51 protein-coding genes and 1 riboswitch (2 of these 52 cut by a window edge) are annotated in these 57312 nt (G+C 53.7%); of the genes, 18 read left to right on the forward strand and 33 right to left on the reverse strand.

What is annotated here, in order from left to right:
• The 5 genes from ACO2Q8_RS10675 to ACO2Q8_RS10695 form a co-directional block, all read right to left on the reverse strand.
• Window positions 1–581, reverse strand: partial view of a phytoene/squalene synthase family protein gene (locus tag ACO2Q8_RS10675; RefSeq protein ID WP_423344791.1) — the 5' portion only. 280 nt of this gene lie to the left of the window's left edge; 581 of the gene's 861 nt are visible here — the first part of the coding sequence; its start codon is at window positions 579–581; its stop codon lies beyond the left edge, outside the window.
• A 39-nt stretch (window positions 582–620) separates the two neighbouring features.
• A complete protein-coding gene (locus ACO2Q8_RS10680) occupies window positions 621–1937 on the reverse strand; it encodes a TolC family protein (protein WP_423344792.1) in 1317 nt (438 codons plus the stop codon).
• A gap of 132 nt (window positions 1938–2069) precedes the next feature.
• The gene (locus ACO2Q8_RS10685) at window positions 2070–3194 is read right to left on the reverse strand and encodes an ABC transporter permease (RefSeq protein WP_423344793.1); all 1125 of its coding nucleotides are present in this window, start codon (window positions 3192–3194) and stop codon (window positions 2070–2072) included.
• 130 nt (window positions 3195–3324) lie between these two features.
• Window positions 3325–4359, reverse strand: a complete 1035-nt coding sequence (locus tag ACO2Q8_RS10690; protein ID WP_423344794.1) for an HlyD family secretion protein — start codon at window positions 4357–4359, stop codon at window positions 3325–3327.
• Window positions 4360–4366: 7 nt separating this feature from the next.
• Window positions 4367–5050, reverse strand: a complete 684-nt coding sequence (locus ACO2Q8_RS10695) for an ABC transporter ATP-binding protein (RefSeq protein WP_423344795.1) — start codon at window positions 5048–5050, stop codon at window positions 4367–4369.
• A gap of 342 nt (window positions 5051–5392) precedes the next feature.
• Between ACO2Q8_RS10695 and ACO2Q8_RS10700 the strand changes: the two genes are divergently transcribed.
• Together ACO2Q8_RS10700 and ACO2Q8_RS10705 are read left to right on the forward strand one after the other, a co-directional pair.
• Complete coding sequence (locus ACO2Q8_RS10700) at window positions 5393–6010, forward strand: MarR family winged helix-turn-helix transcriptional regulator (protein WP_423344796.1); 618 nt, start codon at window positions 5393–5395, stop codon at window positions 6008–6010.
• Window positions 6011–6101: 91 nt separating this feature from the next.
• Entirely contained in the window at window positions 6102–7001 is a 900-nt protein-coding gene (locus ACO2Q8_RS10705; protein ID WP_423344797.1) for a metallophosphoesterase, read from the forward strand.
• Between the two features lie 5 nt (window positions 7002–7006).
• On the opposite strand, the gene ACO2Q8_RS10710 is transcribed toward ACO2Q8_RS10705, so the two are convergent.
• Both ACO2Q8_RS10710 and ACO2Q8_RS10715 read right to left on the reverse strand, forming a co-directional pair.
• Complete coding sequence (locus ACO2Q8_RS10710; protein WP_423344798.1) at window positions 7007–7675, reverse strand: ATP-binding cassette domain-containing protein; 669 nt, start codon at window positions 7673–7675, stop codon at window positions 7007–7009.
• On the reverse strand, window positions 7672–7998 hold the full coding sequence (locus tag ACO2Q8_RS10715; protein WP_423344799.1) for a hypothetical protein: 327 nt from the start codon (window positions 7996–7998) through the stop codon (window positions 7672–7674). Before ACO2Q8_RS10715 ends, ACO2Q8_RS10710 begins: the two co-directional genes overlap by 4 nt.
• A 91-nt stretch (window positions 7999–8089) precedes the next feature.
• On the opposite strand from ACO2Q8_RS10715, the gene ACO2Q8_RS10720 reads away from it, so the two are divergent.
• A complete protein-coding gene (locus tag ACO2Q8_RS10720; RefSeq protein ID WP_423344800.1) occupies window positions 8090–9541 on the forward strand; it encodes a TonB family protein in 1452 nt (483 codons plus the stop codon).
• On the opposite strand, the gene ACO2Q8_RS10725 is transcribed toward ACO2Q8_RS10720, so the two are convergent.
• A complete protein-coding gene (locus tag ACO2Q8_RS10725; RefSeq protein ID WP_423344801.1) occupies window positions 9535–10458 on the reverse strand; it encodes a diacylglycerol/lipid kinase family protein in 924 nt (307 codons plus the stop codon). The genes ACO2Q8_RS10720 and ACO2Q8_RS10725 overlap by 7 nt on opposite strands.
• Before the next feature lie 78 nt (window positions 10459–10536).
• On the opposite strand from ACO2Q8_RS10725, the gene surE reads away from it, so the two are divergent.
• The gene (gene surE / locus ACO2Q8_RS10730; RefSeq protein WP_423344802.1) at window positions 10537–11301 is read left to right on the forward strand and encodes a 5'/3'-nucleotidase SurE; all 765 of its coding nucleotides are present in this window, start codon (window positions 10537–10539) and stop codon (window positions 11299–11301) included.
• A 97-nt stretch (window positions 11302–11398) separates the two neighbouring features.
• Here surE and serS read toward each other — a convergent pair whose 3' ends face one another.
• The 7 genes from serS to pdhA all read right to left on the reverse strand — a co-directional run bounded on the left by serS (window position 11399) and on the right by pdhA (window position 17544).
• Complete coding sequence (gene serS, locus ACO2Q8_RS10735) at window positions 11399–12670, reverse strand: serine--tRNA ligase (RefSeq protein WP_423344803.1); 1272 nt, start codon at window positions 12668–12670, stop codon at window positions 11399–11401.
• Window positions 12671–12672: 2 nt separating this feature from the next.
• The gene (locus ACO2Q8_RS10740; RefSeq protein ID WP_423344907.1) at window positions 12673–13026 is read right to left on the reverse strand and encodes a HEPN domain-containing protein; all 354 of its coding nucleotides are present in this window, start codon (window positions 13024–13026) and stop codon (window positions 12673–12675) included.
• Between the two features lie 32 nt (window positions 13027–13058).
• Window positions 13059–13376 (reverse strand): nucleotidyltransferase domain-containing protein, encoded by a 318-nt coding sequence (locus tag ACO2Q8_RS10745; protein WP_423344804.1) that lies wholly within the window; start codon window positions 13374–13376, stop codon window positions 13059–13061.
• A 75-nt stretch (window positions 13377–13451) separates the two neighbouring features.
• A complete protein-coding gene (locus ACO2Q8_RS10750) occupies window positions 13452–14786 on the reverse strand; it encodes an aspartate kinase (protein WP_423344805.1) in 1335 nt (444 codons plus the stop codon).
• Window positions 14787–14893: 107 nt separating this feature from the next.
• On the reverse strand, window positions 14894–15397 hold the full coding sequence (gene ribH, locus ACO2Q8_RS10755) for a 6,7-dimethyl-8-ribityllumazine synthase (RefSeq protein WP_423344806.1): 504 nt from the start codon (window positions 15395–15397) through the stop codon (window positions 14894–14896).
• Between the two features lie 203 nt (window positions 15398–15600).
• Window positions 15601–16302: a tetratricopeptide repeat protein gene (locus ACO2Q8_RS10760; RefSeq protein ID WP_423344807.1), complete on the reverse strand. Its 702-nt coding sequence runs from the start codon at window positions 16300–16302 to the stop codon at window positions 15601–15603.
• Between the two features lie 183 nt (window positions 16303–16485).
• Window positions 16486–17544 (reverse strand): pyruvate dehydrogenase (acetyl-transferring) E1 component subunit alpha, encoded by a 1059-nt coding sequence (pdhA, locus tag ACO2Q8_RS10765; protein WP_423344808.1) that lies wholly within the window; start codon window positions 17542–17544, stop codon window positions 16486–16488.
• A gap of 192 nt (window positions 17545–17736) precedes the next feature.
• Between pdhA and recF the strand changes: the two genes are divergently transcribed.
• On the forward strand, window positions 17737–18822 hold the full coding sequence (recF, locus tag ACO2Q8_RS10770) for a DNA replication/repair protein RecF (RefSeq protein WP_423344809.1): 1086 nt from the start codon (window positions 17737–17739) through the stop codon (window positions 18820–18822).
• Between the two features lie 78 nt (window positions 18823–18900).
• On the opposite strand, the gene ACO2Q8_RS10775 is transcribed toward recF, so the two are convergent.
• A complete protein-coding gene (locus ACO2Q8_RS10775) occupies window positions 18901–20442 on the reverse strand; it encodes a YifB family Mg chelatase-like AAA ATPase (protein WP_423344810.1) in 1542 nt (513 codons plus the stop codon).
• Window positions 20443–20641: 199 nt separating this feature from the next.
• On the opposite strand from ACO2Q8_RS10775, the gene galK reads away from it, so the two are divergent.
• Together galK and ACO2Q8_RS10785 are read left to right on the forward strand one after the other, a co-directional pair.
• Window positions 20642–21814: a galactokinase gene (galK, locus tag ACO2Q8_RS10780; RefSeq protein ID WP_423344811.1), complete on the forward strand. Its 1173-nt coding sequence runs from the start codon at window positions 20642–20644 to the stop codon at window positions 21812–21814.
• 1334 nt (window positions 21815–23148) lie between these two features.
• Entirely contained in the window at window positions 23149–24246 is a 1098-nt protein-coding gene (locus ACO2Q8_RS10785) for a glycosyltransferase family 2 protein (protein WP_423344812.1), read from the forward strand.
• A 167-nt stretch (window positions 24247–24413) separates the two neighbouring features.
• Here ACO2Q8_RS10785 and ACO2Q8_RS10790 read toward each other — a convergent pair whose 3' ends face one another.
• Window positions 24414–25922: a M20/M25/M40 family metallo-hydrolase gene (locus tag ACO2Q8_RS10790; RefSeq protein WP_423344813.1), complete on the reverse strand. Its 1509-nt coding sequence runs from the start codon at window positions 25920–25922 to the stop codon at window positions 24414–24416.
• Between the two features lie 159 nt (window positions 25923–26081).
• On the opposite strand from ACO2Q8_RS10790, the gene ACO2Q8_RS10795 reads away from it, so the two are divergent.
• Together ACO2Q8_RS10795 and ACO2Q8_RS10800 are read left to right on the forward strand one after the other, a co-directional pair.
• Window positions 26082–28154, forward strand: coding sequence for a S9 family peptidase (locus ACO2Q8_RS10795; RefSeq protein ID WP_423344814.1), 2073 nt, complete (start codon window positions 26082–26084; stop codon window positions 28152–28154).
• Between the two features lie 62 nt (window positions 28155–28216).
• The gene (locus ACO2Q8_RS10800; RefSeq protein WP_423344815.1) at window positions 28217–29695 is read left to right on the forward strand and encodes a xylulokinase; all 1479 of its coding nucleotides are present in this window, start codon (window positions 28217–28219) and stop codon (window positions 29693–29695) included.
• A 170-nt stretch (window positions 29696–29865) separates the two neighbouring features.
• Window positions 29866–29976, forward strand: a riboswitch (SAM riboswitch).
• 144 nt (window positions 29977–30120) lie between these two features.
• Here ACO2Q8_RS10800 and ACO2Q8_RS10805 read toward each other — a convergent pair.
• The 8 genes from ACO2Q8_RS10805 to ACO2Q8_RS10840 all read right to left on the reverse strand — a co-directional run bounded on the left by ACO2Q8_RS10805 (window position 30121) and on the right by ACO2Q8_RS10840 (window position 39139).
• Window positions 30121–30600: a DUF6644 family protein gene (locus ACO2Q8_RS10805; RefSeq protein WP_423344816.1), complete on the reverse strand. Its 480-nt coding sequence runs from the start codon at window positions 30598–30600 to the stop codon at window positions 30121–30123.
• Window positions 30600–30956, reverse strand: coding sequence for a DUF6152 family protein (locus ACO2Q8_RS10810; protein WP_423344817.1), 357 nt, complete (start codon window positions 30954–30956; stop codon window positions 30600–30602). Before ACO2Q8_RS10810 ends, ACO2Q8_RS10805 begins: the two co-directional genes overlap by 1 nt.
• Window positions 30957–31055: 99 nt before the next feature.
• The gene (locus ACO2Q8_RS10815; protein WP_423344818.1) at window positions 31056–33251 is read right to left on the reverse strand and encodes a molybdopterin cofactor-binding domain-containing protein; all 2196 of its coding nucleotides are present in this window, start codon (window positions 33249–33251) and stop codon (window positions 31056–31058) included.
• A 17-nt stretch (window positions 33252–33268) separates the two neighbouring features.
• Entirely contained in the window at window positions 33269–33745 is a 477-nt protein-coding gene (locus tag ACO2Q8_RS10820) for a (2Fe-2S)-binding protein (RefSeq protein WP_423344819.1), read from the reverse strand.
• Window positions 33746–33910: 165 nt separating this feature from the next.
• Window positions 33911–34675: a carboxypeptidase-like regulatory domain-containing protein gene (locus ACO2Q8_RS10825; protein ID WP_423344820.1), complete on the reverse strand. Its 765-nt coding sequence runs from the start codon at window positions 34673–34675 to the stop codon at window positions 33911–33913.
• 122 nt (window positions 34676–34797) lie between these two features.
• Window positions 34798–35532: an ABC transporter ATP-binding protein gene (locus ACO2Q8_RS10830; protein ID WP_423344821.1), complete on the reverse strand. Its 735-nt coding sequence runs from the start codon at window positions 35530–35532 to the stop codon at window positions 34798–34800.
• Window positions 35533–35562: 30 nt separating this feature from the next.
• Complete coding sequence (locus ACO2Q8_RS10835) at window positions 35563–36063, reverse strand: hypothetical protein (RefSeq protein ID WP_423344822.1); 501 nt, start codon at window positions 36061–36063, stop codon at window positions 35563–35565.
• A 46-nt stretch (window positions 36064–36109) separates the two neighbouring features.
• Window positions 36110–39139 (reverse strand): hypothetical protein, encoded by a 3030-nt coding sequence (locus ACO2Q8_RS10840; protein ID WP_423344823.1) that lies wholly within the window; start codon window positions 39137–39139, stop codon window positions 36110–36112.
• 396 nt (window positions 39140–39535) lie between these two features.
• Here ACO2Q8_RS10840 and atpD point away from each other — a divergent pair, with 396 nt between their 5' ends.
• Complete coding sequence (gene atpD / locus ACO2Q8_RS10845) at window positions 39536–41062, forward strand: F0F1 ATP synthase subunit beta (RefSeq protein ID WP_423344824.1); 1527 nt, start codon at window positions 39536–39538, stop codon at window positions 41060–41062.
• Window positions 41063–41152: 90 nt separating this feature from the next.
• Window positions 41153–41401, forward strand: a complete 249-nt coding sequence (gene atpC / locus ACO2Q8_RS10850) for an ATP synthase F1 subunit epsilon (RefSeq protein ID WP_423344825.1) — start codon at window positions 41153–41155, stop codon at window positions 41399–41401.
• A gap of 82 nt (window positions 41402–41483) precedes the next feature.
• On the opposite strand, the gene ACO2Q8_RS10855 is transcribed toward atpC, so the two are convergent.
• Window positions 41484–42425: an NAD(P)-dependent alcohol dehydrogenase gene (locus tag ACO2Q8_RS10855; protein WP_423344826.1), complete on the reverse strand. Its 942-nt coding sequence runs from the start codon at window positions 42423–42425 to the stop codon at window positions 41484–41486.
• Window positions 42426–42677: 252 nt separating this feature from the next.
• Here ACO2Q8_RS10855 and ACO2Q8_RS10860 point away from each other — a divergent pair, with 252 nt between their 5' ends.
• Window positions 42678–43175, forward strand: coding sequence for a cupin domain-containing protein (locus ACO2Q8_RS10860; RefSeq protein ID WP_423344827.1), 498 nt, complete (start codon window positions 42678–42680; stop codon window positions 43173–43175).
• 7 nt (window positions 43176–43182) lie between these two features.
• Here ACO2Q8_RS10860 and ACO2Q8_RS10865 read toward each other — a convergent pair whose 3' ends face one another.
• The 3 genes from ACO2Q8_RS10865 to ACO2Q8_RS10875 all read right to left on the reverse strand — a co-directional run bounded on the left by ACO2Q8_RS10865 (window position 43183) and on the right by ACO2Q8_RS10875 (window position 46210).
• Entirely contained in the window at window positions 43183–44163 is a 981-nt protein-coding gene (locus tag ACO2Q8_RS10865) for a helix-turn-helix transcriptional regulator (protein ID WP_423344828.1), read from the reverse strand.
• Window positions 44164–44265: 102 nt separating this feature from the next.
• On the reverse strand, window positions 44266–45789 hold the full coding sequence (locus tag ACO2Q8_RS10870; RefSeq protein ID WP_423344829.1) for a S41 family peptidase: 1524 nt from the start codon (window positions 45787–45789) through the stop codon (window positions 44266–44268).
• Between the two features lie 67 nt (window positions 45790–45856).
• Window positions 45857–46210, reverse strand: a complete 354-nt coding sequence (locus tag ACO2Q8_RS10875; protein ID WP_423344830.1) for a YraN family protein — start codon at window positions 46208–46210, stop codon at window positions 45857–45859.
• Between the two features lie 91 nt (window positions 46211–46301).
• Here ACO2Q8_RS10875 and lipB point away from each other — a divergent pair, with 91 nt between their 5' ends.
• The 5 genes from lipB (at window position 46302) to ACO2Q8_RS10900 (ending at window position 51251) form a co-directional block, all read left to right on the forward strand.
• On the forward strand, window positions 46302–47048 hold the full coding sequence (gene lipB / locus ACO2Q8_RS10880) for a lipoyl(octanoyl) transferase LipB (RefSeq protein ID WP_423344831.1): 747 nt from the start codon (window positions 46302–46304) through the stop codon (window positions 47046–47048).
• A gap of 77 nt (window positions 47049–47125) precedes the next feature.
• Window positions 47126–47539 (forward strand): hypothetical protein, encoded by a 414-nt coding sequence (locus tag ACO2Q8_RS10885; RefSeq protein WP_423344832.1) that lies wholly within the window; start codon window positions 47126–47128, stop codon window positions 47537–47539.
• 21 nt (window positions 47540–47560) lie between these two features.
• Window positions 47561–48292, forward strand: coding sequence for a 3'-5' exonuclease (locus tag ACO2Q8_RS10890; RefSeq protein WP_423344833.1), 732 nt, complete (start codon window positions 47561–47563; stop codon window positions 48290–48292).
• Between the two features lie 122 nt (window positions 48293–48414).
• Entirely contained in the window at window positions 48415–50760 is a 2346-nt protein-coding gene (gene rnr, locus ACO2Q8_RS10895; protein WP_423344834.1) for a ribonuclease R, read from the forward strand.
• 53 nt (window positions 50761–50813) lie between these two features.
• Window positions 50814–51251, forward strand: a complete 438-nt coding sequence (locus tag ACO2Q8_RS10900) for a nucleoside deaminase (RefSeq protein WP_423344835.1) — start codon at window positions 50814–50816, stop codon at window positions 51249–51251.
• A gap of 12 nt (window positions 51252–51263) precedes the next feature.
• Here the strand turns inward: ACO2Q8_RS10900 and ACO2Q8_RS10905 are convergent, their stop codons facing one another.
• The 3 genes from ACO2Q8_RS10905 to ACO2Q8_RS10915 form a co-directional block, all read right to left on the reverse strand.
• Entirely contained in the window at window positions 51264–54344 is a 3081-nt protein-coding gene (locus ACO2Q8_RS10905; RefSeq protein WP_423344836.1) for an AAA family ATPase, read from the reverse strand.
• Entirely contained in the window at window positions 54316–55578 is a 1263-nt protein-coding gene (gene sbcD / locus ACO2Q8_RS10910; RefSeq protein WP_423344837.1) for an exonuclease subunit SbcD, read from the reverse strand. The genes ACO2Q8_RS10905 and sbcD overlap by 29 nt, the downstream gene beginning before the upstream one ends.
• 67 nt (window positions 55579–55645) lie before the next feature.
• Window positions 55646–56431, reverse strand: coding sequence for a UDP-2,3-diacylglucosamine diphosphatase (locus ACO2Q8_RS10915; protein ID WP_423344838.1), 786 nt, complete (start codon window positions 56429–56431; stop codon window positions 55646–55648).
• Between the two features lie 113 nt (window positions 56432–56544).
• On the opposite strand from ACO2Q8_RS10915, the gene ACO2Q8_RS10920 reads away from it, so the two are divergent.
• Complete coding sequence (locus ACO2Q8_RS10920; protein ID WP_423344839.1) at window positions 56545–57180, forward strand: acetyltransferase; 636 nt, start codon at window positions 56545–56547, stop codon at window positions 57178–57180.
• A gap of 102 nt (window positions 57181–57282) precedes the next feature.
• On the opposite strand, the gene fcl is transcribed toward ACO2Q8_RS10920, so the two are convergent.
• Window positions 57283–57312, reverse strand: partial view of a GDP-L-fucose synthase gene (gene fcl, locus ACO2Q8_RS10925; RefSeq protein ID WP_423344840.1) — the final stretch only. 912 nt of this gene lie beyond the right edge of the window; 30 of the gene's 942 nt are visible here — the last part of the coding sequence; the start codon falls outside the window, past its right edge; its stop codon occupies window positions 57283–57285.

The raw sequence follows: 57312 nt of genomic DNA on the forward strand, positions 1-57312 counted from the left end.
AATACCCGAAAGTCCACGCCCGGAAAGTACACCCGCCCCCGGTCGACGTAATCGCTCTTCAAATCCCGCAGAAAATTTACCTTTTGGAAAGCCGCTCCCAGCTTACGGGCGGGCCCCTCCAGCCGGTCGAACATGGCCCAGTCGCCCTCGCAGAACACCCGCAGGCACATCAGCCCCACCACCTCCGCCGAGCCGTAGATGTACTCTTCGTAGCCATCCTGGTTGTACTCGTTCCGGTACAAATCCATCGCCATGCTGTGGAGAAAAGCGTCGATGAGTTTGCGCTCGATGCCGTACTCACGCACGACCTGCTGGAAGGCGTGGAGAATGGGATTAAGGCTGATGCCGTCGCGCAGGGCTTCGTGGGTGTCGTTTCGAAACTTGTCGAGCAGGTAGGACTGGTCGAAGTCATAGAAGGTGTCGACGATCTCGTCGGCGTAGCGGACAAAACCGTAGATGGCGTAGATAGGGTCGTGAAACCGGCGGTCGAGGGTTTTGATGCCCAGCGTGAACGAAGTGCTGTACGCTTCGGTGACCCGTTTGCTGCACGCGACGGCGGTACGATGAAATAACGCAATCATGAAACTTGCTGTGAAGTGAATAGGTTGGGGTAATTATGCTTATAAACTGCCGAGGGCTTTCCGGACCTGCAATTGGCCGAGCAGTACGTCGTAAACTGCCCGGAGGTAGTTATTTTCAGCTTGTTGCAGGCTATATTCGCTGTTTCGGAAATCGGCCAGCAGCAGCGTTCTGGCATCGAAACGCACCCGGTCGACGGCCAGAATCGTCTGCGCCTGCCCGATGTTTTTCCGGGATTCGGTCAGGTTCTCGCGGGCCTGTTCGAGCGTGTTCCGGGCCGACTTCAGTTCGTAGTCGAAGTCATTTTTCAGCCGTTTCAGCGTGTTTTCGCTAATCTGCACACGCCGGACGTAATCCTGCCGGTTCAGGCGCGTCTGCCGACCGTCGTACAACGGCACGTTGATCCGGACGCCCAGGTAGTTGTACGGAAACCAGGTGCCGCCCTGAAATGGGTTGAAAGAATCTGAAAATTGCTGGGCAAAATACGCGCCGTAGGCCGTCACGACCGGGGCCAGCCGGGCCTGTTCGCGCCGTTGGCTAAGTTCGTTGACCTGCCGGGTTAGTTCTTCCTGCCGCAGTTCGGGGCGGTTTCCGGTGGCCTGTTCCTGCGCCTGAAAGTCGGCAAACAGGGCTTCGAGCGAGTCGGCAGGCTCCACTGGCTGCGCCGTATTCAGGCGGTACCGGAGGTTTTCCAGGCTTAGGCTATAATCGCGCTGGTCGTTGCGGGAAGTCAGTTCGGCATTGCTCAGATCGAGCGAAAACCGGTCGAGTTCGCTTTCGAGCAGCGTTCCGGCCCGAAACCGGGTTTGCGCCTGTTCGAGGTAGCCCTGCGCCCGCACCCGCGCCTGGGTCGACAGCCGTTGTTTTTCCCGGTTAAAAACTGCCTGGTAATACGCTTCCGTGACCTGCTGCCGCACGTCGACGGCCAGTTTTTCCAACTCGGCCTGCTGGCTCTCCACGTTCAGGCGGTTAATCGACCGGTCGATGCGGCTCTGGGCATCGTACACTTTCTGTTCGGCCTGCACGTTCAGCACGTTGTTGAACGGCGTTCCGAAGCGCAGCACCACGTCCTGCCCGTTGGCAAAAGGAGCGTTTTTGATGATGTTTCGCTGGATTTGGGTGTTCCAGCGAAAATCGCCCCCGGCATTGAACTGCGGCTGCCAAGTGGCCCGCCGACGCGCTTCGTCGCTGGCCGTAATCTCGGTTTGCAAGCGCTGGTTGGTCAGCTCCAGCCGGTTCGTCTGCGCCTGCTGTAACGCCTGCGCAAGCGTGAGCGGCTGGGCGATGGCGTGCTGCCAGGAAATCAGCGCCAGCCAGAGTACTGCCCATCTGAATCCTCTATTGATCATCCGTTTCATGTCTTGATTCTAAGTGGTTTATGGTTTTTAGTTTATTGTCTATAGTTGACTATAAGCGACTGGAAATCAGTCATTCGCACAAAAAACTATAAACCGTAAACTATAAACTCATGCTAACTGAGTACTGTAAAATCAGCCCCTGAAAACCGTCGCCGGTTCGAGCGAGTTGATGCGCCGGATGGCGAAAATGCTACCGCCGAGTGAAATCACCAGCGTGATGCCGAACAGCGCAAATTCGAACCAGGTCGGGAAGAAAAAGAGCGTTCCCGACTGCGCAATGCCGAGCCGGAAGCCTTCAGCCAGCAACCGGCCGATCCCATAGCCGACTACCGCAAACAGCAGCGCCTGGGTCAGAATCAGGCGGCTGACGTACCAGTTGGTAGCCCCGATGGCTTTCAGCGTGCCGTAATCCTTGATGCGGTCGATGGCCGCCGAATACAGCGTCAGGCCGATGATGACCAGTCCGGAAATGATCGCAAACCCGATCAGGCTGCCGAACGAAGCCGCGATGCCGTTGGTCGCCAGCACGGTTTCGACGGTTACTTGGGAGAGGTCGTCGGCGTTCCAGGCCCGGACGCCGTTGATGCTCCGGTTGATCAGCCGGATCACCGTGTCTTCGGGCACCCCGGGTTTGGGTTTTACGAGGTAAAAACTGACCTTGTTCGTCGGCACATTCGCCAGAAACCGGGCTCGTTCAATGGTCGTGAAGGCGAGCAGCCCCCCGCCGAACGAGCGCGCCCCCCGCGTCAGTCCGGCGTTGTAGACTTTCTTGCCGTTGACCTCAAAATAGTCGCCGGGTTGCAGACCGCCGAGGGCTTTGGCATCGTAAAAATCCGTGATCAGCGCCCCTTCGGGAATCATGTCCTGCGGTTTGGCGGTGTACAGCCGCCACGGCCCGCCCACGAAGGCCGGAGCTTCGGAACCGATCAGCGAAAAACCGCCCGTGGTGCCGTTCGTAAATTTGGCCCCCGCGCTGGCGACCACCACCGGATAGGCGCGTGCCACACCTGGTAACGAACTGATTTCGTAACCCTTCCGAACGTCCAATTGGCTCAGTTGGTTGGCGTTCGTGGTGGTTTCGTCCGTCACCCAGATGTAACCCTTGTTGTTGTCGACAATGCTGCGCATGGCGTCCGTCAGGAAGATGAAAATACCCGCCTGCTGGGCTACCAGAAAGACGGAAATCACAATACCCGCCAGCGCGCCCAGCGACTTCGCCACATCGTAGCGCATGAATTTGAAAGCGGTTCTGAACATACGAGTCTGCGTTTAAGTATTCTGTTTACGGCTTTCGATATTCGGTGTTCATGATTCGCTATTCGTTATTTAAAGCTTAAATATCGAACATCGAATAGCGAAGGCTGAATATCGAGAACCGTCCCCCCCCTCACTTCACCGAGATCAAACACTCCACCCTTGCGCCGATGATGACCTTGTCGGGTTCGTCGAGTTGCACCCGCACCTCCCGGACACGCCGGTCTTCGAGGTTGGCTGCGTTGTCGGCAAACAGCGATTTTTTGCGGAGGTAGGGCGATGCCAGCACCACCGTCCCCGTCGTCAGCCGTTCGTTGCTGCCCTGGGGCCGCACGTAGGCCTTCTGGCCGACCTTCACGCGCAAGGCAAAAAGCTCGTCGATCTCGGTGAGGGCTATCAGCGGACCCGCCGGAGCGAAATCACCAATGGACTGGTTGTTGGACAAATACTGGCCGACTTTGGCATCCAGACTGAGCAGAGTCCCATTTTCGGGTGCCGTTACGGTTTTCTGGCCCGCGACGGTCGAGGCATACTGGATATCGGCTTTGAGTTCGCGAATGCGGCTTTCGGCTTCCCGAACCTGCGCTTCCGAGGCCCGGATCTGCTGTTGCAGGTTTGTTACCTGGTAGCGTGAATCGTCCAGGTCTTTCTGGGTCAGAGCTTTCCCGGCAAACAGCGTCTGGTTACGCTGGAGATCGGCTTCGGCTTTCTGGAGTTGAACCCGGAGTGTCTGCACGTTTTGCCGGGCGGTTTCGATGGCGTCCTGCTGGGTGCGGATTTTGACGTTGGCCTGCCGCAACTGGGCCGATTCTACGGCATTGTCCATCGTCAGTAGCACCTGCCCTTTTTTCACTTCATCGCCGATGTTGACCAAAATGCTTTTGACCACACCCCCGGTTTCGGCCGACAACTGACTGATCCGTTTGGCGGGTTCGATGACGGCAATGCCCATGACCTCGTCGATTTGTTTGGGCGTTTGCACGGTCCGGACACTGTCGGTTGTATCGGTGGCTTTTTCGTTCGAACTGCCGCAAGCCATCAGAAAAAGGAGCAGAAACAGAAACTGGAGGGCCTCGCCCAACGCGATTAACATCGGATAAGCGGGTTTGGGGTTGGATTGCCACTGCAGGGTATTCTGAATAGTCGAAGTGCTACCAATGCGTTTCATAGCGTTTTTAGTCGTTAAATTCTTTGAATTCTTTGACAGCCCCGCTTTCTACTTCCACAATCCGGTGGGCGTATTGCTTCAAACGTGGGTCGTGCGTCACGACGGCCACGGCTTTGCCTTCGTCGGCTAGCGTTCGGAGTTCCTGCATGACGATGCCCAACGAATCTTTGTCGAGCGAAGCCGTCGGTTCGTCGCACAGGACCAGTTTGGGGTTGGTGACCAGAGCGCGGGCGATGGCGATGCGCTGTTGCTGTCCACCTGACAACTGTTTGGGCAGATTTTGCCGCCGGTCGGTCATTCCGACGGTTTTCAGTGCTTTCTCGGTCCGCTCGCGGGCTTCCGACGCCCGGACGCCCTGAAGCTGAAGCGGCATCAGCACGTTTTCCTCGGCTGTCAGCGGAGCCAGCAGGTTAAAATTCTGGAATACAAATCCGATGGTATTTAGTCGGAGCTTAGCCAACTCGTTTTGATTGAGCTTATTGACCAGTTGACCATCCACCCATAAATCGCCGTAGCTCGGGTAAATCACGCAGCCGAGCAACGACAGCAACGTCGTTTTGCCGGAACCCGATGGCCCGATGATGAGCAGCAACTCGCCTTCATTGAGTTGCAAACTGGTAGGCTGCAGAGCCACAATGGTTTGGTCGCCGGTTTTGTACTCTTTTCCGACCCCTTTCAATTCAGCAATCATAGCGTTTTTAGTAGCGCGATATATAACCGACAAGACAGCGTATTCAGCAGTATCCAACCCTGGTAGGTTATCGCATCGATGAATAGTTTAAGCATCATGTCGATAGTATGATTTCGTACTGATGAATGATTCTACGCTGCAATATTACTACGAAAACATAATTAATGTTTGCATTTACAGAAAAAATATTTTACTTTCGTACTAATTCTGGCCAAAAACCGCTTTTGATTGGTAGGAAATTCCAGTAGTATGGATCGAGGAGAGCAAAAAATAGTTGACTTGGTAAATGCTTGGGCGCGGTATAGCGAAGTGACGCCGGAGGCTGATCTTACCGGATTTTGCTTGCACTATCTGACCGAAAACACCCAAACTGTTAATCCGGACAGTCCGGTGGCTTCACCGGAAGGTAAGCGCCACGAAAAATGGAACAACCTGCTGGACCCCGCCAACCGCTCGTTGACGACCATGCGTCCGGAAGTCCGACTGGCGGCTCTGGTCGGTCGTTTGTCGAAGTATGCTGGCTTTTATTCAAAGAAAGCCATGCAGCCTTTCCAGTTTCGCAGCCTTGATGAACCGGTTTACCTACTGGCGCTGATGCAGATGGGGAACCCCAAGAAAAGTGAGCTGATTTACGAAATGATGGCGGAATTTGCGTCGGGAATCGATGTTGTCAACCGGCTGATCGGCATGGGGTTTATGGAGGAATATCCGGATGAACACGACCGCCGGTCGAAGCGCCTACGGATCACGCAGGCTGGTCTGCACGCTATTCAGGAGTGTCTGCCGGTCATGAACCAGATTGCCGATGTGGCCTACAGTTCCCTGACCGATCATGAGAAAGCAGTCATGGTTCAGATTTTGGACAAGCTGGACCGCTACCACGCCGACCATTACCGGGAGAGCCGAAACGCCGGTTTTGACGAGGTCTATGAGCGTATGGTACCGCACGGAAGTGACTGAACCGGTTTTGGAAACCGGTTCATGTTGCTGGTACCGGGCTTGACGTTTTGCTGTATCTTTACGGGAAAGCCTCTCTTTCAAAAAAGCCTTTATGAAGCTGAATAGCCCGTTTTTATCGTTTGTTCTTTTCCTAATTTCCGGTTTTGGTGTATTCGGGCAAACCGCTCAAAAACCGCTGTTTACCTTCGGTGTCATGACTGATGTGCAGTATTGCGATTGCCCCACCGAAGGCACCCGACATTACCGCTCTTCCCTGCGCAAGCTGAATGAAGCCGTGCAAACCTTCAACCAGAAAAACGTGGCTTTCGTGGTCCACCTCGGCGATTTCATTGACCGTGATGTGCGGAGTTTCGACACGCTCCATGTGCTCACCAAACCGCTCAAGCGTCCGTTGTATCACGTGCTGGGCAATCACGAGTTTGCGGTTCAGCCGGAAGAAATTGGTAAGGTACCGACGGTTTTAGGGATGAAAAACCGGTTTTATTCGTTCGTGAAAAACCGGTGGCGGTTCATTGTGCTGGATGGCAACGATTTGAGTCTGTACGGCAATCCGAAAGGCAGCGAAAATTACCAGACCGCAACCGGTTTTCTCCAACAACTCAAAGCCCGGAATGCATCCAACGCCCAGCCCTGGAACGGAGGCTTGAGCGAAAAACAACTCCGCTGGTTGAGGAATGAACTGGATGCAGCCGCTAAAAATGGCGACAACGTGCTGGTTTTCTGTCACATGCCGCTGATGCCGGACAAAGACCCTCACCTGTTGTGGAATCACGCAGCCGTGAAAACGCTGCTGGAAAGTTACCCGAACGTGCGGGCGTATTTCAACGGCCACGCGCACCAGCCCAGTTATTCCGTTCAAAAAAACATTCACTACATTACCTTTCGGGGTATGGTCGAAGAAGAGGAGAACGGTTTTGCCATCGTCGAGGTGTATCCCAATCAAGTGAAAGTCGATGGGTACGGGGCCGAAATCGACCGGGTGTTGAATTAATGCACTTAGGCAATATAGCCCATATCCCGCAGATTTTGCATTGGATCGGCCAGGCGGATTGTGCGCCCACCGGCATTCAGAAAATAAACCGTGTCGCTCAGGTCGAGGACGGAGCGGTAGCGATGGTCGGACACCAGAATGCCTTTACGCCGGGCCTCCTGCCGGATCGTGGCCTGAAGCTGTTCAATCTGAACCGGCATCAACTGCGAAAACGGTTCATCGAGCAACACAAACGCGCTGTCGGATTTCAGGATCAGCAGCATTTCGGCCAGCCGTTTTTCACCGCCCGACAATTGACTCATTCGCCGGTTTTTCAGCTTTTCCAGCGTTGGGTATTCCCCGAAAAGTTCATTCATGTCGACGCCGTACCACTCGAAAGCGGTCCGGATTGTCAGCGAGGGCGGCACAAACGGATGCTGCGGCAAATACCGGATCAACCCCGGTTGCTGATACGGTTTTTCGACATAATGGCCATCCACCCGGACCGAGCGGGTTTCGACCGGCATCAACCCCATGATGCTTTTCAGTAAGCAGGATTTTCCGCAACCGTTGCGGCCCAGCAGGCCGGTGATCTGGCCAGCCTGAATGCGCACATAAACGCTCTGGAGAATCTTCCGCTCTCCGAATTGCAACCAGATGCCGTCGGCTTCGAGGGTTGTCGGCTGGTGATTCATTGGCGCAGCAAAAGCTGGTAGGTCGTGAAAATCAGCAGGAGCGTAATCAGAAAATCCAGCGCGAAGGCACCGCCGAACAAGGCTGTTTCCGACAAGCCCAGGTTGTAATAAAACCAGAACCGATCTTTGAACATCCGTCGGGTCAGGTAGCCGATGATCCCGTTGGAGAGCAACTTGAACCAGAGAAAGTAAACGATAAACAGCGGAAAGTAATCCTTGATCCGTTCCAGACTGACCCCAATCAGGGCCACGGTGACCAGGTTGCTGGCGAGCCCAAACTGTCGGTAGAAGAGCCAGATGACTTTCAGTTTTCGAAAAAGCATAGCCGGTTTTTCAGCAAGGTAAAACCGGTTTTTGTACAACAGAAAATATTAACATTTTTTATATATTGGCTGCATAAATCCGATTCCACCCATGAAACGTTACCGTTACTTTTGTTTTTTGTCATTCCTGTTAACGGCGCTAACTACCACCGCCCAAACGATCTACAAAGACTACGAAGTGGATTCGGCGGCCATACCCCGGGGCGGTTTGCCGATGCTGGAAAAGTTCATCAGCGTCAACCGGCGCGTGCCTTACTCGGCCGAGGTCAGCAAGACGAAAGGTATCGTGATTCTGTCGGCCGTGATCGAACCAAACGGGACGGTTTCGGGCGTTAAACCACTGCGCAGCCTCACGCCCGACTGCGACCGGGAAGCCGTTCGGGTATTCAGCGCCTTCCGGGCCTGGAAACCGGCGCTGAAAGCCGGGCAACCCGTTCGGCAGGAACTTTCGTATACAATCCGGTTTGCACCCAGTCTGGCCGATGCAAAACCGGATCGAAAGGTGCAGTATTTTGACAAAAAAGGGGCTTTAACGACCGATGAAGCCAATGCCGATTATCAGTTTATAACGTTTGTCGATTCGTTAGGCTATCCCAATGCCGATCCCGTTATTTATCGTAAAGCTGGTAAAAACTGGAAAGAATTTGAGCGCTATCGGCTTAAAAGAGAGCCTTTTACGCATCAAAATAACAACGACCCTACACTGCCTGACTCCTTAGAAGCTTACCGACTGGAGATTAGTGATGGAAATAATACCGTTGAGGAAACCCAGTATTCGTTTTTTGCCGACGGAACGCCTTTATCGACTATCGCTTATTTCAACGGAAAAGTGAAACATCCTTCCCGCTATTACTTCCGAAACGGAATCGTTCGGGAACTGGAGGAAGCCGTCGATGAGAACAAAACGGAAGAATGGCTATGGCATCCCAACGGCCAGCTTCGGCAGATTGCCCTGCGCGACCTGAGCCCTGAGGCAACGGTTCGCTTTCGGTTATTGAGTCAATGGGATTCGCTCGGAAGACCGACGGTCGTGGACGGAAACGGCCAGGCACTGTTTGAATCCGGAACCCGCACGAGGAAACTGCTGGAAACCGGGGCGGTAAAAAATGGCGTGAAAGATGGCGAATGGACAGGCCGACGCGAAAATGGAGAATTGGCGTACCGGGAAACGTATGAAAATGGCAAATGCCTTTCCGGAAAATCGTATACGGAAAAAGGTGATGTGCTGACGTACACCGAGCCCGAAATCAATCCGGAATTTAAGGGCGGAATGTCAGCCTTGGGCCAGTTTTTAGCCAGTAATATTCGTTATCCTTCTGATGCCGCACGGGCGAAAGTTCAGGGAAAAGTGATTGTAAGCTTTGTGGTGGGTAAAGAGGGTACTGTCGAGAATGCAAAAGTCGTCAAAGGAATTGGCTATGGGGCCGACGAAGAAGCCCTACGGGTCGTGAAGGCAACCAGTGGAAAATGGAAACCGGGTGTTCACCGGGGGCAAGCCATCAGGGTTAAGTACATGATGCCGATCAACTTTGCGATTCAATAAGAACCCTCCCCAAAGGGCTTACAGCCCAGAAAGCTCAGCGCCCCTTCGTGCAGCGTCAGCCGGAGGTCGCGGGGCTTTCGGGTTTTGATTAACTGATCGTCCAGGTGCAGTTGGGTTCCTTCCCACTGCATCCGAACCGTGCGGCCTTTCAACACCGTGCCCCAGTAGTCGCTCGGTGAGCCGGTGAGCCGGTTCTGAATGTAGTTGAGCAATTGGTCGCGCTGGTGGGGAGCAATCAGGACGATTTCGAGCTGGCCGTCGCCGGGGTCAGCGGCCGGGGCCAGCACCAGATTCGGGCCGATAGACCGGATGTTCATCACCTCCACGAGCAGGTACTCGCCCGAATAATCGACGCCATCGACTTCAATCCGGCACCAGTGGGGTTTGTAAGATTCGACGATCCCGGTCAGCAGGTTCAACGCTGTTCGAAGCTTTTCCTCCGGCGCTTCCGACGACTGTTCCTGCCGGTCTTCCATCTTGCGCATCAGCTTTGGGAAAACCCCGAACCCCAGCCCTTCCAGAAAAAACTCGCGTTTGGACAAGCCTTCGACCAGCCCGACGTCAAACCGTTTTCGCTGCCCGTTGTGCCAGCGTTGCACGACGGGCTTGGTCTCCTCAACCGGAATGCCGAGCGTAACGGCGATGTTGTTGGCCGTGCCGTTGGGTAAGAGGCCAATCGGAAACGGTTTTTCGATCAGTTTCCGGTTCAGCAACTGTTTGGCAACTCGCCGAACAGTTCCGTCCCCGCCCGCAACGATCAGAAAGTCAACGTCGGTCGTTAGTTCTTTCCAGTCGTCTTTTTTTGTCGACGTGTAGCGGCATTCGAAGCCTTCTGACTCGATCAGCGACATAAGGTCTTTTTTGGAATGTTCCTCATCCCCGGCACCGGGGTTATGTAAGAGCTGAGCGATTTTCATAGGGGAGGCCATTATCACGATATACTAAACATCCTCGGCGGTTTTTCTGTTGGAGAAATAAGACAAATTGGTACGACCATGCGAATCTTAATCACGAATGACGACGGTATTTACAGCCCGGGCATTGCGGCTCTGGCCCGCATTGCGACCCGCTTTGGCGAAGTACGGGTTGTTGCGCCCGATGTCGAGCAATCGTCTATGGGCCATGCAGTTACGCATTCCCGGCCGCTTTCGTACAAAACCTCACCGATCAAGTTTGAGGGCATTGAAGCCTACCGCGTCAACGGCACTCCCGCCGACTGCGTGGCTTTGGGTACGCACTTAGGCGGAGAAACGGACGTGGTGCTGTCGGGCATCAACATGGGGCCGAATCTGGGCAACTCAATGTGGCATTCGGGAACGCTGGCTGCGGCCAAGCAGGCGGTTTTGCTCGGAATCAAGGGCATTGCGCTCAGTACACCAGTGGGCAAAACCGAGCCAGATTTTCAGGCGCTGGAACCGTATGTCGAAAAAACGCTGGAGCTGCTGTTGAAAGACGATGAATTGGCGCTCTATAACATCAACTTCCCGCCGAATCCAACGGATATCCGCTGGACGCGCCAGTCGGTGCGGCTATACGACGGGACCATTGTGCCGGGCATGGACCCGCTCGGGCGCAAACATTACTGGTTTACGGTCACTCCGCTGGAACCGGCTGAGGAAGGCACCGACCGCTGGGCCGTCGAGCAGGGTTATGTGTCCATCACGCCTTTACGACTCGATCTGACGGACGAGAAAGCTCTTCAGAAAGCCCTGGAACAACCCATAGCCAGTACCACGGTCGGACGGTCGATTCCGCTGTAACTCGTGTTTTGGGGTAGATGATCACCGAAATTAAAAACATGGGCTAAAACCCATGGATACGATATAATGAAAAAGCCCAGTTAACCGGGCTTTTTCATTAATTGATGGTTTCAAAACCGCAGTACGGCACCAGTACTGGCGGAATCCGGATGCCGTCCGGTGTCTGGTTATTTTCCAGGATAGCTGCCAGAATCCGAGGCAACGCCAGCGCCGAACCGTTCAGCGTGTGCAGCAACTGCGTCTTCCCCTCCACCCGGTAGCGGAGTTTCAGCCGGTTGGCCTGGTAGGTTTCAAAGTTGGAAACCGAACTGACTTCCAACCACCGCTGCTGGGCTGCCGACCAGACTTCCATGTCGTAGGTGAGCGCCGACGTGAAGCCCATGTCGCCCCCGCAGAGCCGCAGCACGCGGTAGGGCAATTCGAGCTTTTGCAGCAACGACTGCACGTATTGGCTCATTTCTTCCAACGCCTGGTAGGATTCTTCCGGTTTCCGGATCTGCACAATCTCCACCTTATCGAACTGGTGCAGCCGGTTGAGGCCCCGGACGTGCGCGCCCCAGGAACCCGCTTCGCGCCGGAAGCAGGGTGTATGACCCACGTTTTTGACCGGCAGTTGATCATCCGGGACAATGACGTCGCGGTACAGGTTCGTGATCGGCACTTCGGCCGTCGGAATCAGGTAGAGCTTATCCTCCGTGGCGAAGTACATCTGCCCTTCCTTGTCCGGCAATTGGCCGGTACCGAAACCCGAATCCTCGTTGATCAGAATCGGCGGCTGAATTTCGAAATAACCAGCTTTGAGGGCTTCGTCCAGGAAAAAGTTGATCATCGCCCGCTGAATGCGCGCGCCCTTGCCCCGGTAGACCGGAAAACCGGCCCCGGTAATTTTGTTGCCCAGATCAAAGTCGATAATGCCGTACTTTTTGATCAGTTCCCAGTGCGGCAGGGCGGTTTCGGACAAAACCGGTTTTTCGCCGTTTTCCAGCACCACTTCGTTGTCTTCGGCGCTCCGGCCTTCCGGGACGCTGCTGTGGGGCAGGTTCGGCAGGGTGACTAGTACGTCCTGCAATTGCTGCTCGGCGGTTTTCAGACTTTCTTCCAGTTCTTTCGAGCGAATTTTTAAATCGGCGGTTTCGGCTTTGGCCGCATCGGCTTCGGCTTTTTGCCCGGCTTTTAGGAACGCGCCGATTTCTTTGGCTTTGGCATTGGAGCGGGCCAGCACGTCGTCGAGTTCTTTCTGTATCTCGCGTCGTTGCTGATCCAGCGCCAGCACCTGTTCGACGGCGGTTTCGGCGTTGGCAAACTGTTTCTTTTTAAGCCCCGCCAGGGTAGCCTCTTTGTTTTCGCGAATGAAGGGAAGTAAAAGCATGGTTATTCAGGTAACAACTGCCGGATTGCAGCGATAAATTGTTCAGTTTGTTCTAAAAGAGGCAAAATTTCCTCTTCCGTAAAATAGACAAAGTCTTCATAATCACTCTCTTGCCGGGTTTTAAATAACCTGCCATAAAATCTGCTTAAATCGGTAGATAGTTTGCCGGTTTTGAAAAAATGCAAGTCTAGCATCTGCTTTGCTCCCGAGTGCGACTTTACCCGAATTCCCTCCTGTATCAGTAGAGCGGTTACCATCTGAAAGGCAGAATAATACAATCTGTTTGCCGCACCACTCCATCCACTACCTGCAATCAATAACTTAGCTTCTTCCAGCGTTTCGGCCGATTTGGCAATGCGTTATTTAATTATATCCTCTTTTCGCCATTTCATAGCTTTTTGCCATCTTCCTGAATGTTTTGGTACAAGTCTGTGACCTCGTAATCAGGCCATTCTTCTTTGGAGCGGATTATTGAGCTAATAACTTGCTCTGCCTGCAGTTCAAGTTCGTTCAGTTGATCTGAAAAAGTGTATTTCAGTTCCCGTGTCACTTTTTTTGAGGTCAACACCAGAAAATCCCAGTCGGAGTCCCTCCGGTGATCCCCCCGCGCCCGCGAGCCAAACAGGTACACCTCGGCTTGTGGGTCGACCGAATGAACGGTTTCTTTGACCTTTTCCAGAAATGCCTTGCGGGTCAGTCGTGCCATAACCGTCAGAATTAGGGTACTGCAAAGGTAGCCAGAGCGGCCCGATTTCCGAAATCGGGCCAGTCCGGGCGGTTTTTAAGCTTCTTTCAGGTTGAACAACCCTTCGTTGAGAGCGTTCAAGGCTTCGGCTTTGTAGCGGCCGTGCATGAGCAGCGAAATGTTGTGCTCAGTGCCACCGTACGAAATCATCCGGATCGGGATGCCTTCCAACGCTTTCAGCACCTGCAGGGCCACGCCCGCGTGATCGGCGCTGAAATTCCCGACGATGCAGACGATCGTCTGGTCGTAATCGGGTTCTTCCAGGTCGCAGAACGTCCGGAGTTCGGCCATCAGGTCGGTCAGGTTGTCGGTTTTATCGATTGTGACCGAAACCGATACTTCCGAGGTCGCAATCAGGTCGACCGGCGTTTTGTATTTCTCGAACACCTCGAAAATCCGGCGCAGAAAACCGTAGGCATTCAGCATCCGCAGCGAATGAATATAGAGGGCCGTAATGCCGTCTTTGGCGGCCACGGCCTTGAACACCTGGTCGGAGGTTTTGCTGGCAATCAGCGTTCCTTCCGCGCCCGGGTCCATTGTATTTTTCAACCGAACCGGTACACCGAACATCTTGGCGGGGGTGATCGTCGACGGATGCAAGATCTTAGCCCCGAAATAGGCCAGCTCGGCGGCTTCTTCGAACGTCAGCGCCCGGATCGGGAAGGTGTTCTTCACAATCCTCGGGTCGTTGTTATGCATGCCGTCGATGTCGGTCCAGATCTGGATTTCGTCGGCCCGGATGGCTCCCCCGATTAGGGAAGCCGTGTAATCGGAGCCGCCCCGTTTCAGGTTATCGACTTCCCCACGCGGATTTCGGCAGATAAAGCCCTGCGTGACAATCAGTTTTCGCCCACCGTGCGACCGCAGCAATTCGCGGAGTTTCCGCTCCGTAAAATCCAGCTCGGGTTCGCCGTCGGCATCCACGCGCATAAACTCCAGGGCAGGCAGCAGAATAGAGTCTTCACCAGCCTCCTCCAGATACGCCTGGAACATTTGCGTACTTAGCAGTTCGCCCTCGGCCACCAGTTCCTTTTCCTGTTTCAGTGTAAACGGCCGGATGCGGGTCAGCGACCGGATGTAGGAAAACTCGTTTTCGACAATCTTCTGCCCATTGCCCAACCCCTCCGAGGTCTTGTACAACTCGCGAACGAACGAATCGTAATGCGCTTTCAGGTGCTCCACCTTCTCGGCCGCTTCGTCGGGCTGGTCCGATTTGAGCGACTCAGCAATCGACAACAGGGCGTTGGTTGTACCGGATAATGCCGACAGCACAATGATTTTCTGCTGATCGTCGGAGGTAATCAGGGTGCGGATCGAATGCATGCGTTCGGGCTTGCCGACCGACGTTCCGCCAAATTTCCAGACTTGCATGGTTTTGGAATGAGTGAATGAGTGAATGAGTGAATGAGTGAATAGCTTCGCAGGAAGCAAAGAACTGGCGAAGCTATTCACTCATTCACTCATTCGCTCATTCACAATTAATTGTGAAAACTATAAACTTGTTGCTGCAATCCTAACATTTTGATGGCCGTCATGGCGGCTTCGTCACCTTTGTTGCCGTGAACTCCGCCCGCCCGGTCGAGGGCCTGTTGCTGGGTGTTGGGCGTCAGGACGCCGAAAATGACCGGTTTTCCGGTTTGAACGCCCACGTGCGTTAAACCTTGGGCGACGGCGTGGTTGATATAATCATTGTGTTTGGTTTCGCCCTGAATCACGCAACCGAGGGCAATAACCGCATCAATGTCGTTGCGTTGGGCAAACCACTGAGCGCCCAGGCTCAGTTCAAAACTGCCCGGCACGTTGCCCCGAACGATGTTATCGGCGGTCGCACCGTATTGCAACAGCGTTTGGTAAGCGCCTTCGAACAGGGCTTCGGTTACTTCAGCATTCCATTCGGCTACCACAAGGGCAAACCGCCGTTTGCTGATGTCGGGCAGGTTTTCGGTCGAAAAAACACTTAGATTTTTTAATTCGGTGGCCATCTGAACTTGGATTACGCGGATTAGATTGATTAACTAGGATTGATATGCTTTAATCGATGAACACCAGTTAGTAATCGAATCAGCGATCAACAAAAGAAATCTTAGTTAATCAATCTAATCCGTGTAATCCGAGTTCACAGAACAAAAAAAGGACAAAACCCTGGTCGGCTTTGTCCTTTCGCAATGGGTTGTTTCAACGCTGCTTACGACTCACCGACCGTGCTTTCCAACACGGATTTATACTTCTTGGCGTTAGCGGATTCGGCCGAAGTCGGGTACTTGTCGATGATCTGGCTGTAAGTATCAATAGCTTCCTGGTTTTGCTTGTTCTGTTCCTGAGCCAACGCCAGCTTCATCAGGTAAGCGGGCGTAAAATAAGGATTCGGCTTGTAATCAGCCGCTTTTTTATAGGCATCAATGGCGTCGCCGTAGGCTTTCTTTTCCATATAGGCATCTCCCACCAGCGCGTAGGCACGGGCCTGCACCAGCAAATCGGAAGATTTGAAATCGTTCAGTTTCGCAATAGCCTCATCGTATTTGCCCTGCTTCAGCAACGCTACGCCCGCGTAGAAATTGGCAAGGTTACCCGCTGGGGCTGCACTGTACTCTTCTGAGATCGCCACTAAACCTTCGTTGGCACCATTTCCGTTCAGCGCTTTTTTCAGTGAATCGGCTTCCCATTCATATACTGACGGAAACATGGCCGTTTGCGCTTCCTGATCCTGGCTATCGACCCAATACCGGTAGCCGATCAAACCCGCAATCACCAACACAATCGCACCCACCAAACCCAGAACCAGATTCCGGTTTTTCTCAAAAAACAACTCCGCTTTCCCTAACGACCCCGACAATGCAGCGGGATCTTCCAGAAACTCCAGTTTGGAGCTTGTTTGTGTCTTACTCATTTAATAAATGATCCAAAATTTGGGACTGCAAATTTAGTAATTCTCCAGACAATAGAAAGCAAAAAGTACTCCAAAGTTTTGATACTAAATGAAAAAGGGAAGAAAGCACAAAAGCAGTTGAGCCGGTAACCGTATCGTTTTGCCTTTGGTCTCGCTTCCCTTTTCGGGCTTTTGCTTCCAGGGTTACTCCATGATAAATGGATAATCTTTCTGCACATAAACGTCTTTGAACGCTTCGTCCGGCGTCGGATACGGCGATTCTTCGGCAAATTTCACCGACTCTTCCACAATACCCTTGATTTTTTGATCGATCGCGGCCAGTTCGTCTTCGGTGGCGATTTTCTGGTCCAGAATTCGCGCCCGGACGCTTTCGATGGGGTCGCGTTGCTTGTATTGCTCCAGTTCGTCTTTCGTGCGGTATTTCTGCGGGTCCGACATCGAGTGGCCCCGGAACCGGTACGTCCGGAACTCCAGGAAGCTCGGGCCATCGCCCTTACGCGCCCGCTCGGCAGCCCGGCTAACGGCTTCATGGACGGCTTCTACGTCCATCGCATCGACGGGTTCCGACGGCATGTCGTAGGCTTCGGCCAGCGTATACAGGTCGGTGACGTTCGAGGTCCGGGACACCGACGTTCCCATCGCGTAACCGTTGTTCTCGACCACGAAAATAACCGGCAGTTTCCACGTCATCGCCATGTTGAACGTTTCGTGGAAGGAGCCTTGCCGAACCGCGCCGTCGCCCATGAAGCACATGCAGAGGTTCGTCGTTTTGTTGTATTTCTCGGCAAACGCAATCCCGGCACCCAGCGGAATCTGACCGCCGACAATCCCGTGACCGCCGACGAAGTTGACCGATTTGTCAAAAATGTGCATCGAACCGCCTTTGCCTTTCGATGAGCCGGTTTGCTTGCCGAACAACTCGGCCATGATGGCTTTCGGGTCGGAGCCCAGCGCCAGCGGAATCCCGTGGTCGCGGTAGGCCGTAATCCATTTATCGTCTTTGGTCAGGGCCGAATAAGACCCTGACGAACAGGCTTCCTGCCCGATATAGAGGTGACAGAAGCCCCGAATTTTCTGCTGTCCGTAGAGCTGACCGGCCTTTTCTTCAAATTTGCGTTGCAGCACCATCGACTCATACCAGTAGAGGTAGCGTTCTTTGGGATGCTTGGTTTTTGCAGCGACTGGCGATGCGTCGCCCGGCGAACCGTCGCCCGGCTTAGATTTTTCCTTTACACTTGCCATAGTAGTTCTTTGGGCGTAAAAAAAGGATAACCGATTAAAACGGAAATCGTTGTGCGATACAGGCAGCCAGTCCTTGCATAACAAACGACCTGTATCTTTGTTGCTAAAACACGCGGTTGTTATCGTTGGCTCCGACAGGGCAGAATCATACGATGCCGCGAAAATACGCAATTCCCGCTAACAACCATACCGATGTATTTGGAAAAACTCAACCTGACCAACTTCAAAAACTACGAGGAAGGGAGTTTTACATTTAGTGAGCAGATTAATTGCATCGTGGGGCCGAATGGCAGCGGGAAAACCAACTTGCTGGACGCCGTTTATTTCCTGTCGCTGAGCAAAAGTGCCTTTCATAATCAGGATGCGCTGAGCATTAACCACCAGAGCGATTTCTTTATCATCGACGGGACTTTCCGGCTCGCCGAAAAACCGGTGCAGATTACGTGCAGTTTGCAGCGTGGTCAGCGAAAAGTGCTCTTGTCCGACAAAAAACCGTACGACCGCATCAGCGAACACATCGGGCGGTTTCCGGTGGTCATGCTGGCCCCCAACGATACGGACCTCGTGCGCGAGCACAGCGAGGAACGGCGGCATTTTTTCGACGGCGTTTTGTCGCAGCTCGATGCTGATTACCTGCGCGATTACCTGTTTTACCACCAGATCCTGAAGCAGCGTAACGGCACGCTGAAGCTCTTTGCCGAGCGGAATTACCTGGACGAAGAGCTGCTCGAAACCTATAACGAACCGTTGCTGCAACTGGCCGGGCGCATCTACCAGCGCCGGAAGCAGTTCATCGCCGAGTTTCTGCCGATTGTGCAGAGACATTATGCCTACCTGAGCGAAGCCCGCGAAGCTGTCGACATCATTTACGAATCGGAAGTGGGCAACGAGGAGTTTCCGAAGGATTTTCGCCGAAACCGCCAGCGCGACATTCAGTTGCAGCGCACCAACAAGGGCGTCCACAAAGACGATTTCGTGTTTGAAGCCAACGGCGTGGCGCTGAAGAAATTCGGCTCGCAGGGCCAGCAGAAGACGTTCGTGATTGCCTTGAAACTCGCCCAGTTCGAGCAGTTGCAGGCCGAGAAAGGCGTCAAACCGATGCTGTTGCTGGACGACATCTTCGACAAACTCGACGACCGCCGGATCGACAAGCTCATCAACCTGATGGAACACCACACCTTCGGGCAGATCTTCATCACCGACGCCCGGCCCGAACGCACGAAAGACCTGCTGGCGGCCGCTAAAGCTGAGGTCGCTTATTTCCGGACGGAGAGTTAACTAGCTGCCAAATCCCGTTTTATTATGATATTGTGGGATTGAAATCCGGGAATATTATGCTTATTTGGGATTTCGAGCCTACCCCGCCCAGTTTTCCCGGTCCAGGCTCCGGTACTGGATTGCTTCGGCCAGGTGGTCGATTCCGATGGAGTCGCTGGCGGCCAGGTCGGCAATCGTCCGCGAGACTTTCAGAATCCGGTCGTAAGCCCGTGCCGACAGCCCCAGTCGTTCCATAGCGGTTTTCAGCAGGGCCAGCCCGTCGTCGCTGATCATGCAAACCTCTTTCACCATCTGCGACGGCATCATGGCGTTGGAATAAATGCCCGGCTGATTGGCAAACCGGGCGGTCTGGATGTCCCGCGCCCGAATCACCCGCTCGCGGATGGCCGCGCTATCCTCCGAAGGTCGGTTGGCCGTCATCTGGTCGAACGAAACCGGGGTTACTTCGACGTGCAGGTCAATCCGGTCGAGCAAGGGGCCGCTGATTTTGTTCAAATACCGCTGCACCACGCCCGGCCCGCACACGCACTCTTTTTCGGGATGGTTGTAATAACCGCACGGACACGGATTCATGCTGGCAATCAGCATAAAATTGGCCGGAAACTCCACGGCCCATTTCGCCCGCGAGATACTCACTTTCCGTTCTTCTAACGGCTGACGCATCACTTCCAGCGCCGTGCGTTTAAACTCCGGCAATTCGTCCAAAAACAACACGCCATTGTGCGACAACGAGATCTCGCCGGGTTGCGGAAAACTGCCTCCACCCACCAAAGCCGCGTCGCTGATCGTGTGGTGCGGGGACCGGAACGGCCGGGTAGCAATCAGCGTGGCCCGGCTGCCGAGCTTCCCGGCTACCGAATGAATTTTGGTCGTCTCCAGCGCTTCCTGCAACGTCAACGGTGGCAAAATGCTCGGCAACCGTTTCGCCAACATGGTTTTTCCGGCACCCGGCGGACCAATCATGATCACGTTATGCCCGCCCGCAGCCGCTATTTCCATCGCGCGCTTGATGTTTTCCTGCCCCTGAACGTGGGCAAAATCCGCGTCGTAGGCATTTTGCGTTTTTGCAAAAATCTCCCGCGTATCCGTCACCAGCGGCTCGATTTCCTTTTTGCTCTCAAAATACGCAACGGCATCTTCCATCGTTTCCACTCCGATCACGTCCAGGTTATTAACGATAGCGGCTTCGGGTGCATTTTCAGCGGGCAACACAAAGCCCTTAAAACCACGCTTGCGGGCTTCAATGGCAATGGGCAATACACCTTTGATGGGCCTCAGCCGACCGTCGAGCGACAATTCGCCCATAATCACATATTCTTCCAGTTTTCGGACCGGACTGATTTGCTCTGATGCCTGCAGCACACAGAGGCCGATGGGCAGGTCATACGAAGAGCCTTCCTTCCGAATGTCAGCAGGTGCCAGATTGACCACCACTTTTTGCCGGGGCATCCGGTAACCAAAATATTTCAGCGACGACTCGACCCGCTGTTCGCTTTCTTTTACGGCACTGTCGGGTAATCCAACCAAATGAAAGTGGAGTCCCTGAGCAACGGCTACTTCAATGGTAATGATGGTGGCGGAGACACCGTGGACGGCGCTTCCGAAGGTTTTGGCCAGCATGAAAAGCAGGTTACGGTTTTCTTCGTTAGACGAAGTATTTGCCAAAAGGACACAAACGGAAGACGGTTTTGCCGGATCTATGCTCAGTATTTGGATCCGAAATGAACGGATTTGCTGTCATCTTGTTTGTAAACTCTGAAAACGCCCCCAATTTTGAAGGAATTTTCAACCTCGTTCCGACGATTTCCTGTCCGTTTCCATGAGTAACCAGCAGTCTTACGCCCAGCAACTAGCAGCGGTTTTTCGTACCGAATTCAACCAGGAGCCGACCTTACTGGTACGCGGCCCCGGCCGCATCAATCTGCTGGGTGAACATACCGATTACAACGGCGGTCTGGTGTTGCCCGCCAGCATTGATAAAGAAATTATTTTTGCGCTGGCCCCGCGTCCGGATCGGATGTGCCGGATGGTGGCCGAAAACGTTGGGCAGATGTTCTCCGGTACACTGGACGAAATCTCACCTTCGCCCCTCGGTTGGCCTAACTATTTGCTGGGCGTAGTCGATGAGTTGCAGAAAGCGGGCTACCAGCCGGGCGGTTTTGACCTGGTTTTCGGCGGGAACATTCCGTCGGGAGCAGGCTTGTCGTCGTCGGCGGCTCTGGAGTGCGGGCTGGCTTTCGGGCTGAACAAGCTATTTGATCTGGGTTTGTCGACGCTGGAGATGGTGAAGCTGGGTCAGCGGGCGGAAAATTTATTCGTTGGCGTCAACTGTGGGATTATGGATCAGTTTGCGTCCATGTTCGGCCGCGAACAATCGGTTATTCAACTGGATTGCAAGTCGCTGCACCACGAATATTTCCCGTTCCAGTCGGCGGATTATGTCCTGATTCTGTGCGATACCGGTGTCAAGCATTCGCTGGACGACAGCGCCTACAACACCCGGCGGCAGGAATGCGAAACCGGCGTTGGGATTCTGCAACAATACAAGCCCGAGATCCGCCTGCTGCGCGATGCCACAACGGAACTCGTGGACGCTCACCGCGCCGAGATGCCGGGGAAAGTCTATCAACGCTGCCGGTACGTGACCGAAGAAATCCAGCGCGTCCGGAAAGCCTGTCAGTATTTGCTGGAAAACGATCTGGCGGCTTTTGGGAAAAAGATGTACGAAACCCACCACGGCCTGCAGCATGAATATGAGGTCAGTTGCACGGAACTGGATTTTCTGGTCGACCAGACGCGGGACGACGATGCGGTGTTGGGAGCCCGGATGATGGGGGGCGGTTTTGGCGGCTGCACGCTGAACCTGGTCGCACGGGATGTCACGGATGCCTTCGTCGCCCGGATGAGTCAGGCTTATTCTAAAGCATTTAACATTGAACTGAAAAGCTATCCGGTGCGGATTACAGATGGGACGTCGGTGTTGTTAATTTAAGTTTTTGCGGCTATTTAGTCGCTTTTTCGATGGCGACTTGCTTCCTTAATTCGTCTGATAAGCTGCTAAATGAGCGACATTATTTCCAATTTATTTTCTCCTTGATAATTGTTTAAATTTTTAATAAATAGAATCTTAATCCTCTATTTATAAGAGCAAAATCGCACATATAACTAAAGAAAACTCTGAATTTTGAATGTACAAACTATGGTGAATTTTGTTTGTTTTTATCATCTTATAATAGGAATAGGTATGAATAGGTCCTTGAAATAAATATGTTAATCATATATGGAATAAGTTAGAGATAAACATTTTCAGTAAGTGTTCGATGATATTTCAATCTTTTTATTGAGTAAATAGCTTAGGTGTTTACTCAATAAAAAACTGCCTCAAAAGCACAAGCTTTAGTAGCGTGAATAATAAATCTTCGCTTTCATAAAAGTGCCGGATAAAAATCCCAATCGAAAATAGCATACTCCCCTAGTTAAGTTAAGGGCCTCTGTGTAAAATAGTAAAGTCAAGAATACAAGTTATAGTTCAATATCCAACTTGCAGGGAGGCTAGGGGAGCTAAAAAAGGTAATTGAACCACAAAAGGATCGAAAGAAACAAAGCCAAAAACAACGATTAGCGTATTTTCAGCTCATGAAAAGAGGGGATGCTGCCCCAGTTGGGCAGTCATTGCGCATGCTATTCGCCTTATCTGTTGGCAATTTAGCTATTTTCGCCATACGTGCTGTTGTTTGAATTAGCTCAAAACAACTTGAAGGGCTTGCTTGTTTGAGCGTGGGTGTTAATGTCAACAGATTCGTGACGACACTGAGCTCTAGGCAGGCCCGACCTGAGCCAGCCGGTAAAGGCCGTCATCTTGATAGCGAACTTTATAAAGAACATGGTGTTATTGAAAAGCTAACGCTCGACGGGTTGGACTAGAAGTCTTATGTAGTGCATTATGAGACGAACGCCGAGAATTGGCGCTTATTCTGTCAAATGTCTTTGTAGTATTTTATGAAATAAAATCTTAGACAAGCTCACCGTTAAAGTTCATTCGATAACTTAATTGAGAAATATTTTTTATTAAGTAGCGAAAAATGGAAAAAGATATTTAGTTTCAATGTACATTAGAAAGAATTCGTGTTTAGAGCTTAAACATCCTTCATCCTTGAAGGGTAAAATAAGTATATATTCATTAGTTGTGTTATTGCCATTTTATGTCAGTATAAAAAACTTAATAGCTTGCCAAAATAAGTTTCTGTTTTACCTATCCCTGCTTATTGCATACAGAAATATCAGCAAATTAATATCTATGATTGTTGTACATCTAATTACTCTATAATGCCTGTTTCGCGTGTTCCAGATCGTCCACCAAGTGTTTTGCCCCTTCCTAATCAGCTAGACAGACCGCTTTGGTCAGTGATGATACCAACATATAACTGTTCTGAATTTTTAAAAGAAACATTAGAAAGCGTTTTATATCAGGCTATGGACCCTGATGTGATGCAAATTGAAGTTGTTGATGATGCCAGTACGGATGCTGACGTCGAGGCTATTGTGAACACCATCGGGAAAGGACGGATCAAGTATTTTCGTCAGCCTGAGAACAGAGGTAGTTTACGGAATTTTGAAACATGTCTTAACCGGGCTCAGGGCCATCTGGTCCATTTGCTGCACGGTGACGATAGGATCGGAGATAATTTTTATTCAAAGTTTACAAATTTGTTTCAACGGTTTCCGGAAGCAGGCGCTGCTTTCTGTAACTATTACACAATCAATCCGGAAGGCAGAAGAGTAGGTGTTGGGAAGATACAAGCAGAAAAAGAAGGGATTATAGATGATTTTTTTTTACAAATAGCTCATTATCAAAGGATTCAATACGTGGCTATGGTCGTTAAGCGATCTGTCTACGAGCATTTAGGTGCTTTTTATGGTGTGACGTATGGCGAAGACTGGGAGATGTGGGCTCGTATTGCCAAACATTATTCGATATGTTATACTCCTCAGGTATTAGCAGAATATAGGTTCCATAATAAATCTATTTCCAGCCAAAAATTCAGTTCAGGGCAAGTATTGGAAGATTTAAGTGTAGTTATTAATACTATCAGCCATTCTGTACCTGATAAAAATAAAAAGAAATTTTGGTATAAATCAATGGAACATTATACCCGGTTTCATTTGCAGATTATTTTCAATATCTGGCAGATCGATGGCAACCTAACTTACTTGATTACACAAATACGGAAAACTCTGAAGTTATATTCAAGTGTATTTATATTTTTTTTCATTGTTAAACTTTTTATAAAGAAGGGAGTAAAAAAACTTTTATCACCATTAAAGATAGGTAAGACTGTTCGGACAACTGGAAAGATGAGTAGTAGAGAAATCGAACAATTGTCGTATCTTAAACTCAAAGACGATTGTCATGAAGAAAACTAATTTTCCCAGCGCTCCGGGGCGGTTTGAATAACAGGACAGCCAACCTATTGGACGCCAAATTTAGTTTCTATTCTAGGTGTCGTCAAGTTATCTTGTCAGAAGATAGCATGGTCCATATCACAAAGCTAATAATAATCAGCTCAATCTGTCTGTAAATTAGTAAAGAATTACTCCTTCCACCGCCACTCATTGGCGATTTGCAAGGGCGTCCGGAGGCCCTGGGCAATCAGGAAGTCGCGGGTTTTGGTGTCATCCAGGCGCTGCGTCGGGAGGTTGTCGGCGTTGGCCAGGGCGTAGAGCAGCATGGCCGAATAGCGGACGGTATTTTTCAGTTGATCCTTATTGACCAGATTGAGGTTGTCACAATTGGCGTGGTAGCAGTCCAGCACATTGCGCTCCAGATGCCCACTCATGCCGACTACCGGCACGCCCTCCATCATAAACGGCTGATGGTCACTGTGTAAACCGGCCTGGTTGGTCAGGGTATTCTGAAAAGCCGGTTCTACCTGTTTGATGGTTTCGCCCACTTCGGTCAAAAAGGGCATCATCTCGCTTCGTCCGAAGGCATTCAGTCCGCTGGGATCGTTGGTCATGTCGAGGTTCAGCACATACCGCACCTTGTCGAGCTGACCGGTTTTCTTCAACTCCTCCACCAGACTCCGTGACCCAAGCAGCCCTTGCTCTTCGCCCATGAACATGACGAACTCAATGGTGCGCTTGGGCTTCAGTTTCAGGGCTTTGAACGTCCGGGCAATGTCGAGCACCGAGAATGAGCCAATGCCGTTGTCGATAGCCCCCGTAGCCAGATCCCAGGAGTCGAGGTGGCCGCCGATGATGATTTTTTCGTCGGGAAATTCCGAGCCTTTCAAGGTTGCAACCACGTTGCGCGCCCGGATTTTACGGCTCACGTTGGTCATGTCGATCAAGGCGTGCAACCTTTTTTCTTCCTGCATCCACTGCCGGATTTCGTGTCCGCTTTCCATTGAAACACAAACCGACGGAATCGGAATCAGTTTACCCGTCACGGAAGCCGTTCCCGTCAGCAACACATTACCCGGTACCAGGTTGACCATAATCACCCCGCTGGCACCGTGCTGAATTGCCAGGGCGGTTTTTTCGGAGCGGTGCAGGTTGCGGGCGCCCTTCGTCGGAGCCGCCAGCCCGATGTTCACCAGCGCAATTCTGCCTTTCAGTTTATCTTTTACGGCCGCAAAGTCGCCTTCCAGTCCGTTACCCACGTCAACAATCTCACCCTGCACGTGTGCTTCCACGGGCGAATGTGCGAGCGAGACCACTTCTACATCCCGGAAATTATCGCTTTTGTATGGTACGACGGCCAGTGTAACGGTATCGCGCATCCACGACTCGACCTCAAACGGCGCATATTGAGTGTCTGAATAACCGTATTGTTTCAGCAGGTTATAGGTGTACTCCTCCGCCCGGCTTCCGTTGGGGCTGCCCGTCAGCCGGTGCCCGATTCGCTTCGTGGCGTCGGCCAGAGTTTCGTAAACCCGGCTGTTCTGAAGCACGTCCTGGTTGATCTTCGCAAACACTTTTTCCAACGACGGACGGCCATTTTCGCTGTTTGTCAGTTCGTCAAATCGTCGAAGGGTGTGGGCACTGAACAAATAAATACCGCCCGAAAGCAGCAAATAAACGTAGACCTTTTTACGCATAGTGAGGATAACCGTATAACTGTCCAAAATAACAAAAAACCGCTGAATCCGATTCGTTCAGGATCAAAAAACTTTCCGTTTCTTTGTTCACCCGAAACCCGTCAACGATTCTTACCCAGAACGTGTTCTTACGGTTTCGAATTCCGTTTCATTTTTTCCATGACCAACGCACCATCGACCCCGACGCCCCCTAAAGCGGCCATCAAACCGACTGAACTAACCACCCACGGCCACACCCGCATTGATGACTATTACTGGCTTAACGACCGCGAAAACCCGGACGTGATCGACTACCTGAAAGCCGAAAATGAGTATTTGGAACAGGTGCTGGCCCCCGTCAAGGACTTTCGCGAACAGTTGTTCAACGAAATGAAAAGCCGCATCAAGCAGCAGGATGAGTCGGTGCCGTATAAGGAAGGCCATTATTTTTATTACACCCGGTATCTGGAAGGGGGTGAGTACCCGGTTTTTTGCCGGAAACCCGGTGCGCTGGATGCCGACGAGGAGGTGATGCTGGATGTGAATGAACTGGCAAAACCGCACGCGTATTACGATGTGGCCGGGCTAGAGGTATCCGATAATGAAGAACTGGTTGCTTATGGCGAAGATACCGTCAGCCGCCGGATGTATACGCTGCGCATCAAAAACCTGAAAACCGGCGAGGTTTATCCCGACGCCATCCCGGATACGGAAGGTGGTAGTTATGCCTGGGCGGCTGATAATCAGACGGTTTTTTACATCCGGAAAGATCCGCAGACGCTGCTGGGCTATCAGGTCTATCGCCACACGCTCGGCACTGACCCGGCGCAGGATGTGCTGATGTTTGAGGAGCAGGACAACCAGTTTTACCTGGGCCTGGGCCGGATGAAGTCGAAGAAGTACATCGCCGTCGTTTCGGACCACAACGGCGTGGCGACCGAATACCGGCTGCTGGAAGCCAGCAATCCTACGGGCGAGTTCGTGGTGTTTCTGCCCCGCGAAAAAGGGCACGAGTACGACGTGCAGCACCTGGAAACCACGTTTTATGTCCGCACGAACTGGAAGGCGCAGAACTTCCGGCTGATGGAGGTGAAAGAGAACAAGACCAACGACCGCTCGGCCTGGAAAGAGGTCATTCCGCACCGGAACAATGTGTATTTGCAGCAACTCGACGCCTTCAAACACCATCTGGTGCTCGGCGAACGCAAAGACGGTTTGATGCACCTGCGCGTGATCAACCAGCAAACCAAAGACGACCACTACCTTAATTTCGGCGAACCGGCTTACGTGGCCGGCATAGGCTACAACCCGGATTTCAACACCAATATCCTGCGGTTTGGCTACTCCTCGTTGACGACGCCCAGCTCGACCTTCGATTACAACCTGGATACGAAGGAGAAAACGCTCATGAAACAGCAGGAAGTCCTGGGCGATTTTGATCCGGCGAATTACACCTCCGAACGGTTTTTCGTGAAATCCCGCGACGGTGCGAAGGTGCCGGTATCGCTGGTGTACCGGAAAGGTACGCCGAAAGACGGCTCGGCCCCGCTGCTGCAATACGCCTACGGTTCGTACGGCTATTCGATGGACCCGACGTTTAGCTCCACCCGCCTGAGCTTGCTTGACCGGGGTTTTTTGTACGCCATCGCGCACATCCGGGGCGGGCAGGAGATGGGCCGCAAATGGTACGACAACGGCAAGATGCTGAAGAAGAAAAACACCTTCAACGACTTCGTGGATGTATCGGCGTATCTGATCGAAAACCGCTATACCAGCGCCGACCGGCTGTTTGCGATGGGGGGCAGCGCGGGCGGTTTGCTGATGGGCGCGGTCGTGAACCAAAAACCGGAGTTGTACCGGGGCGTGGTGGCGTCGGTGCCGTTTGTCGATGTCGTCACGACGATGCTCGATGAAAGCATTCCGCTCACGACGGGCGAATTTGAAGAATGGGGCAATCCGAAAATCAAAAAATACTACGACTACATGCTGTCGTATTCGCCCTACGACAACGTGGAAGCCAAAGCGTATCCGAATATGTTGGTGATGACCGGTTTGCACGATTCGCAGGTACAGTACTGGGAACCGGCCAAATGGGTTGCCAAACTCCGGACGTTGAAAACCGATAGCAACCAGCTTTTGCTGCACACCAACCTCGAAGCCGGGCACGGGGGCGCATCGGGGCGGTTTGAAGCCCTGAAGGAAATCGCGCTGGAATACGCGTTTATGCTGAATCTGGTCGGGATTCGGGCGTGAGGTTTGCCTAACTTCCCGCCACTGCGTACTTTGCAGCCGTTTTAAACTGAACCCCGCGTATAATGTACCTGCTTGGATTTGATGTTGGTAGTTCGTCGGTAAAAGCCTGTCTGCTCGAAGCCGAAACCGGAACGGTGGTAGCCTCCGCGTTTTTCCCCGAATCGGAAATGGCCATCGATGCCCCACAACCCGGTTTTGCCGAACAACACCCCGATTCGTGGTGGAAAAATGCTTGTCTGGCCTCCAAAACCGTCCTGGCGAAAGCAGGCGTAAAACCGGGCGACGTAAAAGCCATCGGAATTTCGTACCAGATGCACGGGCTGGTGGTGGTCGATAAATACCAGAACGTGCTGCGGCCGTCCATCATCTGGTGCGACAGTCGGGCGGTGCCCTACGGCGAAAAAGCCTTTGAAACCGTCGGGAGGACCAAAAGCCTGCAACACCTGCTCAACTCGCCGGGCAACTTCACGGCGGCCAAACTAGCCTGGGTGAAGGAAAACGAACCGGCGGTTTTCGGCAAAATCCACAAATTCATGCTGCCCGGCGATTACCTCGCCACCCGCATGACCGGCGAAATCGTGACGACACCCTCTGGCCTGTCGGAAGGTATTCTCTGGGACTTTCAGGACGGACAACCGGCTGATTTTCTGCTGGATTACTTCGGATTCGACCCCTCGCTCGTGGCCGACCTCAAACCGACGTTTTCGGTCCAGGGCGAACTCACGTCCAAAGCCGCTGAAGAACTGGGCCTGGCCGCCGGAACGCCGATTACGTACCGCGCGGGCGACCAGCCGAACAACGCTTTTTCGCTAAACGTGCTGGAACCCAACGAAATCGCGGCCACGGCCGGAACCTCGGGCGTCGTTTACGGCGTCAGCGATCAGGCGAAATATGACCCGCAATCGCGCGTAAACACCTTCCTGCACGTCAGCCACACGCCCGAAGCCCCGCGTTATGGCGTTCTCCTGTGCATCAACGGCACTGGCATTCTGAATAGCTGGCTAAGGAATCAGTTGCTGCGGGGTTCGGTGAGTTACGCCGACATGAACGATCTGGCCGCCCACGCGCCCGTCGGAGCCGATGGGCTAGTGTGCCTGCCGTTTGGAAACGGGGCCGAGCGCGTCCTCGAAAACCGCGATCCGGGCGCTTCGTTCCACGGGCTGCAACTGACGCGCCACGGCCTGCCCCACTGGATTCGGGCTGCGCAGGAAGGCATCGTGTTTGCGTTTTACTACGGCATTCAGGTCATGGAGCAGGTGGGTGTGGGCCTGAAAACCATCCGCGCCGGGGAGGCCAATATGTTCCTCAGTCCGCTTTTCCGCGACACACTAGCGAACCTGACCGGGGCCGAAATCCAGTTGTTCAACACCGACGGCGCGCAGGGAGCCGCTCGCGGGGCCGGTCTGGGACTCGGTATTTACAAAAACCGGGAGGAAGCGTTTGTCGGCCTGAAAGTCACCCGGACCATCGAACCCGACATGCGGGCGCAGGAAGCCTACCGAGGTGCCTATGGGAAGTGGCTCAGCGCGCTGAAAAGCTGATTTTAAACGGATTTACACAGATTAATAAAAATCCGTTTAATCCGTCCAATCCATGTTCCTACCTTTATTCTATAAAAAATATAGATTTAGTTTGGATATTAAAAAACGGCCCTGCATCTTTGCATCGTCATCTCAATTACTACACGTAGTTGTCCGGTACGCCGGTTCGAGATTTATACAGAAAGGGGGAGAGACAGGCTCGATGAACCCTTAGCAACTTTCCGACCGGTTTTGGAAGGAATCAGTGCTAACCTGCCTAAATGAATTAGGAACTATAAATTAACAACCATCATGAAAGCGCAAACTTCGTATCAGCGTTGTGATCCCGATCAGGACTGGCATTTAGCCCCGATCCGGTAATCCAAATGCTCAACCAGAAGGATAGCCAGCGCCCAGGTGCACTGGCTATCTTTTTTTTAGCCCTTTTAATACGCCAGCAGACGACCGCAGGCAATCGTGGCCAGCCAGACCACAATGGAGACAACGGCGGCAACCCGGGCCGCAAAAGGCGGTTTTTCGTTCGTCCAATCGGGTGTGTTTCGAAAGGTAATCCGGTGGAAAACCGCCACGTTGATGCCAGCAACCACAATCAGCAGAAGTTTCAGCCCGAACGTTGGATCTTGCCCCAGCGATTCGGCATTCGTCGTAAAGAGCAGAAAACCGGACGGCACCACCAGCCATAACCCCCGCCTTGACCACGGCAGGACGTGCGCAGCTACATCCGAAACCGGTATTTTTGGAGAAAAGCCCAGCAGACGGAGATCAAACATAAACGCGCCCCCCACCAGCAGCACAATCCCGATCAGGTGCAGGATCTCCAGACCGGGATAGAGCCAGTTTGCCTGCCGGATGGTGGCCGCCAGGGGAGTATTTTCCAGCCATTGTAACCACTCGACCGGAATCATTATTTCCGCATCTCGTATTTCTTGCCGTCGATGAACACCCGCTCGGCGCGCATTTCATCCTTGACGGTTTTGTGCGGATAACCCACAATGCGCAGCGACGTTCCTTTTTTGATCATCTCCGCCGAAACGCCCCGCTCCTGCATCCGGCTCGTCGGGGCCAGGTACACCAGCCAGGTTTTGTTCTTGTCTTTGATTCGGGCCGTCGCGTGCGGATTTTCGTATTTCGACTCCTCAATGGTTCCGGTGTAATCGAGGACTTTCGTCTGGTCGTAATCACCCCAACCGTGGTGCATCGGCGCAAAGGCAACGCCCAATAAAACGAACAAAGCAAGCGAACTTTTCTGTAGCAAGGTCATGATAAATTGAGTTTAGTGATTGAAAATGAATGCCTTGGAATAGAAATACTGGATACTGAGAATAAAGATGCTGGATGTAAGAACAGAAACTTGGATTTTCTATCTTTTCTCTATCTTAACTGGTAACTGCCGGATTCGCTGGCCGCTGGCCCGGTAAATGGCATTGACCAGAGCGGCTGCTGTTGGTCCCTGCGCGGCTTCCCCCGCTCCCAACGGTTTTTCGGTTGGGCGGTTGATAACCACCACCTCGGTTTCGGGCACATCGCTAAACCGGAAAATCGGATACGACACCCAATCCCGGCTACTGACGTGTTGCCGGTCGAACGTAACTTCTTCCTTCAACGTCCAGCTAGCGGCCTGAATCATCCCGCCCTCTGTCTGGTTTTTAATGCCATCGAGGTTAATGACTTCGCCGGCATCGATCACCGCCCAGAGCTTGCGAACCTGAACCACCCCGGTTTTTGGAGTTACCCCGACCAAAGCGGCTACTGCGCAGTATGCCGCCACATTTTTATACCGGGAAAACGCAAACCCGAGCCCCTCGCCGGGGGTGGGGCTTGTTGACTGAGTCAGTTTCTGAAGCTCTTTGACAACGGCTACCGCCCGTTCGTCGTCCAGATGGGTCAGCCGGAACGCCAGTGGCTCCTGCCCGGCTTTTTCGGCCAGTTCGTCCATGAACGATTCAATAGCAAACACGTTTCCGTAAGCGCCCAGGCTGCGCAGGGCCGAAACCCGCAGCGGTCCCTCAAAAAAATGGGCATCGACTTTCAGGTTCGGAATGGCATAATACGGCTCCGAATTGCGGTAAGCACCCCCGCTGTACCCGCCCGACGGTCGGGCAAACGGTTTTTCCAGCGAACGGGCGGCCAGCAGATTCCCCGGTTCTCCGCCCGGCCGGGTGCTGTGCGAATCCGACCAGAGCGCATACCGCCAGTGCGTAATCCGGCCCGACTGATCCAACCGGGCTTCGGCATCCAGGCGCATGGCGCTGCCGTAGGGCTCCCAGCCGTGCTCGTCGTCGCGTGACCATTGCAACCGGACGTGTTTTCCGGGATAAGCTATTGCCAGCAAAGCCGCGTCGGCGGCCACATCATCGGCGCCGTTGTGGCCGTAACAACCCGAGCCTGGTACGCCCACGACATGAACGGCGTCTTCGGTCAGATTCAGCATCTTTCGGATCGCGTCGCGGAGCGGATACACACCCTGGCTGTGGGTCCAGATGTGGAGTTTTTTATCCTGATACAAAGCCACAGCGCAGGAAGGACCGATGGAACCGTGCATATGATACGGTTTGAAATAGCTGGCTTTCAGTGCGCTGCCCATCGGTTTTGCGCCGTTTTTCCAATCACCGGTTTCTTTAATCGTCTGGGTCTTGGCCGGAACCTGTTTGATGTAGTCCGGCAACGGCTGATTGTCCGGCAGCGGTTTGGCGGCTTCCCATTTTGCCTGTTCCCGCGCCACCAATTGCGCCTGAACGGCTTCGTATTCTTCGGTTGCGATGATGCCCAGAAAATCACCATTGCGAACGGTTTTCAGGACACCGGGCACGGTTTTTTTCAAGGTCGCTTCGTTGAACGAACGAAGTTTAGCCCCGTAAGCCAGCGGTCGCACCACCCGAGCATGCACCATGCCCGGAAACCGCAAATCCTGCACGTACACCGGCTCGGCCCGCGCCATCCGTTCAATATCGGTTCGTGGAATGGGTTTGCCCACCCAGCGGTAGTCCGTTTTGGGTTTCAGTGCCACCGGTAGCCGGACTTCATCGGTTAATTGCTTGCCGTCGAGCAGTTGGGCGAATGAGAGCTGGTTTTCCCCGGTTTTCAATCGAACGTATCCGTCGGCCAGCGTAAGCTGATCGACCGGTTTGGTCCAGCGTTTCGACGCCATTTCCAGTAGCTTCTGCCGGGCGGCTGCGGCTGCGTACCGCACGGACATGGCACTGTTTTCGATGGAGCCACTTCCGGCGGTGTAGCCTTCGTGGGGTGTCCGGCCGGTTTCGGCCAGATGCACTTCGATCCGGCCCGGTTCCAGATCCAGTTCCTCAGCCGCAACCTGCGCGATGGCGGTTCGGATGCCTTGTCCCAATTCCAGTTTGCCGATCAGCACCCGAACCCGCCCGTCTTCCAGAACTTCCAGCCAGGCGTCAATCCGGGGTTGCTGTCGCAAAGGCCCCGGCAAGGCGTCCTGCAACGGCGGGTTTGGCGCGGCCGACAAGGGCTGGCATCCAAACGAAAAACCGATGGACAAGCACCCGGCGGTTTTCAGAAAGTTTCGGCGGGAAAGGGCGTTGGTCATAGCAGGAGAGCAAACGATTACGGATTCGACTCATTAGCGGCCTGGCGAATGGCCCGCAGCACCCGCGATTGGGTGCCGCAACGGCACAACACCCGTTGCATGCCCTGGCGGATGGCGGTTTCGTCGGGCTGCTTGTTTTCGGCCAGCAGGGCCGTGGCCGAAATGACCATGCCGTTCAGGCAGTAGCCACATTGGGCTGCTTGTTGCTCCACAAAAGCCCGCTGAACCGGACTCAGTTTGCCATCGGGCCGGGTCAGCCCTTCCAGCGTTACGATGGATTTGTCCCGAACGGTTTCCACCGGAACCAGACAACTCGGCATGGCTTTTCCGTTCAGCAGCACCATGCAGGCTCCGCACTGCTCCAGCCCGCAGCCGTATTTGGGGCCGTTTAGCCGGAGGTTATTCCGCAAAACATACAGCAGGGGAGTGGCCGGATCGACCTCGACGGTGTGCCGCTGGCGGTTTACTTCGATGGTTAGGGTTGCCTTCTTCATAGCGTTGGGATTAAACCATTGCCTGACAATCTAACAACCCAAAATCCGGGGATTTGTTGCCCCTCCGTACCCACGGACTTTAGTCCGTGTGAGCCCCTGTAACCTCTGAGCTGATATTAACTACTAGATCATAGCAGCTCACACGGACTAAAGTCCGTGGGTACGTTACCCTTTTTCTTGGGCCAGAAACTCTTTCAGGCAACCGCGAATGGCCACGATGAGGTCGTATTCGGTGGCATCCAGCACAAACGTTTCGGACAATTTACAGAACTTCATAAACGCCGTCAGACGCTCTTCCTTCAGATCGGTGATGCGCGAAATCCAAACCGGGTCCATGCGCGACTGGTAGCGTTTTTTATTCTGTTCAGCCTGACTGATTTGCAGGAGTTTGCGTTCATTTTTGGCCTCCCTGCTGAACTTACCGTACAGGGCCGAGATGGGACCTTTCAACGTTACTTTCGGAGCCAGGGTCTTGTAGTCGTAGCCCATGCGTCCCACGTTGCCGAGCGGGGTTCCGGCCAGTTCCGGGGCGGTTTTGATTTCGATGACCGGTTTTTCGGGCATGTTCAGCTTCAGAAATTCTTCCTTAAACCGGCTTTCAGTCCAGCCCTTGATGACAACTTCGTTCAGCATTTTCACTTCCTGAACCAGTTCCACGCGCAACTCCTGTTCGTCGGCCGGAACGACAAATTGAACGGTTTTATAGCCAATGCAGGAGATCAACAGGGTATCCTGCGGGGAAGCGGTGATCCGGAAATGCCCGGTTTCGGTACTCATGGTCGCCCGCCGGAGGGAGGTGTTTTGGACCGTGGCCGAGACGATGGGGTTGCCGTTGCTTTTGTCAGTAACCCAGCCACTCCGGATATCCTGCGCCCATCCGGTGAAAACCGTCAGGATCGAAAGCAACAAGAAGAGGAAAACCTTTTTCATACCATCCGGAAGCCATAGTCTTGATCTACACGCAAGCTAAGCCTTTTTTGGATAGCCGGATCGGATTTTAACATTTTTTAGGGTTCTGGCTCCGGTTCAAAACCACCCGTAAGCAAAGATGCTCAATGCTCGTCGGCGGTCTGGATAAAGGAGCGGGCTTTGCGGATGTTGGCGTTGGCATAGTCGACCTCGACCAGTCCGTCGCGTAGCCGGACGATGCGGTGGGCATACTCGGCAATGTCTTCTTCGTGCGTCACCATAATGACGGTATTGCCTTTGCTGTGGATCTGATCGAACAAATCCATGATCTCGTACGAGGTCTTGGTATCGAGGTTTCCGGTGGGTTCGTCGGCCAGCAGAATACTCGGATCGTTGACGAGCGCGCGCGCGACGGCCACGCGTTGCCGCTGCCCCCCCGACAATTCATTCGGGCGGTGCCCGGCGCGGTGATCCAGGCCTACACTTTTTAGAGCCTGCATGGCTTTTTCGGTGCGATCGGCTTTGCTGTAACCTGCGTAGATCAGCGGCAGGGCCACGTTTTCGAGCGAAGTCTGACGGGGCAGCAGGTTAAACGTCTGAAATACAAAGCCAATCTCCTTGTTCCGAACTTCGGCCAGCGCGTTTTCACTCATGTTACTAACGTCTTGTCCGTTCAGGATATACGTACCCGAAGTTGGCGTATCCAGGCAACCCACGATGTTCATCAACGTCGATTTACCCGAGCCCGACGGTCCCATAAACGCCACATATTCTCCCTTTTTGACCGTGATGGTCACCGATTTCAGGGCTTCGATGACTTCACTACCCATCACGTATCGTTTCGAGATGTCGCGGGTTTCGATGATGTTCTTGCTCATATTGAATGGGGCGTCCGTACGACACAGGGATTAGGATGCCGCTATTTTTCGTCTACGCAGAAAATAATTTCGGACAAACAAACCGGTCAGAATCAGCATCTCGGCATTGGGCCTTTCAGTCACCAGTTCAATGGTCCCTTCGTCGGCCAGAAACATCCGGGTTCGGTCATAATGGACAATTTCCCGCTCCGCATCCGACGGTGAATTCCCCGAAACCAGACTCCATTCGTGCATCATGAAGTTCTCACGACGCCAGATGTATTTTTCTCCGGTTTCCAACTGAACCGTAGCTCCGCCGAATCCCTCAAAATCAACCCGGCCGATGATGGTATTGTCCGCCTTTTTGTCGTGAATATTGACCGAATGCACCAGAAAACCGCGAACATCAAAAAAGATGTGTACGCCATTCAGGTGGGCATCGACATCCCGGGTCAGCAGATCGCGGTGCATTCCGCCCACCACCCGGTCGCCGTCCATGATAACCACCCGACGGCTGAAAGCTTCCTGAACCCAGTGCAGTTGCTTTTCCATAAACGAGTCGGTTAAATCCGAAAATAAGCTCCTAAACTTACTTAAATTATTGGAATGCCTCCCGCTCTTTTTCAATCAACGCACGTTTCGCCTGATAGCTTGCCAGAAATGCCTGATAATCGGCGGGCGAGGTGGCAATTCGCAACCGTGCCAGGCTCTCTTCGGCGTAGTCGGTCAGTCCCTGATCCAGGCAAAGCAGGGTGTACAGTTTCAGCAAACCGGGGTTTTGCTCATTGAGCGCGAGGGCTTCCAATACCTGATTATAGGCTTTTTCCGCTTTGCCGTTTTGCCGCTCGAAGGCAGCCGTTGCGGACACGATCTCCGCATGGAAGGGGGCCCGGTGAAGCGCTGCCTCATAAAATCGGCGGGCCTGAGCTACCTGCCGTTTGGCCTGATACGCCTGCGCCACCACAAAGTCTTTTTCGGCCTGAAAAGCCGGAACGACGGCTTGCCGGGCGTCGGCCAGCGTCTGGTCGGCTTGCCCCTGGGCGTTGCGCAGGCGCAGGTACGCGACCGTCATGGCCGATCCGGCATACGTGTTTAACCGGGCTTCCATCGGAATCTGTTCGTACCAGCCCTGGGCCATTGCCAGTTGATTAACCGCCAGATACCGTTTGGCCAGCGCCGAGGCCACCACCACCTTGAGGTTGTCATCCCGCAGGGCGGCATAGAGTGCCCGTTGTGCCCCCGGCTGATCGGATACTGGAGCATAGAGCAGCGCAAACGCCCGTTCGAGATCCGTAGCCGGTTGTTTCGTTCCGTACAAAACATCGCCCAACGATTGCACACCCGGATCGTTTTGCCCGGCGGTTTCCCAGAGCGGCCGGGCCAGCAACGGATCACCGGCTTTAGTCAGGGCCAGGGCCTGGTAATAGGTCGAAAGCGTATCGGTATTTTTGGCAAACAGGTCGGCAGCTTTGCGGTTGAGGCCCTGTTCCAGCATCCAAAGGCCGGTGACGGTGTTGTAGAATGGCCCGGTTCGCTGGTTGTCGGTGGCTAGCTGGTCGGTCAGTTCAAAAGCCGTGCGTTTGTTGGCGGTATAATAATTCGTCACGGCCCGCATAAACAGCAGGTCGTCGGTAAAATCCTGGTTGGCCGGATTCTGCTCCATGCGGCTGAGCACATTCAGCAAGGTTGTATCGGGTTTTCGATTGCGGATGGCGTAATTATACAAACGGGCAAACCGGCCCACGCTCAGCCCTTCGTCGGCCAGCGGACCCCCGAGCCAGTCGGGTTGCCGGATGGCTACACTGTCGGCGTTTGTTCGGAAAAAGGCTAAAGCCGCCCGGTTGGCTTCGTAGGATTCGTAGGAGCTGGCTTCGGAAGCCTGCGCCAGCGAGTCGAGCGAAACCAGCCGGGGGTTACGCGCCCAGAAGGCCAGCAGGTTCGTTTGTGGCACCTCATCGCGGGCGGTATTGCCGGTGGCGGCTGCCAGGTAATAGTAGGCCGAATCGGCCACGCTGGTTTTGGCGTACAGATAGCCCAGGTTGTTCTGCAACTCGCCGTTTTTCGGGAATGCCCGAATCCCGCGTTGCAGCATTTTGACGGCTTCGAAAAACAGATTGTCCTGCAACAGCACCGACGTCAGTCCGGCATACGCCTGCGGAGAGGGCTGTTTCAGCAACGCCTGCTGAAAGTAAAAAGCCGCCGTGACCTTATCGCCCTGCGTGAGCGCCAGCGAAGCCATGGCATAATTCGATTTGTGGTTCTGAAACTCGCTTTGCAGCGCCAGCCCGTAGTATTGCTCGGCGACCCGCACCTCACCCGCAGCCGCGTGAAAATCGCCGACGGTGTTGAAATACCCGGCGGTAGCCTGATTGAGTGGAAAGAAATTCTCCAGACCAAAAATCACGGCCGTCAGCACGGCGGCCACCAGGCGGGTTTGCAGGAGCGAGAACCGGGTCGGTTTGTAGAGCACCTTATAAACCGGCAACGCCTGGCGGTAGAGCGGCAGAAAGTTATAAACCGTGTACAGCACAAAGACTATCCCTACGGCCAAATGGGTATACACAATGATGTCTTCCAGCGCTTCGACCAGCGGATCATTGGCCGAGGCAAAGGCGAAGGCAATCGTCAGCGTTGTGATCAGACCCAGACCCAGGTACAGAAACGCCCCGGCATCGTGAAAAGACAGGAAGTTGTCACTCTGCCGGATTTGCTGCCGGAAGCCCCAAAGCCCCAGGATTAGTGAAATCAGAAAGAGGATAAACGGGCTGATGACGACCGGATTCCAGCTAATGGTTTTGGTGTTACTGAGCCAGATTAACAGCAGATTTGCCAGGTACAGCACGCTGATGATCAAAAAGTTGCCTAAGCCCAACGGACGCCCGGAACCGTCGCTGCGGTTGTTGCGAGCTACAGACGTGACGTAGACCAGGGCCGCAATGATTTCGGCCGAAATCCAGAAAATAAAGCCCAGCGACAGCACCAGCAAGCCCGGAAGTGCGTAGGCAATGAACGCCAGCGCCGGTTCGGGTTGTTCGGCCAGTCGATCGACGACCAGCCAGCCCGGCAGCATCAGTCCGGCAAAAACCAGGAGCCGCATAGGCAGCGAGATATCGATTCGGAATGCGTGAAAATAATAGCTCACCAGGCCCAGCACCAGCACGACCACCAGAAACGGCAGTCGTCCGTCCAGGGATGTGCCTAAAAAACCAGGTAGTTGTAACACTTCGAGCCGAAACGTGGCAATCAGCACAATCAGCACGCCCATCGCAATCAGGTAACACCAGCGCGGAAGCCGGGAAACCGACGCCAGCACAAAGGCAAAACCGGCGCAAACACCGAGCGTCACCAGCCGGGCAGCCAGCCCATTAATCTGCATCACGGAGGCCACAAACTGTTCCGTGACGATGTAGGATTTGCCCGGTATCGAATAATCAAACAAACCATCGGTAAAGGTGCCGATCGAAGCCGGAAGTTCGGTGAGTTCACTCAGCACATCCCAGCGTACCACATTTTGCAGGCCGAGCATCCAGGCCCAGACCATGCCCACCATCGCTGCCACGAACAACACCAGGCCCGTCCAGTAGGCCGTTTGGTGGCCCGTATTCCAATGTTTCCAGAAAAAAAGCATAGATCAATGACAAACCGGCCCTATTGGTTTCAACCGGCCGATTGGGTTACTACTAGCAACGTTGCCGACGGTCAGTTAGTGTTTGATGACGGGCCAATCCGGCAAAACCGTCCAGATGATTAGTAGCCCGCTAAATTCCGAAAAACAATCGGAATGTTTGGCAGAAGCACAGACCCGCGTCTCTTTGATCTACAAATCAGGCCCGTTCAGGCTGAAAATCTTTGTTTTGTACAAACGTCCGGGAAGTGCGTCAAATTCGCGAACTACTTGGAACAAAAACCATTTCGGTCCTGAAATCTTAAAAATAGATGAAAAGGCAACTTGGGTTTAAGCAAATTATCCCCTAATTTTGCGGTCGCATTTAATACGCCTACTAAAATTTCTCAACTTCATAGCATGACAACTGCAACAGCAACGAATACGGGCAAAGTTACGCAAGTAATTGGCCCGGTTGTTGACGTGAGTTTTGAGGGCGAAGGGTCGCGCCTACCGGCGATTCTGGACGCTCTGGAAGTCACGAAAGCCAATGGCCAAAAAGTGATCCTGGAGTGCCAGCAGCACCTCGGCGAAGACCGGGTTCGTACCATCTCGATGGATGCCACCGAAGGACTCGAGCGCGGGATGACCGTCGTTCACCTGGGCAACCAGATCACGATGCCGACGGGCGACGGAATTCGCGGACGGTTGTTCAACGTCGTGGGAACGGCCATCGACGGGATTCCCCAACCTCAAAGCACCGGCGGTTTGCCCATTCACCGGGCCGCTCCGAAGTTCGAAGACCTCGCTACCTCGACCGAAGTTCTTTTCACCGGGATTAAGGTTATCGACCTGCTCGAACCGTATGCCAAAGGGGGTAAGATCGGTCTGTTCGGGGGTGCCGGTGTAGGAAAAACCGTATTGATCCAGGAATTGATCAACAACATTGCCAAGGCGTATTCCGGTCTTTCGGTATTTGCCGGTGTAGGGGAGCGGACCCGCGAAGGGAACGACCTGCTGCGCGAAATGATCGAAGCCGGGATTATTAAATACGGCGAGAACTTCAAACACTCGATGGAAGAAGGCGGCTGGGATTTGTCGAAAGTCGATCCGGACGAGCTGAAAGAGAGCCAGGCTACCTTTATCTTCGGTCAGATGAACGAACCTCCCGGAGCCCGTGCCCGCGTTGCCCTGTCGGGTCTGACGATTGCCGAGCACTTCCGCGACGGTGACGGAACGGGACAAGGCCGTGATATTCTGTTCTTTATCGATAATATTTTCCGGTTTACGCAGGCCGGTTCGGAAGTATCGGCGCTCTTGGGCCGGATGCCGTCGGCCGTAGGGTACCAGCCCACGCTGGCCACCGAGATGGGTTCCATGCAGGAGCGGATTACGTCAACCAAACGCGGTTCGATTACGTCGGTTCAGGCGGTTTACGTACCGGCCGATGACTTGACTGACCCGGCCCCGGCCACGACCTTTGCCCACTTGGATGCCACGACGGTATTGAGCCGGAAAATTGCCGAGCTGGGTATCTACCCGGCCGTGGACCCGCTGGATTCAACCTCCCGGATTCTGACCGCCGAGGTCGTGGGGGATGAGCACTACAACACCGCCCAGCGCGTGAAAGAGATTCTGCAACGCTACAAAGAATTGCAGGACATCATCGCCATCCTCGGGATGGAAGAACTTTCGGAAGAAGATAAGCTGACCGTAAGCCGGGCCCGCCGGGTGCAACGCTTCCTGTCGCAGCCGTTCCACGTGGCCGAGCAGTTTACCGGTTTGAAAGGCGTACTGGTTCCGATTGAAGAAACCATCCGGGGCTTCAACGAAATCATCGACGGGAAATGGGATCACCTGCCCGAAGCGGCTTTCAACCTGGTCGGAACAATCGACGACGCAGCCGCCAAAGGTGAGCGTCTAATGCGTGAAGCCGCAAATAAATAGATATTGATCGTTTAAGGCTTGAGATTTAACATTTAAGGCGCTGGCGCTGAGACGTTAAACCTCAAACCTTAAACTTTAAACGATAAAAAAATGCATTTGGAGATCATTACACCGGATCGGAAGGTGTTCACCGGCGAAGCCACGGCGGTGACGTTTCCGGGCACGGAAGGGCAGTTTCAAGTTCTGAACGACCACGCACCCATCGTCAGCACCCTGGCGCGGGGGCCGGTTACGATTGCCACCGGTGCCGGAACGCAGACGTTTACCGTCGACGGCGGTGTGGTGGAAGTCCTGAATAACAAGGTGCTGGTGCTGGCCGAAGCGGTTATTGCCGCTTAACCACCGATTCGCCTGAAGAACTGGAAGGGCAGGTCTGCAAAGACTTGCCTTTTTTGTTTGTTTTCAGCTGCTACGTTTACCCTCAATCAAGCACAATCACCGATTTCCCAATCCCTTTCCCCCGGCGCACTTCGCGATAGGCGTCCCGGACGTTGGTGAGGGAATAGATCTTATCCAGCACGATTTGCAGGCCCTCTTCAGTCAGCTTCGCTAAAGTCGTGAACCCGTCAACGGTCGGTTTCAGAATCAAAACCCTCCGTTTTTGCCCGGAAAAGAAATTGTTGATGAACGCAGAAAGGAGCGTCAGCGGGGAAGGCAACGTACTGACAAAGACGGCTTTGGGTTTCATCAGGCGCTTGGCCTCCGTAAAGGAAAGCTTGGTGGATAGGTCAATCACGGCGTCGAAGCGTTGGTTGAGCAGCTTGATCGGTTGCTTCGTGTAATCAACGACGGTGTCCGCGCCCCATTGCCGGGCTTCAACAACACCTTTCGTGCTGACAACCGCCGTTACCCGGGCACCGCGTTTTTTAGCCATCTGCACGGCAATTACGCCAATGCCACCGGTAGCGCCGTTGATCAATACGTCCTGGTTCGGCCCCACAGCGGCCAGTTGATCCATGATCTGGAGGGCGGACAGGCCGGTTACGGGCAGGGCGGCTGCCTGCTCAAACGAGACATTGGCCGGTTTTAGGACAAGATCGGTCTCTTTAACGGCAATGTAGTCAGCCAAAGCTCCGCCTTTGAATGCGTCTAGTAAGCCCATGACCGCATCCCCCGCCTTGAAACGGGTAACGGCGAGGCCGGTTTGTTCAACAATACCCGAAAAATCGATGCCCACCGATTTCGGAAATTTAGAACCCGACATCAATTTCATTTCGCCACCGTATATCTTCCAATCCAGGGGATTGATCGAAACCGCTTTGACGCGGATCAGCAGTTGATCCTTTTCAATCGTAGGCACCGCCTGCTCGCTTAGTTCCAGTACGCTTTCGTCGCCGAACTGGCTATAAATTACTTTTTTCATGTTGATTTCGCTGTTAAGCCGTGTGTTTGAAGGATTACACGGCAAAGGTGGCCCTTCTAACGAACGGTAAATAGCGCAAAAAGCCGGAAAAACAGTCGAATCCGACAAGGCGGGCTTCCCGAACTAGCGGGCAAGGCGGTTGGGGTGGAAAGATCATGCCGGTTTGTCCGATCGGACTGATTTGTTGTCTCATTTGAATAGTTTTCAGCCAGGCGTCGTTCTAGTTTTGTGGTGTACTTTAAATCAACCCCAATGGAAAATCATAAAAAACCGCTCACGGTAAGCCCTGAGGAGGGAAATAGTGTTTCGGTGGCTGGGAGCACCTACCGGATTCTGGTTCGCGGAAAAGACACGGGAAATGCGTTCGCTACGATTGACATGCTTGTTCCGCCCGGCGGTGGACCCGGACCACATGCGCACGCGGATTTTGAAGAATCTTTTTACGTGATCGACGGTGAAATCGAGGTGAAATCCGAATTTGGTACGTATGTGGCGACCAAAGGAACGTTCATCAACATTCCGAAAGGCGGAGTGGTACACGGTTTCAAGAATAAGACGCAGCAAACAGCCCATCTGCTTTGCACCGTGGTCCCGGCTGGTCTGGAATCGTTCTTTGAGGAGATTGGTCAACCCGTTGCCGCCGGTCAGTTCCTGCCTCCGCCCCAGTTGGACGCGGCCACGATCAAAAAGCTACAAGCCATCGCCGAAACGTACGGTCAGCAGGTTTTTCCGCCCGATTATCTGGGCTAAACCGGAGTTACGTATACGAATAACGCTTCGGATTGAGTCCGTAATGCTTTTCAAACAACCGGCTGAAGTGGCTCAGGTTGGAAAACCCCAGCTCATAGCCCACCTCGCCGACGGAATGTTTGCCCTGTTTCAGCAGGAAGGCGGCTTCTTCCATGCGGGCTTGCTGATAGTAATTGTAGATGGTGGCGCCAAACGTTTGCTTGAAAAGGTATTTTAATTTTGTCTCGCTCATGGCGGCCAATTGGGCCAGTTCGCGGATGACCGGCGGCACGCTCAGGTCGCGAATGATCGCGTTGCGTATCGATAAAAGTCGTTCAGCGTCGGCGCTGTTGATGGTTTGGTGAACGGCGCTCTCCCGTAAAGACAGTTTATGAAAAACCAGGTAGAGCAGTTCCTGCACCTTGATCTGCATGTAGAAGTGGCTCAGGCGATCATTCATGTCTACGGCGGCCATGTTTTTAAGCAAGAGCTTGGTCTCGGCTTCCATGCGTTCGAAGAAAAGAAAGGAATTTCCGCTGCCGGTAATGGTTTGAAGCACCGAATTGGGCTCGCTGGCGGATAATAATTCCTTCAAGCGGGGCGGTTTTATAGCGACAACCACATACTGAATCTGTTGATGGGCGGGGAAACGTAAGGTAGAGCTGAGGTCGTTGGACGTAACCTGGATGGCCGACTCATCACGCTGCGAAAACAGGACCTGGGTATTGTTATTGTAAGCAATCTCAAGCGCCTGCTCGTTATTATAAAAAAAGACGGTGATCAGGTCATTTCCCTGGCCGGAGGTATTGCGTTTAACGATCAAATCTTCCTTGAGCAAATACCGGTGGATCGTGATCTTGAAGTCCGGTCCGAATCCTACCTTGCGAATGTAGCCCTGTCCCAGATGCTCCGGTATCACCAGCAGGCCATTCTGGACCGTTGCCTGGATGTGACGGGCAAAGTACGTGATAAAGTCAAAATCGGGGGTCGCGGAAAAGCTGAAGATCATGACGGCAGGTCCGTTGGTCAGTGACGTTCACCAATAGTGTCTACTTTCAAATGCAGAATTATCCAAGCGCACTGGCCGGACGTTTCCTGCTGGTCAATTTCGTCACCGCGCTGTCATTTTCCGCTTGCCTTCCTGGATGAGTTCCAGGGCTTTTTCCATGTCCAGATCGCGCTGCTTGATGCGGTCCTGAACGGTGTAGTCAACCGGATAGTCGGGCATAACGCCCCGGCCCTGGTCGGGGTTGCGGCTGGCCGTGGCAATCCAGAAAACCGGGAACCGGACGCGCAGCCTCGTTTCGGGCAGGGTCAAAGTCTGAATAATGCCGCCGTTGCAACCCGCTTCGCCCCCGCCGGTTTCCTGACCGATGATCGTGACGGGTCGTTGCGCCTTCAGGCTGGCCGTAAAAATGGAAGCCGCCGAGAAAGTCCGGCCACTGGTCAGGACGTATACTTTCCCGCTGTAGCGGTGTTCGGAAGCCGGTTTGTTCCAGCCGACGTTGGATTTGCCAAACTGATACCGTCCCCCTTCGATTTTCATAAACCGGAAATTCTGCCGCAATACCCGTTTTTCTTTCCGGTCGAAATACGAACAGGCATTCGGTCGGCGGACGCGGCATTCGGCCCGGTCAACTTGCCGGAAATCGGATTTCATCAGGTAAGACATCAAATCCGAGCCGATTTCGGCGTTGCCACCGGTATTTTGCCGCAGGTCAATGACCAAATCCTGTACTTTCAGCTTCTCCAGGGTTTCAAAAACCTCCCGGTGATACGATTGATACCGGTCATACCCAAAACTGTTGATGATTAGCGCAGCCGCGGTCGAATCGCTGTTCAGAAAGTGCAGCGACCGGATGAGTTGCAGTTTCGCATCGTCATCGAAAGAGGTTTCGGTTTTATGACGGCTTTTTTTACTCCGTTTGACGGTGGCCGGAGCGGGTGCCGTCGGAATGTCGCGGGCGTTCACCGGCCGTCGGCGCACGGTGGTAACCCGCTCGGCACTGGTGGTGTCGCGAACCGTCAGGGTCCAGGGGGAACGACCACCAAAATGACGCCAGTAGGTTTCTTCGAGGTGATAGAGTTCCAGGAAATAATTCTTGAACGTCTGGTTATAACCGTCGGAAGGCCAGCGGTCGCGGGCGGCCTGGATGATGTCTTTAACGGAATGATTGCCCAGCTTCAACACTTCCGTACCGCAAACCAGCGAAGAGTCGGTGCTACGGTTGCGTCCGATAAAGAGCCGGTCGTTTTGCAAAATAATATCGAACGGTAGCCACTCCGGTTGCGGTTTTCGGCCCGAACGGCTTGCATAAAGCGATTCCTGCACGTCGGTATGCCCGCAGCGAATCCGGACGATCAGCGGCCGGAGCAATTCGCGAAACTCCACCTCAGTCATGGGGCGGTAGAGCTGACGGGCTACTTCGTCGAAATTCCGGTCCATCTCCTCGCGCGTTGCGTACCGATACAGGCTCGGATGGCGCTCTTCCAGCGTCTTCCGAAGCACCGCAAAGTCGCTCCGCAACTGCTCGACCGTATACACCCGGGGGCGGTAAGTCGCTTTTTTCGGATGGGTCGGAAAACAATAAGCCGTGCTGACGGTCAACGCCATCAGCAGCACGAGGAAACGCATACTGTTTTGCAAAATGAAACCAATCATTCTATTCCCGAAACTAACTTTTTTTTTATGGGAAACAAAATTAGTAGAAAGCGTCTTCCAGGTGCCTGACAACCACTTCGTCGGGTAATACCGTCACGGCGACAATATCAAATCGTACGTCGTAGGGCCAGTCTTTGCTAAAAATATAGTGTTCGGCGGCTTTCATGATCAGCCGGGCCTTGGTATACGTGACAAATTCCTCGGGATTGCCAAACCGGGTACTGCTGCGCGTCTTGACTTCGACGAAAACCAATAGTTTACCTTTTTGCGCGATCAGGTCAATTTCCGCGTGTTGGTACCGGTAATTTCGTTCTAAAACCTGGTAGCCTTTCTCTTGCAGGTAGCGGACGGCCTCGTCTTCGCCCTGCTTGCCGGTATCGTTGTGCTGTGCCATAAACGGTTTTTCTCCTTAGACGCAAAACCGTTGAAATGGATACGAACGAAAACACCCGGTTTTGGTGTTTTTTCCCTAAGGATTAGCCAAAATGAATCATCATTGCAATAAACAGGTACAGGTGCAGCACCTGGGAATTATTGATTATCAGACTGCCTGGGACCATCAGGAGCAATTGTTGGCCGATATTGTTGCCACCAAAATAGCGAACCGGAACCAGCCCTCTAACCAGCAGGTCCTGACGTCCAATCACCTGTTATTTTGCGAACACCCGCACGTATATACACTCGGGAAAAGTGGCAAGGAAGGCAATTTGCTGGTGGATGAAGCCGGTTTGCGGACCCTTGGTGCAACGTATTACAAGATCAACCGGGGGGGCGATATCACCTACCACGGCCCGGGGCAGTTGGTGGGCTATCCGATTCTGGACCTTGATAATTTTTTTACGGACATTCACCGGTACATGCGCCTGCTGGAAGAAGCCATCATCCGAACGCTGGCCGAGTACGGACTCGATGCGGGCCGGATCGACGGGTTGACGGGCGTGTGGCTGGGCTATGATCTGGAAAAAAAACAATCCAACGGCCCCCGAAAAATTTGTGCGATGGGCGTTAAAGCGAGCCGTTGGGTAACCATGCACGGTTTTGCCTTGAACGTGAACACGGATTTGAGTTACTTTAATTACATTGTGCCCTGCGGGATTGACGACAAAGCCGTCACGTCGATGCAGGCCGAACTGGGCCGGGCGGTGCCGCTTTCGGACGTGACCGAGCGTGTCAGTTACCACTTGGCTGATTTATTTGACATGGAGTTAACCAAAAGTACCCACGGACTTTAGTCCGTGTGAGCTGCTTTCACCAGATAGATAGGGTTAACTCAAAAAACACGGACTAAAGTCCGTGGGTACGTTAGAGAATGAAGAGAGATATTTCGTTTTTGCCCGTAGAAGGCGTTCAGGTGGTGGTGGCACGGAAACTGACCGAGTTGAATCAGTACGATTGGCAGGTGTACCTGATCAATCAGAACGAAGTCAGCATCCGGAACGTCTTCGTGACCTCAAAAGGCTACGGTTTTCTGGATCAGAGCCAACAGCAGTCGCAGACGACCTCGACGCTGCGGCACTTTTTTGCGGAACTACAACCCGGTGAGCACGTGGTGGTTGAAACCATCATGCCGGATGTGTTTCATTTAAATAACCAATATTGGGTCAGTTACTACATTGGCGACCAGATTTTTGACAAAAAGTTTATCTTCGTGCCTGACAGCATCACCGAACAGAACCTGATTCAAATCCACGAATTGGGGCTGGAAGGGATCTTACACGCCTGATTCTTTTGTCATCATTCATTTATGGCCGCATCCTGGAAAAAACGACTCAAAAACCTGCTTTTTATTGATATAAAAACCGTTGCCGGCGCTCCTTCCTATAACGACCTGGACGAACGAATCCGGCAACAATGGGGACAGAAAGTGTCCTATTTCCAGAATGAAGAAAACTGGTCGGTCGCCAAATGGTACGATAACCGGGCCTCCTACTACGCCGAATACGGCCGGATTGTCTGCATCGGCATCGGCGGCTTGTATTGGGACGATGACGACAATATCTTCCTGAAAGTCAAAACGCTGGCGAACGACGACGAGGAAGCGCTGTTGGGCGAATTCATCAACATTATTGAGAAATACCCGACTAACGAGCTGATCCTTTGCGCTCACAACGGCAAGGAGTTCGACTATCCGTATCTGTGCCGCCGGATGCTGGTGCATGGCCACCAACTCCCGGCTACGCTGCGGCTGTCGGGGCGCAAACCCTGGGACATCCCGCACCAGGACGTGCTCGAAATGTGGCGGTTTGGCGACAGCCGCCATTTCGTACCGCTGGATTTGCTGGCGGCCGTGCTGAACCTGCCTACCCAGCCGCTCGAACTGACCGGCGACCAAACCAGTTTAGTGTATTACCAGAAGCAGGGCATGGCAAAGGTGCGCGAATACGCCCGCTCGTCCATCGTGACGCTCGTGCAGGTTTACCTCCGGCTGCTGGGCGCCCCGCTGGTAGAGGACCAACGCATCACGCGACTGGAATAATTTTTAGGGGTTGTTACACAGGGTTAATCAGAGAAAATCAGGGTTCATCAAAGTATTTCTCCGATTAACTCTGATACTCCCTGATCAACCCTGTGTAACAACCCTTCACCCAAGAAAAACACATGAGAAATAACCGAAATAAACCACGAGAAAACCACAGCCGGCGCAGCCCGGTGCAGTCGGCGCATTCGTTTCTCGACGAAATGAAGAACGACATTGCGGCTTTCTTCGAAATCAATAGCAAAGAATCGTTTTCCCAGGCCGCTGTGCTCGATAACTTCGACGTTCAGGACCGGAAAATGAAACTGATTACCCACGGTCTGATTGGCGAATTGACCGACGAAGGCGTCCTGACCCGCCATACGGACGGCACCTACCAGTTTAACGAAGACGACCGGACTGTTGAAGGAACCGTCGATCACGTAAATCCCCGGTTTGCGTTCGTCAGTACCGGTTCGGGCGACCGCGACGACGATGTGTACGTCAGCACCGACGACCTCAACGGAGCCGTCGACGGGGATAAGGTAAAAGTGGTTCGGCTGAGCGGTTCGCGCGGTTCGCAGGGCCGTAGCCGCCGGGTGGAAGGCCGGGTCACCGAGATTGTCGAACGGGGCCGGTCGGAGCTGGTTGGCCGGATTGCGACCTGGCCGAATTATGGGCAGGTGATTCCCGATAGCAAGAAGCTTTACGAGGAAATTTATGTGCCGAAGGATAAACTGGGCGAGGCCAAAGACGGCGATAAAGTTATCGTTCGGATGACCCGGTTTCCCGACGGTCGGCACCGGCCCGAAGGCGAGGTGATTTCCGTTTTGGGAAAAGCCGGGGAGAACAACACCGAAATGCACGCCATTCTGGCCGAATTCGGCTTGCCGATTTACTTCCCGGAGGCCGTCGAGCAGGAATCGGAGCGGATTTCAGAGCAAATTCCGGACGAAGAAATTCAGAAACGGCGCGACATGCGCGGGGTAACGACATTTACGATCGACCCCGAAGACGCCAAGGATTTTGACGATGCGCTGTCGGTTCAGATCCTCGACAACGGCAACTACGAAATTGGCGTCCACATTGCGGACGTGACGCATTACATCCGGCTCGGTACGGCGCTGGAAGACGAAGCGTTTAAACGCGGCACCTCGGTTTACCTCGTAGACCGCGTGGTGCCGATGCTGCCCGAAAAACTGTCGAACAACCTCTGTTCGCTGCGACCGAATGAGGACAAGCTGACGTTTTCGGCGGTTTTTGAAATGACGCCTGATGCCAAGGTCAAGAAAGAATGGTTCGGCCGGACGGTGATTCACTCCGACCGCCGGTTTGCGTACGAAGAAGCGCAGGACGTGGTCGATAGTGGGCAGGGCGATTACCTGGAAGAACTGCGGCTGCTGAACGAACTGGCGTTTAAGCTGCGCGACGAGCGGTTTCGGCACGGGGCGATCAATTTTGAAACCGTCGAAGTGAAGTTCAAACTGGACGAAAACGGTGTTCCGTTGTCGGTATACCCCAAAGTTCGGAAAGACGCTCACAAGCTGATCGAGGAGTTTATGTTGCTGGCTAACAAGCGGGTAGCCGAATTTGTACACGGGTTGTCGCGCGGGGATCACCCGAACGTGATGGTGTACCGCGTTCACGATTCGCCGGATTTCGAGAAGCTCCGGACGTTTGCCACGTTCGCCGGGAAGTTTGGGTACAAACTTAAGGTCGATAGCGAGAAAGAGCTGTCGAAGTCGTTCAATACGATGATGGATAGCCTGGAAGGGCAGCCGGAGCAGAACGCTTTGCAGCAACTCGCCATTCGGACGATGGCCAAAGCCCGCTACAGCACCGAGGACATCGGGCACTTCGGGCTGGCGTTCCGGCGGTATTCGCACTTTACGTCGCCGATCCGACGCTACCCCGACATGATGGCGCACCGGCTGTTGCAGCATTACCTGGACGGCGGCAAATCGGTCGATAAAGAGGAGTACGAAGCCCGCTGCAAACAGGCGTCCGACCGCGAGCGCGTGGCCGTGGAGGCCGAACGGGCGTCGATCAAGTACAAGCAGGTCGAATTCATGAACCGCATGGACCGCGACCAGGAGTTTGCGGGGATCATCACGGGTGTGACGGATTTTGGAATGTTTGTGGAAATTACCGAAACCAGCGCTGAAGGACTCGTCCGGATGACCGACCTGGAAGACGATTTCTACGAATTCGACAAAGACAACTACCGGCTGATCGGCAAGCGGAACAAGCGCATTTTCGCGTTCGGCGATGCCGTGACGGTTCGCGTCAAAGAGGCTAATCTGGCCCGCCGGAGTCTGGATTTGTGGCTGGTCGATGACAAAGGCCCGGTCAAACTGGCGCTCAAAAACCGCCTGACCCGCCGGAGTAGTCCCGATGGGGAAAACCGGTCGGCCCGGCGGTCGGGCGGCTCATCCGCTGGCAAACGGGGGAAAACCGTTAAAGAACCAAAAACGAAAAAACGGCGATAATCATCCTGGCCCACGGTTTCGATCGTGGGCTTTTCACTAAACCGGTTTTAACCATGAACGACGAATTCATGCAGGAGGCCATTCGGCAGGCCCGGAAAAGTTTGTCGGAAGGCGGAATTCCCATCGGCTCGGCGCTGGTGAAAGACGGAAAGCTGGTGGCATCGGGCCACAACAAGCGGGTGCAGGAAGACAATCCGATTCTGCATGGTGAGATGGACTGTCTCAACAACGCCGGGCGCGTCGGCTCGTTCCGCAACACCGTCATTTACTCGACGCTCATGCCGTGCTACATGTGCGCCGGAACCATCGTGCAGTTCAAAATTCCGAAAGTGATCGTCGGCGAGTCACGGACCTTTGCCGGTGCGCGGGCGTTCATGGAAGAACACGGCGTGGAGGTCATCGACCTCGATTTGCCCGAATGCGTCGAGATGATGAACCAGTTCATTGCGCAAAAACCGGAGGTCTGGAACGAAGATATTGGGGAGTTGTAAGCCGGTTTAGGGTTACAATTCCAACACCTTCACCGTACTCTTCCCCTCCATGCCTTTTTCCACCTGAATCTGGACGCTGATACGCTCCTTGATTTCGTGCCGGTGGGAAATAATACCAATCGTCTTTTTGCTGTCGTGCTGCAATTTTTCAAGCATGGCAATGGCCGTATCGAGCGTGTCGGGGTCGAGGGTGCCGAAGCCTTCGTCGATGAACAGGCTGTCGATCTGCACGTTCTGGGAAGCCAGGTCCGACAGGCCGAGCGCCAGCGCCAGACTCAACGTGAACGTTTCGCCTCCCGACAAACTCGAAACCGTGCGTTCGGTGCTGCCCTGGTACAAATCCACCACGTACAACTCGTCCTGACCGTCGCGCGGTTTTAGCAATAGATACCGGTCCGACAGTTCTTTCAACCGGCGGTTGGCTAAGCCGATGAGCTGCGCCAGTGTCAGACCCTGCGCAAATTTGCTGTAATCGTCGCCTTTGGCGCTGCCGATCAGCCGGTCGAGTTCGTGCCAGGGCCGGGCGTCGGCTTCGAGCTTGTCGAGGTCTTTGAGCAGTTTTTTGTGATTTCGGCGTTTTTCCTTGTCTTCCTCCAGTTGCCGTTTGTAGTAACCGATGCTTTCGCGTTCGCGGGTTTCCTCTTTCTTTGTTTCCTGCAATTTGGCTGTCACCTCGTCCAGCGACAGGGCGGTCTGGCAGGCATCGGCGGCTTGCTGGCGCCTGGTCGTTTCTTCGGTTTGTTTCCGGCTAATCTCCTCCGACTCCTTATCCAGTGCGGTTTTTAACTCCTGCAACCGCCGGACTTCCGCTGTTTCGAGTAGACCGGCCCGGGCGTCGGCCAAGTTGTCAAAACCGCGTTCCTGCAAAACCGGCTGTACCGCCTTGAGCAGATTTTGATACGTTTGGTCGGCTTCCGCGTATTCCAAAACCGCCTTTGCCAGCAGACTTTGCTGGGTGCCGGTTTGGGCCTGAATGGCCGTAAACTGACTGGCAAGCCCTTCGCAAACCGCCCGCACATCGTCGCCCGCGAACAACTGCTCCCGTTGCGCCTTCAAGGCTTCGGCCTGCACCTTGCTTTCCTGCACGGTTTTCAAGTCGTCCGAGAGCCGACGCAAAACCGTCTCGTGCTCCCAAAGCATCCGAATTTCGTTCAGTTCCTCCCGCTGCTTCTGAATCAGTTGCTGCGTATCCGTGATCTCCTCCGGCGACAGTTCGGGGTCCAGCGCGAGCGTCGAGAGCCGGTTCGAGATCAGGCTTTTCTTTTCGGAATAAGCCCTCCGAAGCTGATTCCGCTGATCTGAATACGCGTCCAGTTCCGACTGGATTCTCAGCAGCCGGTTTTGCAGCGCTTCGTATTCTTTCTTTTTCTTCTCCCAATCGGCCGTCGCCAGCCGCAATTCCACTTCGAGCGTCCCGACCTGGTTGATGTAATGCTGGGCGTACGGATGGTCGGTTGAACCGCACAACGGGCAGGGCTCACCGTCTATGAGCGCCTTCCGGAGTTCGTCCAGATCGGCTTCTTCGGTCAGCCGCCGTTTTTTGGCCTGCAACTGATCCAGTTTTTGCTGCAACTCGCCCACCTCGTCGGCCAGTTCGCCCAACGGCTTTTGGTGTTCCGTCAGAAAAGTCGTATGGTCGTTGATTTTGCCGTTCAGGGTCGTTCCGTCGAGCAGCCGTTCCTGCTGTTGAACGAGCAGCGTGCGCAACTCGGCCAGATTACTATCTTGCTCCAGTAGCCGGTTTAGGTCACTTTGAATGGACGCCGGGGTCAGCGACGGGTACTCTTGTTCTATCTGCACCAGTTGCCGGTTCAACTCGTGCAGCCGCCCGTTCACGCGCTCCGTCATGCCGTCGACATCCCGCACATCCAACATTTTGAACCAGTCGAGTTTCGTACTTTCCAGTTCCCTTTTAATGGCGCTGAAAGCCGGTTTTGCCTTATCGCGCTCCGTCTGGTAGCGATGCGTCAGCTCCAGCACGGTTTCCTGAAAATCACGCAGGTCTTTCTCGAACGTCTGCCCGGTCAGACCAGTTTTATGTGTGAGCGTTTGAGCTTTTTCGATCAAAACCGCCTGCTGTTCAGTTAAATAGGCTAGATTGTCGTTAGATCTCTGCTGATCCTGTTCAGCGGTTTTCCGGTTTCGTTCGGCGTTGGCAATGTCGGCAAACTGAGCCGCTAAATCGGCCACCTGTTCGTGCCGCTGCAAGCGTTCGGCATCCGGCACAAACGTCCGTCGCTTTGCTTCCAGCGTTTGCTGACGAGTTGCCAGCCCCGTCAGTTGCTGGTCGGCGTCGGTGATTTGCCGCAGGAATTTTTCTTCGTTCGTGTAAAAAACAACGTCCCGGGCAAGTTCGTCCAGCCGATTTCCGAGGGCTTTCTGGCGAGTTTTCAACTCCGCTACCTGTTCGTCGGTCAGTACGCTGATTAAGCCAACTTCCTGCCGTTTCTCCCGAATCTGACGCTCAAACTCCCGGTTAACCAGGTGTGCCCGCTGGCTGAGCTGGCGGTAAATTTCGGTGCCGGTTATTCGTTCGAGCATCTTGCTCCGTTCGGCCGCCCGGGCTTTCAGAAACTGGTCGAAAGCGCCCTGCGCCAGCACAATCGACCGGATAAACTGGTCGTAGGTCAGGCCGATCAGCTCCTCGTTTTTCTTCGGAAATTCGCTCAATCCTTTGATGGGCAGCAACTGGCCTTCCGTCTGTCCGTCGGGCAGAAAGGCAATCTCCATCTCGTAATTGTTCCAGTTGCCGTTGCGGTTTTTCTTGATTGACCAGCGCGCGCGGTAGGCTTTCCCGCCCACTTCATACTCCACCTCCGCATAAGCCGCTGTGCTGGGTTCCAGAGCCGCCTGCTGGTTGACCAACAAGCCTTCCTCAATGATGCTGGCGTTCGAAATCGCGCCCGAAATCCGGGGTACGCGGTTGAACAGCGCCAGCGTGATTACGTCGAGCAGCGTGGATTTTCCGGCCCCGGTCGGCCCGGCAATGACAAACAGCCCGGTGCTTTTCAACAGTCCTTCGTTGAACTGAATCGGCGGGTGTTCGCCGTAAAAGGAATTGATGTTACGAAAGCGTATTTGTCGGATTTTCATGCAATGGAATGGGGTGGGTCGCTTGTTCCGTAACCAGTCGGTACAACTCCTTGTAGGCTTCCACGAGCGCCGTTCGCTCGTCGCCCTCCACCTGCGAGGCATCCAGCCGCCGGTTGAACACATCGAGGTACGAGAGGTCCTGCAACTGCGTATCGGCCACGTACAGCGCGTCGAGTCCTCTGAGCTTGTTGCGAAACGTCAGCCGGGTTTTGGCGATCTGAAACGGGGCGTTGGCGTAGTCGCGCTGCAATTTCTCGAACTGCTGCCGGATCACCAGACTCTCGTTTTCTTCTTCGACCAGCACTTCGACCAGCGTCGTCAGCGCATCGGTTTCTTCCAGTTTTTCGAGCATCTCCTGTACCGCTTCCAGGGGTCCGGCCACCTGCCGCAACGACCGGAACCGGGGTACCGGAACCGATTCGATGGCGCTGATTTTTCCGTTTTCAACCGTTATTTCCAGCGCCTGATGGTGGTTGTCGCGCTCACCGAAGCTCAGCGGAATCGGCGAACCGGAGTAACGCACGGTTTGGACTCCGCCAATCTGCTGAGGAACGTGAATATGCCCCAGCGCCACGTAGTCAAATCCGGGGGGGAAATGCTCAGACGAAAAAGCCGCCTGACCGCCCACGGCGTGGATTTCGCGCTCGCTTTCGGGCGAAACCGTGGCCCCGTTGACGTACAGATGCCCCATCGCCAAAACCGGCACGTTTCGGTAATCGGTCTGGCAGTGGTCGATGATGCGTTCGTAGTGATTCCGGATGCCCATCCGCACGGCTTCGATGCGTTCTTCGTAAGCTTGCCCCGAAATGGATTGCCGGAGGTCGCTGTCGCGCAGGTACGGCACAGCGGCCACGAGCAGGTCAGTGGAGCCGGTGGTGAGTCGGATGATTTCGTCGGTGCAGTTGCCGGTGGTGCAGCCCACGACGTGCATGTTCAGGTGCCGGAGCAGTTCGCGGGGTGCGTTGAGCTTGCTCGGCGAATCGTGGTTGCCGCCCGTGATGATGATTCGGCGTTCGAGCGGCAGCATCCGGGTCAGAAACTGGTAATACAGTTGCATCGACCCGTCGTTGGGGTTCGTGGTGTCGAACACGTCCCCAGAAATGAGCAGCACGTCGATCGCGCGGTTTTCGATGGTTTCGACCAGCCAGTCCAGAAACCGGACGTGGTCGTCACGCAGATCGTGTTTGTAAAGCCGCTTTCCTAAATGCCAGTCTGCGGTATGCAGAATTTTCATACGTGCCAGTGCTTCTAAACCGGAAGTTAGCTAAAAATCCCGGAAGCTGGCAAGGAAAAATGCGGAATCAGGAGTGGTACAATTCGGGCTGCGACTCGGCTTTTTCGAGTTCGGAGCTATAATACAGCAGGTTCCAGTTGCCCTCGTGGTCTTCGACCAGCGCACTCAGTGACTCGACCCAGTCGCCGGAATTCATGTAGATCAGTTCGCCGAACTTCCGGATGGCCGGATGGTGAATATGGCCGCAGATCACGCCGTCGCAGTTGCGGGCTTTGGCGAGTTCGGTCAGCTTTTCCTCAAAATCCGAAATGTAACTGACTGCCTGTTTCACCCGGTGTTTGATGCGCTGCGAGAGCGAATAGTACGACAGCCCCCGCCAGGCGCGGTAGTTGTTATAGCATTTATTGACCCACAGCAGAAACGTGTAGCCCAGATCGCCCAGGTACGCCAGCCACTTCATTTGGGTCGTAATGGTATCAAAAACATCACCGTGGGTGATGTAAAACCGCTTTTCGCCGGAAGTCAGGATGTAGTCTTTGCGGATCGAGAAGAATTTCCCCAGCCGCAGCGGCATGATCTGGTCCAGGAAGTCGTCGTGATTACCGCGCAGGTAAATTACCCGCGTATCGTGCTTGTCCATCGCTTTTAAAACCGCCCGCCAGAACGCCGTGTGTTTTTTCTTCCACTCGCCCCCCCGGCGCAGTTGCCAGCCGTCGATGATGTCGCCGTTGAGAATTAATTTCTGACAACTGTAGTACTTCAGAAAATCGGTTACTTCTTTTGCCTTCGAACCGCTTGTTCCCAAATGCACATCCGAAATGACGATTGTTCGGAAATGGGTATTGTGTTTCATGGTCGAAAATAGGTACCAGTTATGATGTATCTATTTCCGTAATTTTACCGTAATGCAAACTTTTTCAGACGCCCGGGCGGTTTGTTAACAATACGATAACGCATTTTTTGACTATGGAGAATCCGGTTCTCATCTTTGGAGCAGGCAGTTTGGGCGTCACGGCGCTGGATATTTTCCAGCGCAACGGCGTGGTGGTCTACGGCTTGCTCGACGACGATAAAAATTTACACGGCAAGGAATACGGCGATGTCTCGGTCCTGGGCGAAACCGACGACGACGGTTTTCTGAAACTCATTGGACAGAAGTGCGAAGCATTCGTGGCGCTGGGCGATACGCGCGTCCGGAAAAAGCTAGTCAAACTGCTCAACGACCGGCGGCACGTGCAGCCCGTCAACGCCATTCACGACACGGCCATCGTCTCGGCGCTCGCCAGCATTGGCCACGGCAACCTGATTGCGGCCCGGGTGGTGGTCAATCCGTTTGCCGAAATTGGGCAGCATTGCATCATTCAGTCCGGCTCGGTCATCGACGCGCAGGCCAAGCTGGGCGACTTTGTGCATGTTGGCACGGGTAGTTTCATCAACCCCGCCGTGACGGTGGAAGAAGGCGCGTTCATCGGCACGGGCGTCACCATCGTAGCGGGCGTGACGATCGGCAAAAATGCGCGGATCGGGGCGGGTTCGGTCGTGATCGAAAACGTCGAAGCGGGGGCGACGGTGTTCGGTAATCCGGCGAAGAAAGTGGGGTAGATGTTATTACACAGAGTTAATCAGAGAAAATCGGGGTTAATCAGAGAGATCTCTGATTAACCCCGATTTTCTCTGATTAACTCTGTGTAATAACCTAAAACCTCATTCCACATACAACTCCTCATTTGCCAG

Origin of the sequence: Larkinella sp. VNQ87 (assembly GCF_049445795.1) — a bacterium.
GTDB lineage: Bacteria > Bacteroidota > Bacteroidia > Cytophagales > Spirosomataceae > Larkinella.

Excerpts from the sequence above, each read along its gene's own strand:
- ACO2Q8_RS10725 (WP_423344801.1), bottom strand. The coding sequence starts at position 10,458 with ATGAAAATCGCTCAGCTCTTACATAACCCCGGTGCCGGGGATGAGGAA.
- ACO2Q8_RS10920 (WP_423344839.1), top strand. The coding sequence starts at position 56,545 with ATGGAGAATCCGGTTCTCATCTTTGGAGCAGGCAGTTTGGGCGTCACG.
- ACO2Q8_RS10790 (WP_423344813.1), bottom strand. The coding sequence starts at position 25,922 with ATGCGTAAAAAGGTCTACGTTTATTTGCTGCTTTCGGGCGGTATTTAT.
- ACO2Q8_RS10900 (WP_423344835.1), top strand. The coding sequence starts at position 50,814 with ATGAACGACGAATTCATGCAGGAGGCCATTCGGCAGGCCCGGAAAAGT.
- ACO2Q8_RS10815 (WP_423344818.1), bottom strand. The coding sequence starts at position 33,251 with ATGACCAACGCCCTTTCCCGCCGAAACTTTCTGAAAACCGCCGGGTGC.
- ACO2Q8_RS10890 (WP_423344833.1), top strand. The coding sequence starts at position 47,561 with ATGGCCGCATCCTGGAAAAAACGACTCAAAAACCTGCTTTTTATTGAT.
- ACO2Q8_RS10870 (WP_423344829.1), bottom strand. The coding sequence starts at position 45,789 with ATGCGTTTCCTCGTGCTGCTGATGGCGTTGACCGTCAGCACGGCTTAT.
- sbcD (WP_423344837.1), bottom strand. The coding sequence starts at position 55,578 with ATGAAAATTCTGCATACCGCAGACTGGCATTTAGGAAAGCGGCTTTAC.
- ACO2Q8_RS10825 (WP_423344820.1), bottom strand. The coding sequence starts at position 34,675 with ATGAAAAAGGTTTTCCTCTTCTTGTTGCTTTCGATCCTGACGGTTTTC.
- ACO2Q8_RS10810 (WP_423344817.1), bottom strand. The coding sequence starts at position 30,956 with ATGACCTTGCTACAGAAAAGTTCGCTTGCTTTGTTCGTTTTATTGGGC.
- atpC (WP_423344825.1), top strand. The coding sequence starts at position 41,153 with ATGCATTTGGAGATCATTACACCGGATCGGAAGGTGTTCACCGGCGAA.
- ACO2Q8_RS10840 (WP_423344823.1), bottom strand. The coding sequence starts at position 39,139 with ATGCTTTTTTTCTGGAAACATTGGAATACGGGCCACCAAACGGCCTAC.
- ACO2Q8_RS10885 (WP_423344832.1), top strand. The coding sequence starts at position 47,126 with ATGAAGAGAGATATTTCGTTTTTGCCCGTAGAAGGCGTTCAGGTGGTG.
- ACO2Q8_RS10860 (WP_423344827.1), top strand. The coding sequence starts at position 42,678 with ATGGAAAATCATAAAAAACCGCTCACGGTAAGCCCTGAGGAGGGAAAT.
- ACO2Q8_RS10680 (WP_423344792.1), bottom strand. The coding sequence starts at position 1,937 with ATGAAACGGATGATCAATAGAGGATTCAGATGGGCAGTACTCTGGCTG.
- ACO2Q8_RS10710 (WP_423344798.1), bottom strand. The coding sequence starts at position 7,675 with ATGAATCACCAGCCGACAACCCTCGAAGCCGACGGCATCTGGTTGCAA.
- recF (WP_423344809.1), top strand. The coding sequence starts at position 17,737 with ATGTATTTGGAAAAACTCAACCTGACCAACTTCAAAAACTACGAGGAA.
- ACO2Q8_RS10785 (WP_423344812.1), top strand. The coding sequence starts at position 23,149 with ATGCCTGTTTCGCGTGTTCCAGATCGTCCACCAAGTGTTTTGCCCCTT.
- ACO2Q8_RS10685 (WP_423344793.1), bottom strand. The coding sequence starts at position 3,194 with ATGTTCAGAACCGCTTTCAAATTCATGCGCTACGATGTGGCGAAGTCG.
- ACO2Q8_RS10760 (WP_423344807.1), bottom strand. The coding sequence starts at position 16,302 with ATGAGTAAGACACAAACAAGCTCCAAACTGGAGTTTCTGGAAGATCCC.
- ACO2Q8_RS10835 (WP_423344822.1), bottom strand. The coding sequence starts at position 36,063 with ATGGAAAAGCAACTGCACTGGGTTCAGGAAGCTTTCAGCCGTCGGGTG.
- ACO2Q8_RS10830 (WP_423344821.1), bottom strand. The coding sequence starts at position 35,532 with ATGAGCAAGAACATCATCGAAACCCGCGACATCTCGAAACGATACGTG.
- galK (WP_423344811.1), top strand. The coding sequence starts at position 20,642 with ATGAGTAACCAGCAGTCTTACGCCCAGCAACTAGCAGCGGTTTTTCGT.
- ACO2Q8_RS10750 (WP_423344805.1), bottom strand. The coding sequence starts at position 14,786 with ATGCAAGTCTGGAAATTTGGCGGAACGTCGGTCGGCAAGCCCGAACGC.
- ACO2Q8_RS10745 (WP_423344804.1), bottom strand. The coding sequence starts at position 13,376 with ATGGCACGACTGACCCGCAAGGCATTTCTGGAAAAGGTCAAAGAAACC.
- ACO2Q8_RS10720 (WP_423344800.1), top strand. The coding sequence starts at position 8,090 with ATGAAACGTTACCGTTACTTTTGTTTTTTGTCATTCCTGTTAACGGCG.
- ACO2Q8_RS10705 (WP_423344797.1), top strand. The coding sequence starts at position 6,102 with ATGAAGCTGAATAGCCCGTTTTTATCGTTTGTTCTTTTCCTAATTTCC.
- lipB (WP_423344831.1), top strand. The coding sequence starts at position 46,302 with ATGAATCATCATTGCAATAAACAGGTACAGGTGCAGCACCTGGGAATT.
- serS (WP_423344803.1), bottom strand. The coding sequence starts at position 12,670 with ATGCTTTTACTTCCCTTCATTCGCGAAAACAAAGAGGCTACCCTGGCG.
- atpD (WP_423344824.1), top strand. The coding sequence starts at position 39,536 with ATGACAACTGCAACAGCAACGAATACGGGCAAAGTTACGCAAGTAATT.
- ACO2Q8_RS10795 (WP_423344814.1), top strand. The coding sequence starts at position 26,082 with ATGACCAACGCACCATCGACCCCGACGCCCCCTAAAGCGGCCATCAAA.
- surE (WP_423344802.1), top strand. The coding sequence starts at position 10,537 with ATGCGAATCTTAATCACGAATGACGACGGTATTTACAGCCCGGGCATT.
- ACO2Q8_RS10800 (WP_423344815.1), top strand. The coding sequence starts at position 28,217 with ATGTACCTGCTTGGATTTGATGTTGGTAGTTCGTCGGTAAAAGCCTGT.
- pdhA (WP_423344808.1), bottom strand. The coding sequence starts at position 17,544 with ATGGCAAGTGTAAAGGAAAAATCTAAGCCGGGCGACGGTTCGCCGGGC.
- ACO2Q8_RS10805 (WP_423344816.1), bottom strand. The coding sequence starts at position 30,600 with ATGATTCCGGTCGAGTGGTTACAATGGCTGGAAAATACTCCCCTGGCG.
- ACO2Q8_RS10715 (WP_423344799.1), bottom strand. The coding sequence starts at position 7,998 with ATGCTTTTTCGAAAACTGAAAGTCATCTGGCTCTTCTACCGACAGTTT.
- ACO2Q8_RS10690 (WP_423344794.1), bottom strand. The coding sequence starts at position 4,359 with ATGAAACGCATTGGTAGCACTTCGACTATTCAGAATACCCTGCAGTGG.
- ACO2Q8_RS10820 (WP_423344819.1), bottom strand. The coding sequence starts at position 33,745 with ATGAAGAAGGCAACCCTAACCATCGAAGTAAACCGCCAGCGGCACACC.
- ACO2Q8_RS10695 (WP_423344795.1), bottom strand. The coding sequence starts at position 5,050 with ATGATTGCTGAATTGAAAGGGGTCGGAAAAGAGTACAAAACCGGCGAC.
- ACO2Q8_RS10775 (WP_423344810.1), bottom strand. The coding sequence starts at position 20,442 with ATGCTGGCCAAAACCTTCGGAAGCGCCGTCCACGGTGTCTCCGCCACC.
- ribH (WP_423344806.1), bottom strand. The coding sequence starts at position 15,397 with ATGGCCACCGAATTAAAAAATCTAAGTGTTTTTTCGACCGAAAACCTG.
- ACO2Q8_RS10865 (WP_423344828.1), bottom strand. The coding sequence starts at position 44,163 with ATGATCTTCAGCTTTTCCGCGACCCCCGATTTTGACTTTATCACGTAC.
- ACO2Q8_RS10855 (WP_423344826.1), bottom strand. The coding sequence starts at position 42,425 with ATGAAAAAAGTAATTTATAGCCAGTTCGGCGACGAAAGCGTACTGGAA.
- ACO2Q8_RS10875 (WP_423344830.1), bottom strand. The coding sequence starts at position 46,210 with ATGGCACAGCACAACGATACCGGCAAGCAGGGCGAAGACGAGGCCGTC.
- ACO2Q8_RS10905 (WP_423344836.1), bottom strand. The coding sequence starts at position 54,344 with ATGAAAATCCGACAAATACGCTTTCGTAACATCAATTCCTTTTACGGC.
- ACO2Q8_RS10915 (WP_423344838.1), bottom strand. The coding sequence starts at position 56,431 with ATGAAACACAATACCCATTTCCGAACAATCGTCATTTCGGATGTGCAT.
- rnr (WP_423344834.1), top strand. The coding sequence starts at position 48,415 with ATGAGAAATAACCGAAATAAACCACGAGAAAACCACAGCCGGCGCAGC.